Genomic DNA, 56,700 nt, shown 5'->3' on the forward strand with positions numbered 1-56,700 from the left:
TGCTGGGAATGATGTTTTTGTACTAGCTGCTACAGAAGGCAGAGATACAATTAGCGATTTTACGGATACTCAAGACCAACTTGGTTTAGCAGGGGGATTAACTTTCGGGCAACTGAGTATCACTGCTGTTGGTACTGATACCCAAATCGCGATCGCCACTACCAATGAAGTGCTAGCAATTCTCACTGGAATCAATCCGATCGCAATTAACGCCGGTGATTTTATCAGCGTTTAGCCAGTAGTGGTTGGGGCGGGACTGCTGAATACAGCAGAATTCAGAATTTATAAGCTAAGGCGAAGCGTTCAATTCCAGCTAAGTCAGCGTGAATTTGAATTTTGCAATAGCTTCCTTGATTTTCTAAAAGTTCTCGCACTGTATCTGCCTGTCCCGCCATCATCTCAATCAGCCAGACACCACCAGATTGCAAATAGCTAGGAGAAATATCTATCAAATGGCGGACGCAATCTAAGCCGTCAGCACCACCATCCAAAGCTAGATGTGGTTCGTGGTTGAATACTTCTGGTTGCAAACTAGGTAAGGTACTGGTGGGTATGTAAGGGGGATTCGACACCATACCACTGAACTGACCTTTGAGGAATGTCAGTGGCTCCCACCAGGAACCTTGATAAAATCGAATGCGGTCAGCCAGACCTAAATTATTGGCGTTGGTTTGAGCGATCGCCAATGCTTCAACACTGTAATCAACAGCATGAATTGTTGCGTTTGGCAAGGCATCTGCTAGTCCGATGGCGATCGCTCCACTGCCGGTACCCAAGTCCGCCCAGTGTCCCGAAGTATTACCACCAGCAGCTACAGCCAAATCAATTAAGCACTCTGTTTCTGGTCGGGGAATCAAAACCGCATTCGATACGGCGATTTTAAACTGACGCCAAGGTGTAGCTTTGGCAATATACTGCACTGGCAAACGTTCATTTAATCGCCTCTGCCACAACCGATCTAACTCTTCCAGAGGCAATTGCATCTGAATTTGCGGCCAATTTTTAAAAGACTCCAAACGAAGTGCCAAACGGTCTAAACCAGCTACTTCTTGGAGTAACCAATCTACTTCTGTTGGTGGGACATCAGTGGCGCAAGCTGCTTGAGTTGCTGCATTCCGCCACTGCCAAAGTTCTAAACCAGAAACTATCAGATGTTTCTCCCCCATGCCTCAACCTTGGAGAGCAAATCGGTTATTTTTTCGGAGCGGGTGCAGCAGCAGGCTTAGCAGCAGGTGACTGATTCGGCGCAAGCGATCGAATAAAATTGATAGATTCCCGCGATGGATATAAAACAATTTTATTAATACTGGGATCGTTGCTAGTATTGAGAGCTTCCATCACACCGTATAAATCCACTACCTGAATTTCAGTGTTTTCTGCTTCCTTGGGCACGGCTTTTTTAAATTCATCTAACAGAGCCACTGCTTGTTCTTTTTCAAAAAAGAAAGGAATGTAGCGTTCGTTGCCTTTTGCCACAGGAATAGTCAGATAGCTATTATCTTTTTTAAATTTGGGCACAAACAAGGGAATACCATTGAATTGCTCAACTTTTTTACCATTTGCGTTCAGCATACTTGTTGCTGACGCTACCTGTGCTTGGGTCGGGACTAAAGTATAAATTACTGAGTCTGACTTCTTTTTGCTTTCTAGGACTATTTTATAGTAGTCTGCCAAAGACAAAGGTCTTACTTGTAGAGTGCTTGCAAGTTGAGGATTTTCTTTTTTCAGCCGATTATCAAGGAATTTTTGAGCATCTTGCTTGCTAATAAAAAATCCCACTTGAGAGACGGTCTTAGATTGGTTATTCCTTGAAAGAACTACGAATTCACCTTTAGGATTTGTGAGGGTGAATACGGGTACTTCCTGTAGCTTTTTCACTACCTGATCTTGTGGTAAAGCTACCGCCTCTAGATTACCTAGCCCTGGTAGATTACCTATTCCTGAAAGTCCTCCTAAAAAGACACTCCCAGCTATACCTAATGTCGCGCCCCAACGAACCAATGATTTCATGACTGCTCCTCGCATCAATAAGACAATTAAGTTAAACAAATGGTTGGATTTGGACAGCACCAACTAGCTTCAGTTATATAGCAATCTATTTTAGTTGTGAAAATTTATTTGTAAATAACTCATGATGTCAATTGACTGTTAAAAGTCAACGATCGAAGTAAAATAATCCCAACTATTTAAGATTGTTATGATATCGCCTTTACCAATAGACTGTGCTAAAGTTGTGTTTTTGTCAATTTTACTTTGCTGTCCGCTGCTAAATTCTGTAGATGTCTATTTTTTTTGGCTTGTCGAACAGTGAAAAGTCTCTTTGACCCTGAAAATAATAAATGCCATTTTATTGACTTTCTCTAATATTCGGTGACGGCATGAGTTTATCAATCGTTCCATCTAACCATAACTAAATATCTTCTTAAATTTATACAAAGTACAGTATCATGAGTACCTTATTTATCAAAGACGAAATTTAGCTAACATCGTTCAAAAGCTAGTTCAAGACCAAAAGAACCAAATTAATTTTCTGCGTAAAAATATGCAATTTTATTGCACATCTTAGCAACAAAGCTTTAGCCTATTTACGCTAAATTGCAGAAATTTTTGAGAGATTTTCTGGATTTATTTAATTGTTGAGACAAAAAACCTTAACAAATATAGATATCCGGTGAAATCAATTCTGGTTTACCCGAAATCCTTGTACAGACGTAGCAGTGCTACGTCTGTATACGCGTGTGTGGGGATTGGCTAACAAACAGTTTTGGTTGGCGATCGCAATGTTAGTAAACTTGGATTTTTTCATTTGGAATACTAATAAAACCCAAATTTGTCGATAAATATGGGTTTTATTAATATGTCTTAACAAAATCGGGATGACAGGATTTGAACCTGCGGCATCCTGCTCCCAAAGCAGGCGCGCTACCAAGCTGCGCTACATCCCGGCTATACCTACTTTTTAACCTTGGGTTATGACTTGTTAGGTAAGCCATCGCCCTTTCGCAAAAGCATTAAAAAAATTATATCACATAATACCGTTGATGCATAATTTTCTTTCTTCCCTGTAAAGACCAGATAGATAACCTCTTTAAACTAATAAAGGTTTTTGTGCCGACTGAGTTTTACAAGACATAATATTTGCCTGTTTGTCGGCTTAACCTTCCCAAACCATATTAAAACAATAGATCTTTACTAGAGTACCTGATTTTATTGTGCAAATCGGGTTTTATTTGAATCAACTGTTAGTGAGGATACCAGAACATACCTTTAATACCTTCTGGATCTGGCATAAACCCCATAGTTCGGTAGAAATCTACAACATGAGGATCGGCAAAGAGAGTCACATTGCTAATCTCTTCACTCCTCAGTTTTTTGAGGACGTATTTCATCAGTGCCTTGCCCAGTCCTTGATTTTGAAAGTCTGGGTGAACCACCACATCCCAAATTGTGGCATTAAAGGCATGATCTGAAGTAGCGCGGGCAAAACCGATGAGCCGTTTTTGGTTTCCTCTTACCTGCCACATTGAGGCGACAAGAAAACTATGCTCAATGGCTTTTTTGACTTTTCTTAAAGGACGGCGCGACCAACCAACAGCATCACAGAGTTCTTCTAGTTCATACAGATCGATGTCTCGCTCTGTACTGAAGACGATGCGAGCCTCCTTTGAAGAAGCTTCGCTAACACCACTGGGGCCATTGCCTGCGGTTTCCGCTGTATGTTCTTCAAAAGGGTTTGTTCTAGTTGTCGCTACAGACTCAGGAGTACTAAACCAAGTTTTCCAAAAACCCATGCCAACAAGGTTCGGGTAATATAACTAAATTGACTTCCACTCTCAGGAGTGTTGATTCATGCTTAACGTAGCTAGACCTAATTTACTACCCCTAACACTCAAAATTCTTGGGTTGTTTTCGAGATTTGTAATGGTACCGGCCAGTGAGGGCATGTTTCACACCAATCATCTTCAACTTTAGCATTTTGTTGTAAACCCTAGTAAAAATTCAGCAAAAGGGAAGAATATAAGTAATTCAAAATCATACCCTGTTGAGATTCCTCTGTCTGACTATGTGGGAAACGACCCAAGCTGCTTGTGACTTTTCTGGAAATAAATAAAGAAAACCCAATTCTGGCAAAGATCCTGTGAATTGTTCGTATGCAGCTTAAATGCAGGTTAGCTTAGGAGTGAATGGTATATCAGGGATTTGAATACCGGGAAAAATTTTCCCACTCCCCAGTTCCCAATACCCTGTCACTAGTCCCCAAGTGACGAAAGCAAGCGAGTCTTACCCTTAACAATGGCTTCTGGTTTAAAATCTTCGACACTGGAACTCCTAAAGCGCTTTAATCGAGCGTTTCCCCAGTTTTATGAGCAATTCGTCAGCAGTGAGATTCAACTGCAAAATTTACGGCTAGCCTACCGTCTCTATAAGACTAGACGCGCTGTTATTGAACTGAAACCGGAAGGTAGCAAAAGTGCCTTGCATTTTGCCTACCGCAACCAGTCTTTTCTGCTCAGCGATATTTTTGGTGTACTAGCAGCTTATGGTTTAACAATCCACGGTCTGAGTCTATACGGTCAAATCCGTCCGCCGATGTTAGTTTTTATCAAACTGCTAGTCTCTCGTGGTAGTAAAGCCTTGACCGATAAAACCGCAGAAAATGTCTGCCGCGCCATTCGCGAGGCTTTAGGAGGTCGGTTTGAGGTAGAAGAAATGCTGGCAGTAGAATTCAATCTTGACACTGGCTTAGAGCAGGTACAAACTGAATTCTATGTCGATCCGGTTTTTCATCTCCCTGCCCTAGTGATTGAAGCCGATAATCAACCAGGATTATTTTACAAAGTGATGTACGCCATCTGGCAGGAAGATCTGCTGGTAGTCAATGCCAATTTACTCGTTTGGCGCGGACGTACACGGCTGATTCTCTATTTGTTGGGGCCCAATGAAAGCTTGATTCCTGAATATCTGGGTCACAAAATTGCTGAAGGGGTGCGACAGAGGTTGCTGGGTAAATGACAAAACTCCTGATTCCTCGTCACATTTTAGATTTTAAATTTTGGATTGTGGATTGAAAAATTCAAAAGGTCTGTTTGCCGAGTGCCTTGTTCCAGAAGCCTACTTTATTGATTGGCAAACAAATCTAAAATTATTTATTTCCGTGTCTTGAGGCATAGGTCAATCTAAAATCCAAAATCCAAAATCCTTTGACTCCTCACACTTCGTATTTAGTCGCACCCACCCTTAGGGGTACGATATAAGTATGGCAACTATTGAAATCTTGGGCGTTCCACACGCATACGAGCTAACGGCTCCCACTTCCTGCCCCCACGCTTTAGTATTTATCCACGGTTGGCTCAATAGCCGTGGATACTGGCAACCTGTGATTTCCCGCCTATCAGATGATTTGCAGTGCCTGTCCTATGATTTGCGGGGTTTCGGGGAATCCCAGTCCCAGGTAAAAACTGATTTTAGTCGGGCACAAACGTCTGTGAATTTGACGCCTCTTTCCAGTGGTGGGGTTGGCTCACCTTTCGATTCTCTTTATACACCTGCTGCCTATGCTCAGGATTTAGCAATTCTTTTGGAACAGCTAAATATTACCAGTGCTTGGCTAATCGGTCACTCTTTAGGAGGTACGATCGCTCTATGGGGAGCAGATCGAATACCTGAGTGTGTTAAGGGAGTTATTTGTATCAACGCTGGTGGTGGTATTTACCTCAAAGAAGCTTTTGAGCAGTTTCGCTCAGCAGGTCAGAAATTTTTGCAAATCCGTCCGCGTTGGCTCTCCCAAGTGCCTTTAATTGATTTGCTGTTTACCAGAGCCAGTGTGGCACGTCCTTTAGAGCGCTACTGGGCACGTCAGCGCGTGATTGATTTTGTGGTGGCTGACCCAGAAGCGGCGCTGGGAACTCTGTTAGATTCTACAACTGAAGAAGAAATTAACCGTTTGCCTGAGCTAGTATCCCAACTTAAGCAGCCAGTTTATTTTTTAGCTGGTTCGGAAGACAAAGTTATGGAACCCAAGTATGTCCGTCATTTAGCTAGTTTCCACAGACTGTTTCAATACTGTGGTGATAATGTTTTAGAAATTCCTAATTGCGGACACTTGGCTATGTTAGAGCAGCCAGATGCAGTAGCCGATTACATCCGGTCGATAGTTAAGAGTGAATAGGTATTGGGGACTGGGTATTGGGCATGGGGCATGGGGCATGGGGGATGAAAGAGATCAGGGAGATGAGGGAGACAAATCAATTCAAAATTCAAAATTCAAAATTAGAGAACTTCTGCCTTCTGACTTCTGCCTTCTGCCTCCAATGCCCAATGCCCAATGCCCCATGCTCACTACTCAATAGATTGATACAACTTCATCACCTGATTCAGGGCTAATCTAGATTCAACGCCCAATGTCAAGGGCGATGTGTGACCAGAGGATAGATGTTCGGCGGCGGCGCAGCCAATCATGGCGGCGTTGTCAGTACAGAATTTCAAAGGCGGAAATAGGACGCGTAGGTTATGTTCAGTGGCGGCGGCTTGGAGATTTTTTCTCAAACCGCTATTGGCTGCTACGCCGCCTCCAACGGCAATTGTGTCTAAACCATAGTCTAGGGCACAGGCGATCGCTCTTTTGGTTAGCGATCGCGCTACAGTATCCTGAAAGCTAGCTGCTACGTCTTTTACTGGCACTTGTTTGCCATCTTTCTCTAGTTGCTGTACTAAACGCAATACAGCTGTTTTTAAGCCGCTAAAACTTGCATCATAACGATGAAACCCGCCGCTAGGTAAAGAAACTTTTCCTTCTGGTAAGACGAAGGCTTGGGGATCTCCCTGTTGTGCGAGTTTGTCAATTACCGGGCCGCCGGGATAACCCAGCTTTAATAATCGCGCGACTTTATCAAAGGCTTCACCCGCAGCATCATCACGGGTTTGCCCTAGCGTTTCGTGAATACCACAATCTTTAACATAAATCAAGCTTGTATGTCCGCCTGAAACCAGTAAGCTAAGAAAAGGGGGATTTAAACTTGGTTCGCTCAAGTAAGTTGCGTAAATGTGACCTTCGAGATGGTGGACTCCCAAAAAAGGTTTGTTATGTACCATCGCCAGGGTTTTGGCAGCAGTTAATCCCACCAATAGCGCTCCTACGAGTCCAGGGGCGCAAGTGGCGGCAATTCCATCAATTTTATCCCAGTCTAGTTTGGCTTGCTCTAGAGCTTGAGCGATCGCTTGATTAATCGTTTCTAAGTGCTGGCGGGACGCTACTTCTGGCACTACCCCGCCATATTGCTGATGGACTGGAATTTGCGAGGCGATAATACTGCTGTAAACTTCACGATTATTTACAATTGCGACAGCAGTTTCATCACAGCTAGTTTCTATTGCTAAAACGGTTGTCATTTTGGTTGAGAGTGTGGAGGTGGGGAGTTCCAAGCTTAGAGTTTTGAGTGGCACAGACAAAATGTTGCTTGTTTACTACCCTACTACAACAATTTACTCCCCATCTCCCTATCTCCCATCGATCGCTCATCTTGGTTGAGAAGCTTTAACTTTTATTTACTGAAACTTTACTCGGTTCCCACCCAAGAGTATGATGACTTCCTAGTTATGCAAATAAAGACTGTACAAGCCGCTTCGTTTTGTACAAAGAACTTTTTGTTTTGTAATAAAAGGAAACACTCTATGCGACGATTGTTTGCTTTGATTTTAGCGATTTGTCTGTGGTGCAACTTTGCCCCCCCAGCACAAGCTCTAGGGGCTAACTTGACACCTTGTAAAGACAATCCCGCTTTTCAAGAGCTAGCTGCTAATGCCCGTAATACTACTAGTGACCCAGAATCAGGAAGAAAGCGATTTGAGCGTTATTCTCAAGCACTCTGCGGCCCTGAAGGTTACCCCCACTTGATTGTTGATGGCCGTTTAGATCGCGCTGGTGATTTCTTGATCCCTAGCATTCTATTTTTATATATTGCTGGCTGGATTGGCTGGGTAGGTCGTGCCTATCTGCAAGCAATCAAAAAGGAAGGCGATCCCGAACAAAAAGAAATCCAAATCGATCTGGGTTTGGCACTACCTATCATTACCACAGGCTTTACTTGGCCACTAGCAGCAATCCAAGAATTAACCTCTGGTAAATTAGCGGCCAAAGATTCAGAAATTCCTGTTTCCCCACGCTAAACGATTTCACTAATTCATTTGTTTGGAGGCTAAATTCATGGCAGATAAAACCGACAACTCATCCTATTTGGTTAAATTTATTTCCACAGCGCCAGTGGCAGCTACCATCTGGCTGACAATCACAGCAGGTATTTTGATTGAATTCAACCGCTTTTTCCCAGATCTACTTTTCCACCCACTACCATAAGCGGAAAATCAAATTCTAGGAAAATGATCTGAAATTGTTTAGTTAGTCCAAATAGACTAACTAAACAAGATTTTCACCTAAATAGGCAGTAAAAATAGTTTTTTGAAACTCGCAATTTTGCTTATATATTGCGAGTTTCACAGCTTTCAAATTAGCTAAATTAATTTTTCTAAATTTCCTAAGCAAAAGACATCTTTAGCTACAATTATTATTAATATAAAAATGCCACCATTTTAATTCAAAGGCGAACATAATATGGCGCAAGCAGTAGATGCATCCAAAAATCTCCCCAGCGACCCCAGAAATCGCGAAGTTGTTTTTCCTGCATTCGGTAATCCACAAATAGGTAACCTAGAAACTCCGGTTAATTCTTTTCCCTTGATCAAGTGGTTCATTAATAACTTACCTGCTTATCGTCCAGGTTTGAGTGCTGGTAGACGTGCGCTGGAAGTGGGAGCAGCTCATGGTTACTGGATATTTGGCCCCTTTGCTAAATTGGGCCCACTGCGGGATACAGCTAATGCTAATTTAGCTGGGTTACTAGGAGCGATTGGTTTAGTTGTTGTTTTGACCGGCGCTTTATCTTTGTATGCCAATAGCAATCCTCCAAAAGCGCTTTCTAGTGTTACTGTACCCAATCCTCCCGCAGATGCTTTTAACTCTAAAGAAAGCTGGAATAACTTTGCCAGTTCTTTCTTAATTGGTGGTATTGGTGGTGCAGTAGTGGCTTACTTTTTAACCAGTAACCTGGGATTAATTCAAGGTTTATTTGGTTAATTTGGTCATTAGTCATTAGTCATTGGTCATTAGTTATTGGTTTAATAACAAAAAGCGATCGACAACAAAGGACAAATGACAAAGGGCAAAGTCTGAGTGGAGGAAATCTCCCCTCAGACTTTGTAATAGATGACGAATAACAAAGGACACAAAGAAAAAGCTTTGTGTCCTTTGTTGATTCATACTAGGGGTGGGTATGTTGTTAAAAATGCTTATCCAAATACAGCCGCTTCGATGTCATTTAAAGCAGTTTTAAAATCGTCATTAACGATTTGAATATCAAATTCATCTGCGGCCTTAATTTCTTCTTGGGCACGGTGCAGACGACGGGCGATCGCATCTTCAGAGTCTTGACCGCGAGAGCGTATGCGTTTCTCCAATTCCTCAAATGAAGGCGGTAAAATAAATATGCTCAAGGCACTGGGGAAAGAAGCACGAATTTGTCTTGCTCCTTCTAACTCAATTTCTAGCACTACCAACTTCCCAGAATTAATCTGGTTAAGCACAGCTTCACGGGGAGTGCCATAATAATTACCAGCAAATTCCGCCCATTCTAAAAATTCACCTTCAGGGATTAATTGTTCAAACTTAGTACGGCTAATAAAATAATAACTTTTGCCATCGATTTCCCCTGGACGGGGAGAACGGGTCGTCACGGATACCGAATAATAGAGTTCCGGATGACGCTGTAGGAGCGATCGCATTAAAGTACCTTTACCAACCCCACTGGGGCCAGTTAAAACAATCAATCTACCTAGATTTGGAGATTCTTTGGTAGTAGCGCGACTCTGGATGGGTAAAACTCGGATCATCCGTTTAACCTGTGAATTAATCAATAGATATTATTTATTACTCTTGTATTCGTGGCCAAGCCCACCATTGACTACGGATTTGTAGTATTGGTGGCAAAAAATTGGTCTAATTCACATGGTACTGCCGATAGGCTGCAAATAGAGTAAGGTTTTTAACCCACTGCTTGTCAATTATCTACAGTCTGATGATCGCGGGAAATCACAAAACGATTCGCTACCGTTTCCGGCTGAATCGCTGACAGAATTACGTGGCTGGAATCAGTGATAATTACAGCCCTAGTGCGTCGGCCATAGGTTGCATCAATCAGTTGACCTCTGTCCCGTGCATCGGTAATAATCCGCTTAATCGGGGCAGACTCTGGACTGACAATTGCAACCACTCGGTTGGCAGACACGATGTTGCCAAAGCCAATATTGATTAGCTGAATGTCCATAAAAAAAACTAACTACAAACGCAGTTTGAGAAGCTTGTAATAAACTTATTTCCATGTTATCGCCAATAAATGGGAGTTACAACGCTTAAATTCGCGTCAGCCTTAGTTTTTTAAATAATGTCTGCTTTTTTAGCTGTTTATCACCTAAAATTCCCAAAAATCTACCTAAAGATATAGTGAAAATCATACTTGTATCAGCTAGTCGATTGATGTATATTTATTTTTTTTCAGCTGACGATTAGAGATTGCAGATTAAGGGCTAGGAATTAGGAAAAAGTTTTTCTAAAGATGTAATAGCCAATACCTAACCCATGCTGACTTAGGATTAGGTAGTTAGAGTACTTAATGTCTCAGTTGCATCGGCACGCGAGTTTTTTAGTAATTGGCTTTAGTTTTTAAGCGAACAAAATACGACTGAGGGCAATTACACACCTTATTAGACCTGCCTTGAAAATAGGGACTGGGGACTGGTGACTAGGAAAGAAATATTTTCATTCCTTCGTTGTGAATTGTGTTCATGGAGTCTCTTGCAAAAGTCCTTCTTTGCGTTCTCTTCTCTGCGCCTGGAGCGTGATACAAATTCATATTTATGCAAGAGGTCTATTTATGAAACTGCGATCGCTACTAGATGCTGAGCTTAAGTTGATTGAGATTTGAAAACAAAAAAATCAAGATTTTCAGGGACATTTTACGAAAAGAAGCAGGGATTTTTAGAATAGTGGGATAAGTTAACATAAAAATTAAAAAGGTTGCCGATTAGACAACCTTCTTATGTAATTTATTAATGAGTTACTTAGCAGTTTTTTTCAAACCTTGCCAGCTTTCTCGCAATCGTATCAAGTTAGGCGTATGACCACCATAACGCCAGCTAACATAGGCTTGGCAAATTTCATCTATGACCTCAGCAGTTGCTGGGGCATGATGTTGGTATGAAACTTTGGCATACTCTAAAGGTGTTTGTGCCGGATGTTTTGCTAAACCTTTTTGCGCTGTCCATTGCAGCATTTGTTGATAAAGGCTTTCCATCGCTGGCAATTTCTTTAACCATCGACGATTGCGCCATTGCCGCCACTGTCCCCAACCGAGCCAACCAAAGAAAGCGATGGTAGTACTCAAGATTAAGCCAGTCAATACACCCAACCAACCTTGAGTAAATAAAGCTAAAAACCAAGCGATCGCTCTACCGATCCAGCTAAATATTGTCCCAAATACATTATTCAATAAACCTGTCACCGGAGAAGGTAACCATCCAGCAACCCACTGCCAAAATTGTCGCAGCACGCTAAAAGTTTCAGTATCCTCAATTGATGGAGGTATTAACGGATGATTGGGAATTGGATCGAAGGCAAACCAGCCAAATTTCGGGAAATAGACTTCCGTCATCGCGTAGGCATCTGTATTACGGACAACATACATCCCTGTGAATGGATTAAACTCTCCTGGACTAAACCCTGCTACCAACCGTGCTGGGATACCAATGGAACGTAGCATCACTGTGAGAACTGTGGAAAAGTGGTCTGGATAGCCTCCTTTGTTCTTGAATAAAAAAGCTTCTACCAAATCTTCTTTTTCATCCAAATAAGGTAGGTCTAAGGGATTTTGCGGAATAGAGTAGTATTGCTTCAAGTATTGAGCTAAGTAAAGAGCTTTTTCATAAGCTGAATCCAGACTTTTAGAAGACTTTGCTACCCGGTTTTGATTGTACTTGGTGAGGATTTCTTCGGTGCGTTGCCGGACTTTTTCAGCAATTTCGGGCGGTATTTGGAGATAATGCTTTTTAATATCTTGGGGATATTTAGTAGAAGTTTGACCTAATAAAGTCCGATCGCGGTGTGGTACTTCGGAAACTACTGTATAAGTCACGCCTTCTGATAATTCCACAGGCGATCGCAACCCATTTTCTTTATCAACTGCAATCATTGGTGTGGGAAAGTAAATTTCCTTGGGATTAGCCATCGCTGGAATTAAATTCGGCAAATCCGACACCACTGTATAAGTTTGTACTACTTCTTGAGTTTTACCAGAAATCAGAGGTGGGGGAATAAAAATTTGGTAAGACCAGGGCGGCCGTCTGATGGTGGTAACATCATCTTTACGAGAAACTTCCCATCCTTTACCTGTATAACGGTCAAATGCCAACACTCGCCAAAAACCTTCAGCTTGCGATCGCACTCGCATCACAACTTTAGGTTTCATCTCGCCCCGGAGATTTTGGTTAATTTCGCTATTGAAACCGTAGTAAAAATTATTATCTACTTTTCCTGGTTCCCCAGTTTTGCCCTGTCCTGTGCCATCGCCTTGATTATTGCCATTACCTTGGCGGACATAGCCGGGATTGATAATGCTACGTCCTGTAAAACTACCTTTGATTTCAATTGGAGAACTTACAGGAAAGGTTCTTAATTGGTAGCCAGGTAACCTCGGTAAAACAGCGAAAATTGCCAGTCCGAGACCGACAATTACAAAAAAATTAACAATTAAAAATTTAAAATTTAAACTTGAGAATTTATCCTTTGGGGTCTTTTCTTTTTGTATTTTTAATGGTTTCAAACCCAAGCGCGAGCGATAATCTAATACTAAAGTTGGGAGAGCGATCGCTAAAAACAACAGCAACACAGGTGCAAATGCTAAAGTCTGACTCAGCGTTGCAGCCACACCCAATAAAATTAATCCGATAACAATCGAATAACCCAAATTTTTGCGGCGGGGTGTATCAAAGCTGTGCAACACCTGTAGTTGAATCAATAACTCTGCTAAACCCAACCGCGTATCATTCAACTCTGTCACTAACCGCCCAAAGAAAGTACCCAGCGCTATTAACATTCCAATAGCAATGCAGAACTTCACTGCGATGTTAGTATCGCGGCGACGATAGTAACTCCAAACCGCACCCACTACACTTAGGGGTAACGCCCAAAGACTGAATAAAGTCTCGGCGGCGATATCCGTCGCCACAATTCCCAAAATAACCAACGCTAGCACCAGCACCCGCAAGGAAATTGAATTTTCCACTTCTGTCGAAGGCGAACCCTGTGTATTTTGCTGCCTGAAATTACCTGTAGAGAGACGCCAAAACCGATTCATGGTGGATAAGTTAAACATTTCGAGTCTAAGGTGTAGAACCGACGGAAACAATGGTAAAGACGGAACTAGCCGCCCTACTATCAAGTATTCCCGTTGGGGGAAGTTTTCTTATCCTGTTTTTAAGCGTCTATAAGTGAAAAAGTGATGGCTTGGTAAATATAGAGACGTGGCTAAATCAGTATAACGCAGCGAATTAACTGCTTCCACAGGTTTTGTGACTACTCAATTTTCCGCGAGAGGCTGCGCCAACGTGAAGGCTTGTCTGCGACACGCCGCGCGAACGCCTACGTTTGTATGGCGCAAATTCTATTCGCCAAAGCTTTTATAGCAGTTGAAGCATACTTTAAGACATCAACCGATCCTTAAACTCTGACGCCAATAGACTCTGAAGGCTGTTGCCTATTGCCCATTCCCTGCTATAGTCCAAAATTGGTGTTATCGGGTGAGTCTACACCTGCCTAAGATTTGGCAACCTACATTAAGTAAGCACCCTGTTTTTAGTAGTTTTGAAAGAGAAACAAAGCCCCGAAGCAACAGCTAGGGGAAAAGTTATCTTAATATATATCAGCGTTGATTGACGCAGTGTGCTAGCGGTAGCAATTTAGACTACATTGTGGGACTAATTACAAACAGCAAAGGTTGTTCGTCTATTTCTGGAAACTCAACTTCTAGGGTATAAATTGGGTTAAGTTGCTCGCAGCCTAACTCTACACTTAAGTATCCGGAACTTGAAGATGTTGTCATTGCTAAGGTACCACTTCCCCGCAATGTCAAAGTTCCTTTAACGGGTAAATCAGCTTGAACGAGTAACTTCGTAAGTTTACCTAGAGATTGGTACTCTACTTTAATGTTTAAAGTACCGACACTGGTTAACCATTGTCTTTCTACCACTGGACTAGTTGCTGAAAGTGGTAGAGTCAGATTTTCCAGCAATTGTTTTGCCGCCAGCAATGACAAAGCCATCTGTTGACGGGGTTGTAAATCTGAATAATCGCTCTGAATATCCGGCATTTTGTCCAGAGTATTCACGGAACGATAAGTGCTTCTTAGCACTAACCCAGCGATATCATTTAGTGCCTGAGATTCATTGGGGAAAAAGTTCTCCACCACTTGAACTAATTTTGCCCCCAGTGGCACTGAAGATGTAACCAACGCTTGACACTGTTCTAGCAATTGCCGGAAAACTCTTTCTGGCAGTGGAATCGGCAGATTCAGCTTCGACTGCTGTGCCATCCATCCCCAGCTAGGAACGAGTGCCATTGACGGCTCATCAAGAAAATCGGGATACTCGGTTAATTGTGTTTCCCAAGGAAACAAGGGTGGTTGGTCTTGGATTTGGATTTGTAACCGACGCTTAAGGACGGCTTGGAAACGATCTTGCACAGTAGGAATTTCTCCCGGTAGAAAGGCCTGGGGTGTTCCTCTCAGTTCTGACTCACTGTTTTTTGAAGCAGTGGCTTCCTTGAAGAGGTTTTCTACCCCGTAATTTTCCTTACATTCTAACGAGGGATGCTCATCGTTTTTGACATTACCTGTCAATAACCAATAGAGACACTCGTCTTGTAAGGATTCTGAGTCACTATTCATGAGTAGATGCACCAGATCCGGACACTAATGAGTTACGAATTTCCCAAGCTTGTTCGAGAATCTTAAACCAACGTTTTTGCAGTTGTGCCATAGACAGCCCTAAAGTTTTAGCTATTTTTTCATCGCTTTGCCCTTGTTGCTTCAACTCTAGTAAAGACCGCTGTTTGTTGTCCAACTGTGCTGTGTATGCTTGCCATTGCTGGGGAGTTAAGCCCAAGTTGGTATGCAATGAAGCTTCTAGCCATTCGTGAACTAATTCCCAACGGTGTAACAAGGCGAATCGAATTAGATGATATTTGAAGCGCTGCTGTAAGTAATCTCTCTGACGAGGGGTTAGACCCAAAACCGACTCAATTTCCTGTGCTGATAAATCTTGAAGGCGAAGCGAAAAGTAATCAGCGCAGTCAGATTGTTGTCGTTGTTCGAGATAATTCATTAATTCCGTAATCACAACGGAACGTAAGGTGTCTTCTTCAGGTTCGGCTTCTGTTTGGGTTGCCATTGTGGAGCGCAATTGCTGAATGGCTGGTTCTTCCCAACCGTCGCCATCACTATTGCTACCTTCTGCGGCTTGTTCTATGTCTACGCTGGTTTCGGGGGGTTGCTGTTGGGAGAAAGTTTGCGCTCTGAGGATAATTAGCTGTTGCTGACGGCCTGGTAAGGGAATTCGTCGCTTACCATAGCGTTCGGTAAATGCCATATACTCGGCCAATTCCAGAAGCGTTTGTGGGCGGTAAGTGGCACCGAGTTGATTTTCTCGCCGGAAAGCGTTCAATGCTTCTAGATAAAAACTTTGTAGAAAGTCTTCAATTATAGTTAGCCGTCCTTGATAGCTCAATTGCTTCTGAGGAGGATTAATGTAACGATAAATAATAGCACTCAAAGTACTGTGTAATTCTACCCTGCCTCGATTTGAACCTAACTGATAGTACCTAAGACACTGTTGCAGCCGATGTCGGGCGAGGGTGAGTGCCGAGCTTTCTACAGCCCCGGAAGCTTGGATTCGTTTGCTTTCACTGCAAATCCGGTAGACTTCAGTGGTGATTCGTCTTGCTACATCGTGGCAATTCTGTTCCGAAGCTTTGGTTGACTGCTGAAACTCCCTGGACAGGAGTTGAAAGATCGCCTCCACACCAATAGAATTTTCTCCCAGAAAGGTTGCAGATGGAATAGTTGCGGTTGCGGCTGAATTCATAGTCTCGGTTTTCAAAAGACCTTAAGGTATTTAAATACAACCTGTACGACCGTGGGTGTTGGCTTTTTGGGTTTTGCCTATAAGCTAAATGCAGGCCCTACCTACGTTTGAGATGTGCCTGATTTTATTATTCCCAAATTTAATGGGATTGTTCACATTTTGTAGATGTTATTGCCATTACCCAGGAGTCGTATACAAGTCATTATGGATTTAGAAGCACAAATTCAATTGCTGATTGACAATGCACCCCGCGATGGTATTACACCAAATCTAATTTCAGCAATTTCTCCTGCCCTGAAAGCGATCGCTCAGAAATTACGTTACTCCCAGTACTATATTCTCCAAAGTTCGGAGGGTAACTGGGTTTTAACTACGTTGAGCAATCGTACTAATCCAGGATTAGAAAAGCGAGTGGTTTACGCTTTTCCTACCATACAGGATGTCTCCCTAATTTCCACTGCTGGGCTTGACCCTCAAATGCTAACTAAAATTGTTCCCGCGACCCATATTTTGTTTCAATTGGTGGCATTAGAACCCGTAGATAGTATCGTTTTTTTGGAAACGCCGGGTCAGACCACTCATACCTTTGAAGTTCGGCGAAGCGAGCTAGAAAAACTCATGCAACAACAGCTGCGAAAGATGCGATCGCCTAAACACATACCCCCTGATATTGCATAGAATAATTTGCGAGGTGAGATTTTTTCTATACAACCCAATATCTATTTTTAAAATTTTTGAGCGCCAGAAATAGCGCTCAAAAATTTTTCAAAAATTTTCAATTTCTAATCCGCTTGCAAAAATTTGCTTTATTTAGGAACCCATTTTTTCGCTTATCACTTTGGAATATCTAAAATTGATTAAAAAACAGTTACCAGTGAACAGTTATCAATTTTTTTGTTTAGGTTTTGCTGATTCGTGAGCTAGATTTCAACTTTCTGAAATATCTAAAATTGATTAAAAAACAGTTACTAGTGAACAATTCTCGATTTTTTTAACTTCTGCTGAGCTACAAATCCCTATCCAAGAATAGTTGAGTAGGTTTTATTTAGACAAAACTTACGCAACTAAGACATATCCGTTTCGTGCTGGGAGTTAACACTAAAGGCAAAAACCCTGCACGAACAGACATTTTGAAATTTTAGATTTTTTTAATTATTTAATCAAAAATCCTTCTTGAAAAGCTTTGCTCGGAGGGAACCTCCCCACCCAGCGGGATCTTGCAACAAACTTTTCGCAAAATCTAAAATCATTTTTTAATAGAGCCGACTCAGCCCATAATCAGCTATGTTAATCAATGCCTGCTGGGACTCAGAGGCTGGCAGAACTGCGAGATGTTCAATTGCCAATTTAGTATGATGAGCAGCTAATTCTCGCGCTTGCTGTATACCTTGACTATCCTGAATCAGTGCTAATGCTTGCTCTAAATCTCCCTCTTGAGCAAATTCTCTTTCAATTAGCACTTCCAAGTATGGTTTTTCGGCTAAAGCAAATAAAACGGGTGCAGTTAGATGACCACTTTTGAGATCCGACGCCACTGGTTTACCCAAGGTGTCTGTTGTACTGGTGAAATCTAGAATGTCATCGACAATTTGAAATGCTATGCCCAGATGACGACCATAGCTGTACATATGCTCAACAGTTTCTCGTGACACTTCACTGAGTAAAGCAGCAGCTTTGGAACTGTTAGCAATTAACGAAGCTGTTTTGTAATAACTCTTTTGAAGGTAAGTTTCAATGGAGATGCTGGCATCAAAACGATTCAATCCCTGCTGAATCTCCCCTGTAGCTAAATCCATAATCACTTCTGAGAGGAGTTTCACCACCTCCAAATTGTCTAAGTTTGCTAAATACCACGAAGATTGGGCAAAGAGAAAATCTCCTGCTAGTATGGCTATGCGGTTACCAAACAAACTATGAACGGTGGGAACGCCTCGCCGCACGTCTGATTCATCTACCACATCATCGTGTACCAAGCTTGCTGTGTGAATCATTTCGGTAATTTCAGCTAAGCGGCGGTGACGCGGGGTAATTTCTTGGTCTAACATTGTTGCCCGCGATATTAGCAGGACAATTGCTGGCCTGATACGCTTTCCCCCAGCTCCGAATAAATGTTCGGCTGCTGCAAACAAAATGGGGTGGCGATTTCCAACTAGCTGTTTGAGGTTATCTGCTAGTTGTCGCAGGTCTGCTTCCACAGGGGTAAACAGGGAGGTGGCTGGGGTCATGGATGGGCGGACTCTGACTTAGGTTACGAAAGTTTACATATCCTTTACTCATTTTAAGATAACCCTGTGCCAGCGCAAAGTTTTCATCAGCTAATCCCATACTCTTAAGTTTATTGGTAGATAGACAAAAATTGTTTTTTGTCAATAAGCAATTATGCTTTATTGAAATATAACTTTGGACAATATAGGAAAAGTGTTCGCAGAAGATCGTGTTACTGAGCTATTGTGAAATTTTTCCTGAGTGTAGGATACTACCTAGAATATAAAAATAAGGCTTGAGCAATGACCATTCCACAAAAATAGCAATCAAATAAGCTGGTGCAAAATTTCAGGGTATTCACTTGCCGTATTTGTACATTGACCTCTACAGACACAACCAAAAAAAGATAAGTATTATTGCTGATTGACTATTTTGGGAAAATCTGGATTAGATTGGTTAGTATCGGACTAAATTTTTTTCCAGATCGAAGTCTAGCTATTGAAAAAATTTGAAATTTAGCAGGCGAGTAGGCTTAAAATTCAGGGCTGTTGTGTTACGCTAAAATATAGGAATTTTAAATTTTTCAAATACTCACACACCAAAAGTTAAGTCACCTGTTAGTTGATTTTACGGACACGGTAGTTGTGTGTATAAAATAACTGTTCGTTGGTGATATTAAGGGAATAAATTCTTTGATTTTTCCAACGAGATGCGAAACTCCTAGTTTGGAGTTATGGGATATCCCTATGGGAAGTCCTTCGGGTAACGCTCCTTCTCTGCGAGACGCTAAACAAATGTCGCTAAGGGTAGGCTACGTCAAGTAGGTTATAAAGTCGTACTTTATAACTAAATTGGCTCAAAGTTAAATGACTTTAGTGCATGTTGAGCGCGAGGGTTACTCCTGTCACAGTAATGTGAGCAAAAATAAGGCAGATCGAGTAGACCGCTGAGAATTGCAGTATTAGGTTGTCTATTGGCAACTTAACTGCTGTGGTATTTATGGTCTGCTAAAAATTGCATTAGATAATAGATTATTTGTCAGTAGAGAGTCTTATCTCTATAGGTAGATTTACTATAAGAAACTACAGTCATCAAGAACGTACTTGGTTGGCTGAGTTCTACTAATTTCATGAAATTTTGTATTTGTTGCCAAGGGTGCTAGTAGAACAATGATTTACGGAAGTGTGCCTATGATGATTTTTATTTTAGCGTCTGGATATTTGTTCACAGTCTACCTGTTATTAGCACTAGCAAAACGGACGGGTACAAAGACTGCTCCAAGAAGTTTTGCTTCATCTGTTGAAGTAAAACACGAGCAGGAGATATCAGTTCGGACAAATGTGACTGAAGCAGTTAATAGTCAATAGTCGATAGTTAGGAGTGAGGAGTGAGGAGTTTGGAGTTATTAATTCAAAACTCTTAATTTTTAACTCCTAACTTTTTAGATAGTTTTATTGGGGTTGGGAAATAGCGATATCAGTAAAGCAAACCTGTTCGACTAGGGGTGTATAGCCTAGCCACTGGACTCCGGACTGGGAAAATTGTTGTGGACAACCACTGACAGCAAAGCGAGTTGGTAGTGGTGGCTGGGTGCTTCTTAAGCCTAGCAAGTCTAGTTCTTGAGCACAAGCAGCGACAACGTGAACAGCTGGGTCAACTAACTGGACTTGAGAGGGAAGCAGCGATCGCAATACTGGTGCCAGGAGCGGATAATGGGTACAGCCGTGGACTAAGGTGTCAATTTCCTGCTCTAATAAAGGTTCTAGATAGCCTCGTGCAACTTCAGCAGTGTAAGGGTCGTGAATGCGGTTTTGCTCAATCAGCGGCACAAACTCTGGACATCCAACTTGCCAGACTTGGACATTTGAATTGATTTCGAGTATGGCGTGCTTATAAGCATTACTCTTAGCTGTGGCGGGGGTGGCAATTACACCAATGCGCTTTCCTTGCTGGACTGCTGCCCTTGCCCCTGGTAGGATTACCCCCAGTATAGGTATGTTAAATTCTTGACGCACAGTTTCTAAGGCTAGGGCAGAACTGGTGTTGCAAGCCATAATCACCATTTTTACCTGCTGCTGTTGCAGCCAGGTGAGGATTTCACGCGTAAATTGTAAAATTTCTGCTTGTGAACGAATTCCGTAAGGAAGCCGAGCTGTATCCCCAAAGTAAACAATTGATTCATTCGGGAGTTGGCGATACAGTTGTCGCAGTACCGTCAGTCCTCCGACACCACTATCAAAGATACCAATTGGGGCATGTTGGGGTTCTTGATTAGAAAAATTGTCAAGATTTCCTTCAAAAATGGAAGATGAATACACAGGCAGATATTGATTTAGGTTTTTGGATATAAAATACAGAATCTAGCAGAGAATGTACAAATTTACCACTAAATTCTGTACTAAAAACAAGTCTAAATACCACCTCTCAAATGAGTAATTTTTACTATATTACCTTTGGCGTAAGTATTTGAGAATGCCACTAGCGATCGCTTCTGCCATTCGATTTTGATACTCTGGCGATCCTAATCTCGGATTATCCTCGTAACCAGTCATATAACCTGTTTCCACTAAAATCGAGGGCATAGAGCTTTTCCGGAGAACGTAGAATCTAGCTTTGCGCGTTCCCCGGTCTTTAATGGTAGAGATGTTTTGCAAAATCGTATTACGAACTACTTCAGCCAGAGCATAACCACTGTCGTAATAATAGACTTCTAAGCCATTGACAGTAGGGCGATTATCAACAGAATTAGCGTGAATGCTCACAAACAAAGTAGCATTAACTCGCTCGGCGATATCTACTCGTCCCTGAAGTTCTACGAAAAAGTCAGCATCTCGTGTTAATACTGCTTGTACACCATTTTGCTCTAAAATTGCTGCTACCCTTCTACCAATAGGCAAGACTACATCTTTTTCCAACAGTCCGCCCAAACCGGGGGCGCCTGAGTCCTTACCACCGTGTCCTGGGTCAATAACTACTAGCAATTTTCCATTAGGAACTGGGGGGCGTGGCCGTGGCTGGGATGTGGGGCGAGGATTATCTGTGGGGTTGGGGAATTGACCTTGGTTTGGTGATGGAAGCGGAGGTAAAACAATGGGGGGTATCTTACCAGACCGTCGTAATTCTAAAGCCAAAAGCTGGTCGCCCACTTGGTTGAGTTCGCCAATTTGCACTCCGGCTGCTGGTTGAATTAAGACGGTGACAGTGTTGGCTGGTTGTGGTTGCAGGCGAACGCGGAGGATAGGGCTATTAGGATTAAAAGTTGGTCCTTTAACTTTAGGAGCTAATCGAGCATTATTGATGGTGATGCGGAATAGACCAGAGGTTCTATCCCAGCCTCCTGTGGCAGATAAACTTTGGTCGGCTCTAATTAACAGTTGTGTGCCATTACCAGCTAGTTCTACAGACTCAATGGTGGCAGGTGAATCGTTCGCAGATGATACAGAAGGTGGAGTATTGTTGCTTGGTAACTGGGCAATACCACGACTGGGCAGAACCACAAAACCACCAATAGTACTGGTAGTTGCCCGCCAGTCAGAACCATTTTTGTCCACCTGTAAGGTCATGCGAACAACAGACAGGCTACTTTCCAGTTGGGAGAATTGGATGCGACTGACCCCATAACGATTAATTGGTACATCTCGCTGCTGGAGATTTGGTGAGAGAGTTGCACCAGCGATATCAATATTAATTAGCTGGCGATCGCTGCTACGATTTACCTTAATCTGAGGGTTAGCGCCACTGGTGGCCACGAAAAAGCCATCGCCTGTAGTTCGTAAGCTTTCAATTTGAGTAACTCTAGCGACAACTGTTCCCCTATTCGGTGGATTAACGCTGTCGGTTGTCACCACATTATAAATATTTCTTGGAGATAACGCTGCTGTCGGTGTTCTTGGTGGAGTTACTGTAGCTATTTCTTGCTGTTGAGTAGTTCTTGCAGGTACATTTTCGGCTTCTGGCGTAGGTAATTGCACTATCCAGCGATCGCCAGTTGTACTTAGAAATTTCACTTGTTTGGGGTCTAAAGTATAACCAGGGGTCAATTCGACGACTATACGCGTTGTTTGTTCGTCAAACTGCCCGATGCGGATAGCGCTAATTGCACCACCGACTTGTTGGTTTAGCTGCGGACGCCCAAATGTCGTTCCTGGCAAATCAATTACCAGCCGAGTTGGGTTGAAAATTAACTGTGCTTGGGGTTGGACATCTCCCGCAGTATTAATTTCCAGTTTGTTTTGATTGGCATCAAAGCGCCAAGATTCTAGTCTCGCGGCCATTGCCGGCGACGACAGCATGAAGATAGTTCCAATAGTACTGGGTAGTAACCAGCGTAATTTCACAGTCCTTTCTCCTGATTCACATTCATGGGAGCCGTCAACATCTCAACATATTGGCAAATCCTCACACCGTCACCGCCTAGACTTGAGTTTTGCGCTGTTATTAAGACACAGCTAATGGCGTAAAATATAGCACGCTCATCCGATTTTGCCATGCCATTAGCCCATATATAGGATTCCTATTTGATTTTTGAACTTACTCGTAGAGTCAGGCAATGGAGAATAGGCAATAGATAAACATTAGGGACTTCCAAATAAAAATATCCTATCGCTTTGGTGGCACGGGCTAGGGAGCTTTTAGCTGGAGGAGGGAAAGTAGCTTGGAAGCAGTAAAATTAGATAATTTATTTTTTGGAATTCCCTTAATTGCCTCTTGCCTGTTACCTGTTGCCTTTAGGTGTACGGTATTTTTTCACAAATTAAATTGGATTGCTATAAATTAGACGTACAAAGCATCAGATGACAATAGCAAACAAGCGACTCTTGTTCCGCCGCAAGAATACCTAAATTTTTTAGGTAAAGTACAAAAAATAGGTAATTTTTTGCCTACAACTGAGTAATTAGAATTATGCCAGTTGGGAGTTTGAGGTTGTGATGAGTCTAGGTGAGATAAATTTGTTCTCAACACTAGCAATATCGTCATGATAATCACTATTAAATTGTATAAATTTAGTAATCATTTAGATTTATTTACTCAAAAATATAGACATAATTACTTATCTTCTCTTCAGGTATTGCAGGATGCCACGAGCGATCGCTTCTGCCATTTGATTCTGGTAAGCTGAGCTTCTGAGTTTAGCGTTATCCTCTCGACCAGTCAAATAACCTGTTTCTACGAGAATCGAAGGCATGGAACTTTTTCTGAGGACATAAAATCTGGCTCGACGCACTCCCCGATCTCTGATATTTATGCTTTGGAGAATACTGTTATGGACAATGCGAGCTAAACCCAAACCACTATCGTAATAGTAGGTTTCCAAGCCACTGACATCCGGACGCCCCGCACCTGCTGAATTAGCATGGATGCTAACAAATACATCAGCATTAGCTCGCTCTGCTAATTGCACTCGTCCCGGAAGGGTGACAAAATAGTCAGAATCTCGCGTCATAACTACTTGGACGCCATTTTGCTGCAAAATCTGAGCTATTTTTTTACCAATAGGCAAGATGATGTCTTTTTCCCGTACTCCGCCAATACCGACTGCTCCTGAGTCTTTACCGCCATGCCCTGGGTCAATGATGACTACCACTCGTCCATTAGTAATTGGGCGTTGTGGTTGCCTTGCAGGTTGGGGATTGGGATTATTTGGGTCTGGGAATGGGCCCCGGTTTATCGGTGGTAATGGAGGTACAGTATAAGGGGGTCTGCCAGGAAGTGTGACAACTCGACGAGAACCTTGTATTGGTAGAGCCAAGAGCTGGTCACTGATGCGATTGGGTTGACCAAGTTGCACTCCGGCTGCTGGTTGAACTAAGACAACAACTGTGTTGGGTGCTTGGGATTGCAGGCGTACCCGCAGAATGGGGCTATTGGGAGCAAAGGTAGGGCCCGTGACTCTGGGAGCTAACTTAGCATTGGGAATTGTGATGCGGAATAGACCAGAGTTTCTATCCCAAACTCCTGTAGCAGATACTGTTTGGTCAGCTCTAATCAGCAGTTGTGTACCATTATCAGCCAGTACCACCGACTCAATTGTAGCTGGTGAGTCGTTAGCCAATGGTCGGCTGGGAAAAGAAACAGGTTCTGACCCATCGTCAGAATTATTATTTCCAGGTAATGTCACAACACGAGTAGGTAGAACTACTAAACCAGTATTACCACTTTTAGTTGCTCGCCAGTCTGGGCTATTTTTATCTACCCGCAAAGTGAAACGAACACCAGGGGGTTGACTTCGTAGTTGGGTAAATTCAACACGGCTAACCCCGAACTTGTTAACGGACTGATTACTTTGCTGTATTAGGCGTGGTGATAAAGATGCGCCAGAGATATCTATAAAAACACTAGCACGATCGCGGCTGCGAACTACCTGAATCGGAGGATTTGCACCGCTGGTGCGGAGGAAAAATCCATCACCTGTGACTTGTAGGCTCTCAATTTGTGTTGCAGATCGGGGAGTGGTGACGACTCTTGAGAGTTCGGGTTGAGGACTAGAGTCTGGGGTTACTACACTGTAAATATTTGTTGGAGGTGATGCTGTTCTATCAACTTCTGGCCTGGGCAATTGCACTGTCCAGCGATCGCCAGTTGTTCCCACAAATTGCACTCGTTTGGGGTCTAAAGTATAACCAGGGGTCAATTCGACCACTATACGTGTTGTTTCTGTATCAAACTGCCCAACACGGATATAACGAATACCATTACCCACCTGTTGGGTGACCTGGGGACGCCCAAAGGTCGTTCCTGGCAAATCAATGACCAACCGAGTCGGGTTGAAAATTAGTTGTGCTTGGGGTTGAACATCCCCGACAGTATTAATTTCCAGTTTGTTCTGATTGGCATCAAAGCGCCAAGATTCTAATCTTGCCGCCATTGCAGGCGACGATAGCATCAAGATAGTTCCAATAGCGCTGGGTAGTAACCAGTGTAATTTCACAGTCCTTTCTCCTAATTCACATTCATGGGAGCCTTCAGTAGTGCTGAGTATATAGTCCAAAGTTACTAAAATTCACATTTCAACAAGCCTAAACGCTGGTGTAACTCTTGGATTAGATCGCCAAATAATAGTTTTGTGCTTTATTTGACTTATTTCATTGCTCAGCCCTGCTTGGGTCAATATCTCAACTCATTGCTAAATCATCACACCGTCACCACCTAAACTTGAGCTTTGATGCCTTTTTTAATTAAAATGGTATAAAGGCACACTTCAATCAATATGATTTATCAGCAAAAGATTGCCAAGTTTGATATCGGGATTTAGATCCAGGTGAAAGCTTTCACCTATAGAGGTGGGCGACTCTGACTCCCAATAAAACTAGATAACTGATAACTGTTTGTTGTTTGTTGCCATTGATGCACTAAGTAAATAATTCCCACTACTGTCAGTGAATCTAGCTTTTTTGATGGGTAGCTACTCCCCAATTACTTGAAAAATCTTCAAATTAAGAGTGATAAGAATCTGCTTTCTAAAATCGTAACTTTCACTTTGGGTGGAGTAGAGAGTAGGGAGTAGGGAAGAGAAATTTATAAATTACGCTTCTGGATATAAATTGGTATGAGGAGCAGGTGAAAAGTAGAAATAAGTAACATTCCGAATACTAGTAGAAACTATAAACAAACGACAATTTTATAATCACACGGGACGGAGATTTGGGGAGAGAAGTTTCCAATGTCAGCAGAGAGATGGGGCAGAGGAGCGGAGGGGGAAAAATTCTTAACTCAGCACTCTCAATGCCCAATACCCCATGACGGCAGTTGCTCCACTTGAGGAGACCCCTACGTACCTGTCACTGCCTCCCCAATGCCCCAGCGATTAACTATCGCGAGATTCTGTGGTTTTTTCTGTCACTGATACCTTCGACTGGGGTGGTTCGATTACCAGCGATGTTCCAGAAGCACCATCTAAAACTAGTTGCTCTGACCCTGCGGTTTTTGGTTCTGGAAATACAAATCGTAACAAGGGAGGAGCTAAAAAGGTGGTTAAGATAACCATCATAATAATCGCTGCCCCCAGTGGCTTGGAAAGAACGCCGCTAGCAGCGCCAACACCAGCAAATACTAATCCAACTTCGCCTCTAGGAATCATTCCCACACCGATCGCTAAACGGTTGATTTCCGGTTGACCAAACACGCTTAAACCTGTGATTACTTTACCAATGATGGCTACTATAATCAGGAAAGTTGCCATAATTAAGCCTTCTCGATTATCGGGAATCGCTGGGTTTAGGACTCCCAAATCGGTTTTTGCACCAACGGTGACAAAGAAAATTGGCACCAGCATATCGGCAATGGGACAGACTTGCGTTTGCAGTTCTTTACGCTTATCTGTTTCTTCTAGGACTAAACCTGCGGCAAAAGCTCCCAGAATTGCTTCTAAGTGGATGACGGCGGCCAGATATGCCATTGCAAAGGCGAAGACGAATGCTGGTATCACAACTCCACCGCGTGTTTTAAGATGGTTAGCGATCGCCACAAAAGACCTATTGAAAACATTCCCTAGCAAGATTGCTCCCAAAATAAAACCAGTGGCACTGATAATCAAATAAATGACTTTGCCAACATCCACTACACCATCTTTAGCTAAACTGGCAACTACCGCTAAGACGATGATTCCTAGCACATCGTCAATCACAGCAGCACCGAGAATAATCTGCCCTTCTTTAGAATTGAGTCGCCCCAGTTCTGATAGCACTTTGGAAGTAATCCCAATACTAGTAGCAGTCAAAGCCGCCCCCGCAAAAATCGCCGGCACAGCGCTGATACCAAACAAAGTCATCAGTCCCACAGTACCAGCGGCAAAGGGTACTGCTACCCCCACCACTGCAACGACGGTGGCTTGGATACCCACTGCCATTAAGTCTTTTAAGTTGGACTCCAAACCGATTTCAAACAGCAGGATGATCACGCCCAATTCTGCCAAAACGGAAACGACCTCAGACTGTGCTGCAAACACCGCTGGAGTCGCTTCGGGAGATAAACCAGCTGTAGTTTGCAAAAAGGTCATAATCAACGAATTAGAAGCCTCTGTGCCGCCTTCTGGAAATACCAAAAGATGCAAAACAGAGACACCAACTACCACACCACCTACGAGTTCGCCTAAGACAGGCGGCAAACCCAGTTTGTTGGATAACTCGCCACCAACTTTGCTGGCGAGGTAAACGACTACTAAGCTTAGTAGCACTGCTGCTACTACCATTGAACTGTCTGCGGCTTCTGTTGCGCTAGCCAGCAGAGGAAAAGAGAAGTTGATTGGATTTAACAAATGCATTGGGTTCTGTGAAAATCCTTCTCTTTGATTTTGACGCGTTTCTGAAAAACATCTGTCTTTCGATACGAAATTTGCAGCTTCTAAGACTTAATCTGTGCCATTTGTCATATCTATCAAGCGCTGCCAATAGACTTGAGAAACCGGAACTACAGACAATCTCGGAAGTCGCAGCAAGTCAAAGTCTGTAAATTTTTCATCCTGCTTAATTTGCCCTAAAGTCACAGGTTGCTGTACTCTTTGCACTGCCCGCACATCCACAACTACCCGTTTGCTATCGTTGAGTGCTGGATCGATATAAGGTTGGCTAATTATTTCTGCTATACCTATAAGTTGTCGTTCTTTGCCTGTGTGATAAATCAACGCCAAGTCCCCAATTAGCATGGTGCGTAGATGTTTGAGGGCTAGAGAATTGTTGACTCCATCCCAAATTGTACTGCCGTCCCGTTCCAAATCGAAGTAAGAATAATTTTCTGGTTCAGTTTTCAGCAGCCAATACGCCATACCCAAATCTCCCAAAAGATTAATGTAATCTTTTTAGTTTCCAAAAATGTAACCATTCCCGCTTTTGATTCTGGTGGTGTCAAAGTATAAACATACAAATCGTATCTAGCGATCGCATTTGAATTATGAAAAACTTGTGGTGGCTGTTAACTTTCAACAGTCACCAGAGGATTGCTACATACGCTTAATTAAAAATATTTGTTCTGAGGAGTGCAAATCTTATGACTAGAGCCGCTTTACCCGGTTCGCTGTTTCCATCTGCAAATTTGTGGAAAATACTGTCTTTAACTTTGCTTTTATGTACAACTTTTACACTACCGCCTGCATTGGCACAAGAAAAGGAGAAATTGTGGCGAACCTTGACTGTTAATGGTCGGGGAACGCAAGAAATTCCCACAACCATATCCCAAGTCAGTTTAGGAGTGGAAATTCAGGCTAAAACTGCACAGGAAGCACAGCAAGAAGCCGCCCGCAGGTCATCGGCTGTGGTTGCGTTTCTGAAAAACCAAAATGTGGACAAATTACAAACCACTGGTATCCGGCTCAACCCAGTTTATAGCTACAACAATAATGTACAGCGGATTACAGGCTATGCTGCCAATAACACCGTGAGTTTTCGCATTCCCATTGAGCAAACTGGTACCTTATTAGATGGTGCAGTGAAAGCCGGCGCAACACAAATTGACGGTATTAGTTTTGTTGCCAATGATGAAGCGATTACTAGGGCGCAAAATGATGCATTAGCAGAAGCTACCCAAAATGCTCGACAGCAAGCTAATGCCGTTTTCAGCGCCTTGGGTTTGTCACCAAAAGAAGTGGTAAGCATTGAAGTTAATAATGCCACTCCCCCTCCACGACCTGTTTTATATCGTGCTGAGGCTGCTAAATTGCAGAATGCAGCTGATGTTTCCACTCCTGTAGTTGGTGGCGAACAGGAAGTAGAAGCATCTGTAACGTTGCAAATTAGTTATTAGTTATTAGTCATTAGTCATTAGTCTTTTGTCGTGACTAATGACTATTGAGCAATTAGAAATTATCTGGCGAAAAATCTCCGCCCCCTTCGCCATCGCGTTTAGAACCTAATAAATCTAATTGATCTACTTGGATCACCGGTGAAGAACGGTTTGCTCCAGTTTGGCGATCGCTCCATGTGTCAAACTTTAAGGAACCTTTGACTGCAATTTGTCTACCTTTACGTACATAATTGCCTGCCACCTCTGCCGTTTTTCCCCATAGTTCCAAATTAAACCAATCAGTATGTTCGCCTTCCTTAGTACGGCGATTCACAGCTAGTGTCAATCTACACTTAACACTACCAGATTCAAAATATTTCATCTCTGGGTCGCCGCCTACACGGCCAATGAGGGTGACAACATTGATACTCATGTGCGTTACCTTTTAGTACAATTGTACCTATTAATCTAGACTCTCATCATAGCTAATTGTCAAACTATTGAAAATAATGCGTTAAAGAGTTAACAATATGATTGAATTGAAAAATTATACATAAAACTGGGGGAAACACATAAAAGTATACGGATATACTAAGTCAACGAGAGAATATCAAAAAATAGATGCCTGAGACATAGTAAATATTGCTGGGAATTATATAAAAATATAGTCTAGTTTACTGGACTCAGGATAGAAACGAATAGCATATAACACTATTAACTCTTAACTGTTGTAGTCAAAAAGTAGCACATAGGGGGCTTAGAGACGCGTGGGTCTTTTCAGGAACTTTCGCACATCATGGGATATGGGTATCGACCTCGGTACCGCTAACACCCTTGTTTATGTATCTGGTAAAGGTATTGTACTCCAAGAGCCTTCAGTGGTTGCCATCGATCAAAATGAAAAGGTGGCCTTGGCTGTAGGAGAAGAAGCCAAGAAAATGCTCGGTCGGACGCCTGGAAATGTGATTGCTCTCCGCCCCCTGCGCGATGGCGTAATCGCTGACTTCGAGGTTGCCGAGCTGATGCTCAAAAGCTTTATTCAACGTGTAAATGAAGGTCGATCCCTGATTTTACCGAGGATTGTCATTGGCATTCCCAGCGGCGTCACAGGAGTAGAAAGGCGAGCTGTGATGGATGCAGCTCAACAAGCTGGCGCAAGGGAAGTTTACTTAATTGATGAACCTGTAGCAGCGGCAATTGGAGCAGGACTACCTGTTACTGAGCCTACTGGTAACATGATCATTGACATTGGTGGCGGCACCACAGAAGTTGCAGTCCTAAGTCTTCAAGGTACGGTGCTGAGCGAATCAGTACGCATTGCTGGGGATGAACTAACTGAATCAATCGTTCAGTATCTGAAGAAAATGCACAACTTAGTGATTGGTGAACGTACTGCCGAGGAAATAAAGATTCGCCTTGGTTCTGCGTATCCCACTAACGATGATAACGATCTGATGATGGAAGTCCGGGGCTTACACTTACTTTCTGGTCTGCCACGAACTGTAACAATCAAAGGCCCAGAAATCCGTGAAAGTATGCTCGAACCCTTATCGGTAATTGTAGAAGCTGTGAAGCGAACATTGGAACGCACGCCTCCAGAACTAGCAGCAGACATTATTGACAGAGGTATTATGCTGGCTGGTGGTGGTGCTTTGCTCAAAGGTATAGATACCCTGATTAGCCATGAAACAGGGATTGTCACCCACATTGCCGCCGATCCTTTAAGCTGTGTTGTGCTGGGGACAGGCCGTGTGTTAGAAAACTTTAAGCAAATGGAACGAGTTTTCAGCGCCCGCTCTCGCAATATGTAGCGAAAAAATATCAGACTTGAGTTCTATTTGAGTTCTATTTGGGTTTTATATAAATAGAATCCAGGTAGAACTTAATTATTAAGTATATAAAGGTATATATGGTTACAGTACGGCGTTGGTGGGACAATAAAGGGTTGCAAATTGGGGTGTTAGCTTTAATCGCTGGTAGTGCTTGGATGTTGCGACAGACTCAAGGTGAGTTATTACTTGAAACATACTACACAATTACCCGTCCGTTGCAGATGTTACAGTCAGGGCCAACTCCAGAAGAACGTCTCAGAGATGCTCGGATATTAGAGTTACAAACTCGTATAGTAGATTTGGAAAGTGAAAAGAAAAAGTTACAAAATTTATTAGGCTATGTGGAAAAAGAACCACTGGCATCAAAGCCAATTCCAGCGCGGGTGGTGGGACGTAGTGCTGACCAGTGGTGGCAACAAGTAACCTTGAATCGGGGTACTAATTCTGGGATTCAGGAAGGCTATATAGTCAAGGCGGATGGGGGATTGGTTGGTTTAGTGGAAAGTGTAACTCCCAATACTAGCCGTGTGTTGTTAATCAGCGATCTTAAGAGTCAAGTAGGTGTAACAATTAGCCGCACGGCCGCTAAAGGTGTTTTGCGAGGAGATTTTTCTGCGGAGGCTGTGTTGGAGTTTTATGAAAAAGTCCCAAATGCAAAGGTAGGAGATTTAGTTTCCACATCTGCTTATAGCAAGAAATTTCCATCCGGGTTGGCAGTAGGAAGAATCAAGTCGCTGGATTTAAAGAAACTTCCAGCTTCAGTAGCGAAAGTTGAGCTTTTTCCGCCAATACGCTTTCTAGATTGGGTAGCCGTCTATCCAAAGCCAGAAAACCAAGATGTGGAAACCGAAAAGTCGGCAGAGCAAAAGTCTAAGTAAATTCTTCCTTGAAAATCAAGACAAAAATGAAGATTCCTGCATTTGTTGGCAGCAGACAGAAAAAGCCAAAATCGCCAAAGCGAAAATCGAAAATCCAAATTCCACCGCTTTCTCGTTGGCATCCTGCTGTACGTCAGTTGATGGGTTGGATGGTGACAGTTGGGTCTGTGGTCTTATGTTTACTCTTGTTGCCAACCCGCTTGCCAGGTATGGAATTATTGGGAATTGGCCCAAACTGGTTGTTAATTTGGGTGGTGGCTTGGAGTGTGAAGCGCACAATGTTTACCGGAGCATTGGCGGGGATAATTTTGGGGCTACTTCAAGATGGAATGACATCACCATTACCTACTCATGCCCTGAGTTTAGGTATAGTGGGATTTTTGACTGGTTTGCTCCAGAAACAGCGCTTTATGGAAGAGGATTTTATTTCTATTGCTGTAATTGTCTTCGTGATGGCAGTTTTGGGAGAAACTATCTTTGGTTTGCAATTAACTTTCATGGGTGATGTCTACGGTGGGCACAACCTACGCCAAGCCGGAGATATTTGGACATACTACCAACGTGTCGCCCTTGCTTCAGCGATTCTTAGTAGTCTCTGGGCACCTGTCGTTTATTATCCCCTGAATCTTTGGTGGCAGCGGATGAAATTGTCGGAGCAATAGTCTGACTGTTAACTGTTGGCTGATGACTGTTAACGGTTAACGGTCATCAGTCTGCGTCAAATACCATCTCTATAAGAGGATGGAATGAGCTTAACTTTTTCTTTGAGAAAAGCATCAAAGGTCAGCCTATCTGGTAAGGAAGTTTGTGCGCCTGATTTTGTGGCAGCTAAAGCGCCTGCTGCTGCACCCCAAATAACTCCCTGATGTAAGGATATTCCTTGAAAAAGCGCTGCTGCTAAACCGCCATTAAAAGCGTCGCCAGCGGCTACTGTGTCAACTACATCAACTGGAAATGCTGGCACAAAAAACTTTTCCTGGGCAGTTGCACAAAAAACACCCTTGGCACCCAATTTAACGATCGCACATTTAACTCCCCGTTGCAATAAAATCTCAGCTGCTTTGGCTGCTGTTTCTTCTCCATCCACAGCAAAACCTACCAACTGTCCAGCCTCAACTTCATTCGGTGTGATAACGTCTATCAATGGATAAAGTTCAGCAGGTAAATTAGATTGTGCCGGTGCGGGGTCAAGAATGACTTTGATGTTTGCGCTTCTCGCTGCTTTCGCTGCTGCAACCACCGCAGAAATCGGAATTTCTAACTGTAAAAGCAGTGCTGTAGCTTCTGGTAATAAGCTAGATAATCGTTGCACATCTTCTCGATCTACACGTCCATTTGCACCAGGAATTACAACAATTTGATTTTCTCCAGTCTGACTTACAGTAATAATGGCGACTCCAGAACTAACAGTTTCATCAACGAAAACATTGTTTGTCTGCACGCCAGATGCTTGCAAATTCTTGACAAGTTCAACACCAAAATTGTCTGCACCAACACGCCCGACAATTTGAGTAGGAATTCCCAGTCTGGCTAGGGCTACAGCTTGATTGGCTCCTTTACCTCCCGAAACTTGAAAAAAATCTTCTCCAAGTAAGGTTTCTCCGCCGACTGGTAAACGGGGTGCTGTGGCTACCAAGTCCATATTGATGCTGCCAAAAACGATAATGCTCATGCTGATTTTTGGTTAGCTTATGAGTTATTTAGCTTCATAGTATAGGATGCGATCGCAGTGCTTAAATTGTTTGGAGTTAGGTATTTGGTGGGAACTGAATATAGCAAGAAGGCATTTTTTCTTATTCTTGACGCGGATCTGATTGGGGTGGATGCCAACCCGCTTCTACCCAAAAACCACGGGCTACTTGAATCGAAGGCTCATCCCGACGTTCATCATTAAAGTCAAAGCGATGGCTAGTAGCTCTTCCTGTAGGAGTTATACCTACAATTTTTCTGCCGTCTTTTGTCCAAATAAAATGCTCAGACCACTTTTGCTGACGGGGATGAAAAAGAGGGACTTGTTTTTGAGTTTTAGGATCAGTACCTACTGTAAAATTATAGTGACGCTCATTACAGCGATGACAAGCTAAAGCTAAATTATCCAGTTCATCTGAGCCACCCAAAGACTGCGGCATAATATGGTCAACAGTAAAACGGTCTGGACTCAAGTATTCTGGCGAATGGCAGTATTCGCACAGATACTCAGCTCGTTTTCTTACAAGTCTTCGAGTTTGTTCGGACACCATTTACTTTTCGCCGCTAGTTGAGCGTTAATCAAGGTAAATATTCGCTCTAATTCGGAGATACCTACATATTCAGCTTCTTCTTCAGAAGTGAGCGTATCAGCTTTTTTCTTCTGCAACAGTTCTTCAAAGCGAGACTGTAGCTCATCGGTAAATTTGAAAAGATAAATGTCACCGAATTCGCTCATCTTGATACCAGAAGACATTAAAGATGAGGGTTGAACCATCAATTGAGTAGTCATTGTGTGTTCAGAGTGCCTTTGGTTCTATTGTGCCTCAATTAATCGATGATTATATTGCTTACAAGTTCTCAGCCTCATATTACTACGATGCGATCGCAGTCCTTAAAACTACTAAATATCTCTCAATTTTTGAGGATTATCACCAATATTTAGCTTACAGTTTCAGATATTGACGCAAAATGCTTTGCGCCTGTTCTAGTAGTTCTGCTTCTAGTTCGCCCAATCGTTGAATCAAACGCATTTTGTCAAAAGTCATTGGTTCAACACATACCAAAAGACTATCTACAGACAGCCCATTCTGCGCTGATGAAGGTACTGCAACCACCGCAGGCGAAATCCGAGAATCATTTGGTCGTGCTGATGTAAAAGGTAAAACGGTCACCTTGGTTCGCTGAGCATTGAATACTGTACCAGAAACTACTAATGCTGGCCGTGTTTTACGAATCTCAGTACCTAAGGATGGATCGAAAGTTACGAGCCAGATGCTTCCCAGTCGGTAATCGCCACGTTCTGCCATTCACTTTGCCAACCTAATTCCAATTCATCCACCAGAGAACAAGCTATTGCTAGCGCAGCATCTTCTTGTTCTTGTCGCCATTGTTTCAAAAGATTTTCAATTAGCGCACTGCGGTTTTCAACTTGTTGGTCGATGTAAGTTAATAATTCATCCGGTAGCGAAATAGAGATTTTAGCCATGTCCTACCTGAAGTCATACTATAAGTAGTATAAACTTTTAGCACTGACCTTAACAAGTGGGACTGTCATCAGACTTCTATAACAATCGGAACAAGCTATACTGCCAAATAGTGCTTAACAAATCTTAAAAACCATCATTGCAAACATAGGATATGCAAAACACAGATGTAGTTGTCATCGGTAGCGGTATTGGCGGTTTAAGTTGTGCTGCTCTTTTGGCACGCTATGGCTTTGATGTGATAGTCTGCGAGAGTCATTCCATACCTGGTGGTGCCGCCCACGCTTTTGAGCGCAATGGTTTCAAGTTCGACTGTGGCCCGTCTCTCTACTCTGGACTTTCTTACAGTCCCTCGACAAATCCGTTGCGCCAAGTCCTTGATGCCATTGGCTCTGAATTACCATGCGTCACCTACGAGACTTGGGGCTGTTATCTGCCGGAAGGTTATTTTGACACGTCAGTTGGGGCTGAGCAATTTTCTGAAGTATTGATGAAATTGCGCGGTCGTGATGCTGTAGCGCAATGGCAGCAACTCCAACGGGTTATGGAACCATTGGCCAGTGCAGCAACGGCTATGTCACCGGCAGCATTACGCTTTGATTTGGGTGCAGTTCAAACTGTGGGACGATTTGCCCCAACTCTAGCAAAACATATTGCAAGTATCCTCAAGCTGACTGGGCCTTTCAGCCGGGTTATGGATGGTGTTGTCAAAGACAAATTTACCCAAAATTGGCTGAATTTGCTGTGTTTTCTACTTTCTGGTTTGCCAGCAGATGGCACGATCGCCGCAGAGGTAGCATTTATGTTTGCTGATTGGTATAAACCAGGGGCAGTACTGGATTATCCGATTGGTGGTAGTGGTGCTTTAGTTGACGCCCTCGTCCAAGGATTGCAGCGTCACGGGGGTAAGCTCATGTTGGGCGCACATGTGGAACAAGTGTTGGTGGAGGGTAATCGGGCGGTGGGTGTGCGTCTTGGCGATCGCCAAGAAATCCGCGCCCGCAAAGCAGTAATTTCTAATGCATCGGTTTGGGACACGCTGAAGCTTTTACCTGAAAATGCAGTATCAAAACAGTTCCGCGCTCAAAGACAAGCGACGCCTGAGTGCGATAGTTTCATGCATCTGCATTTAGGTATTAATGCCGAAGGATTACAGCCAAATTTACAATGTCATTATGTAGTGGTGAATAATTGGGAAGCGGGGGTAACAGCACCTCAAAATTTGGTGGTGATATCAATTCCTTCAGTTCTAGATTCATCCCTTGCACCAGCAGGTAAACACGTGATTCACGTTTATACTCCAGGGAATGAGCCGTATGCTATTTGGCGGGGGATGGATAGAAGAAGTGAAGAATATGCCGAACAAAAGCGATCGCGTGCAGAGATAATGTGGCAAGCGCTAGAACGGGTTATTCCAGATATTCGTTCTCGTTGCGAAGTCACCCTTGTTGGTACACCTCTAACCCACGAGCGTTATCTGCGTCGTCACCAAGGTTCATACGGCCCAGCAATTGCGGCTGGTTCTGGTATATTCCCCGGCCCCAGCACTCCCCTAACAGGGTTGTTGTGCTGTGGAGATTCGACGTTTCCTGGTATTGGTTTACCAGCAGTCGCCGCTAGTGGGATGATTGCTGCCAACACTCTTGCACCTGTTAACAAGCATTTAGAGATGCTTGAAGATATTGGCGTTGCTGATTGAAAATATGAATTTGTCTCACGCAAAGTCGCAAAGGCGCAAAGGTACAAAGAAAAGGAAAGGTAATTTTGGCATTTCATATTCTGATTCTGCAACGCCAAGATATTAAATGCATTTAAGAAGAATTCAGAATCCAGAATAAATATGGATTTTTGATATTTTGATTTTCTTCAAAATATAAAGCTTGAGTATCAAAGTCTTCTAAGTTCTGAATTCTAACTCTTAAATTCTGACTCCTGAATTCTAAATGTACAAAATCTAGCTGCCAATAGAGCCGCACCCGCAGCCAAAATTGCTAAGGCACTTCCTGGTTCGGGTACGGCGGCAACTTTAGCATCAATTCGTGCTGTTCCAGCAAACAAACCTACCAAATTAGAGTCGCCAAGTGCTTGAGCAAACTCTGGAGAAATGAACAATTGGACATCAGCCAGAGTTAGAGTTAAATTTTGTTCGTCAAATATCACAGATTGCGGAGCGGCCAAGTCAAACAAAATTGGATTTGCTGGAGAAATTGTGTCTGTTAAAACAAGTCCGCTAGCATTAGGAATAGTACGTCCGGGAGCAAAACCAATTGAAAAGTTACCAACAGTAGTTTGCTCGTTGAATGTAACAGTACCAATATGTTCGATTGTACCGAAGAGTGGAGTAAAACCGCCTTCGTCACTGAAGGTGAAGTCGGTAGCTGAGTCGATTTGAAAGCCAACTAAATAATTGCTGGGAATTGGTGGGACTATATCCTGAGTGCCTGTGATGATTAACCCGATATTTCTGAGAATATTTTCGTGGTCGCGATCGATACTAGTGATTCCAGATTCCACTTTAAAAGTTGCAGCTTCTACTTGTATGGGTGCAATCGTTATGAAAGCTGCTGTTGTACAACCAACAATTCCTGCAATGTGAGAAAAACGCATATATTATTCTCCTTATTTTATGTGCTTGATTTTAGATAATTCAAAGATGTTGTTGAGATTGTATTTTCAAATTCAATAAATTGGATGGGATATTTGCATTTTTACTTTATTTATTAATTTCTAAAATTTTTTGTTGTTTATTATGTTTAGCGTGCAACCAAACTTGATTCTATTTTGCAGAACAAGTTTTATTGCTAGTTGAATAAGACATTAAAAAGTCCTGAGAATTGACGAGGGAAGCCGAAGACACTCATACTCCAATGGCAATAGCTGTAAAATTCAGCGTTTTACACCTGTTTAATACTCTCAAAATTATTATGCTCGTGTCTCTAATTCCTATAAACTAACTGATTCTAAATTGTAGATTATGGATTCTTAGAAAAAAGATTTTTCATTTGACTATTCTAGACAATCAACAACATAGATAAGTGTTTACGTGGCTGTTGTTAAGAAGATACATAAATAGAATTTCATGATGTTTTCCATCAAGATTCCTACATACTTGTCCATTCTTTTTATAGAATACCATACTTTTTTTTAAAGTCTATTGTTAAATTGTTACTTTAATCTTATAAGTTGCTATTGTTGCTGATAAATTAGTCTACCAAAAGCAAAATAATATTTTTTTTAAGTTTAAGTAAAGTAATTGTCAATTCAATAGCATCTTTTAATTCATACAGTAAAAAATTTAAAGTGAATTATGTTGGTGTAAATAAACATGACTTCTAAGGCTTGAGCTTAAAGCTTGATAAATAAAGTATTAGGCATAATATCTTAGAAAAATATAGTTATGTTTAATCATAGCTAATTACTATTACTTAGTTCTCAGCTTACTATTGTGATGTAATCGAAAATAAGTCAATCTTTAATTTATTTATAAGTTTAGGTTAAGAAGTAAAGCGATGTCTGATGATTGAGTACTAGACTCATAGGGCTAGCGATCGAGGTAGACTAAATACACTAGCGCTTCTGGCGTTATCGAACTGAAGTGATGACTGAGGAGTTAAGAGTAGAGACGTGATGAATCGCGTCTGTACAAGAGTTAATAATTATTCTCCTTGCCCTCATCTCCCCACTCCCCTACTCCCTTTTATTGACAGACAGTCGCGAAAACGATATACCATATAGTGCATCATACGCAAACCGTTGTTTTATGCCTAGTGTTGAACTTGACGAAAACCGAGAGCATCGCATTCAAACTGAGATCGTTGTAGATGCTGAAGATAAAGAAGATCGGGCCATGGGTTGGTACTACTACCTGGAAGAAACTCTGAATTTTCCGTTTATGGCTAAATGGACTAAGAAGAACCGTAAATCAGGTTCAGTAGAGGAGAAACCAGTTGAAGTCCTGGGAATGGCGCCAGATGATGAGTGCTTAAAAGATATGTTGGTTGAAGTGGCTTATATTAATGGTAAGGATGATGATGTGTATTCTGCCAAGTTATCTGAAATAGTAGCCATTGATGCTGATAGTGAAACGATTGAAGCGATCGCAGACTGGCTCTATTGGATTGGTAGAGGGTATAAATTCTAAGATAAATTCCGAATCACGCGACAAGGATTGCCAACAGCAATAACGTTTTCAGGTATATCTTTTGTAACTACACTACCAGCACCAATGGTTGTATTATCACCAATAGTTACACCTGGACAAATAATTGCATTGCCACCAATCCAGACATTATTACCAATCTTAATTGGAGCTGCTAATTCTCTACCAGAAAGGCGAATTTCCGGTTCTGTAGGGTGATAAGCAGTATAAATTTGTACGTAAGGAGCGCATAAAACATTATCACCAATGCGAACTGTATTACAGTCTAAAATTACACAACCATAGTTTAAATATAATTTATCCCCAGCAAAAATATTACTGCCATAGTCACAGTGAAAAGGTGGTATGACTGTTGCTTTTTGACCAATTTTTCCAAATAATTCCTGCAAAATTTGTTGTCGTTGCTGTTGCTGTTCTTCGGTTGTAGAATTGTACTTTCGCAACAAATGACTAGCTCGTTTATTTTCCGCAGCTAATTGGGGATCTTCTGCCCAATATAATTCGCCTGCGAGCATTTTCTGTTTTTCGGTTTTTTCCATGACGGATTTATACCCAAGGGATACCAGAGTAATTTTTGCACATTAGTTAAGAAATAAGGGTGTGGCGAATCCCTATTCATAAATTACAGGACTTACGCACAAGTCACGGAAAATCCAACCACAGAGAACGCAGAGGACACTGAGGAATAAGAGTTTGAGAGGTTTCTTGCGTAAGTCCTAAATTAATTCGCTTTCAACCTTAAACTTTGGAGCTATATTACTCTTACACTCCCATACCACCCCAAAAGAGCTTGGTCAATATTAAAATATCGCATAAGTAGCTTTTCCTTGGCGCTTAGCTCGATACATAGCAGTATCGGCATCGCGTAGTAGGGTTGCAGGTTCTTCATAGCTATTACAATTCAAAGCAATACCAATGCTGGCTGTAGTTTGTAGTTGATTTCCGTCGAGGTTAAGGGGTAATCTGAGGGAGTCTTGAATACGTCTAGCGACATTGGTAGCGTCAGTAACGTCTCTAATATCCTCTAAAAGAACGGTAAACTCATCACCACCAAATCGTGCTACAGTATCGCCACTACGTAAGCATGACTCTAAACGTCTAGCGATCGCTACTAGAAAATCATCCCCTACTCCATGCCCAAAGCGATCGTTAATCTCTTTGAAGTTATCTAAATCTAAAAACAAAACTCCAAAATAATAATCGCTTTTGCGTTTGCTACGTTCAATTGCTTGTTTTAGTCTGTCTAGAAATAAAACACGATTTGGTAATTCTGTCAATCCATCATAAAACGCATTGCGGATCAGTTGTGCCTCTGTTTCCTTGCGTTTAGTAATGTCTTGAAAAACTAAAACTGCACCAGTAATATTGCCATCTCCATCGCGGATAGGTGCAACGTTATCCTCTATTGGTATTTCTTTCCCATCTTTGGTAATTAGTGTACAGTTTTCTGGAAAATTGAAAATTTCACCTGCTTCAATTACATGTATGGCTAAATTTTCAATTGTTTCTCCTACATCTTTATCAACTAAGCTAAGAACTTCTACTAATTCTTTGCCTAAAGCTTCGCTTTGTTTCCAACCAGTGATAATTTCTGCTGTGGGATTCATCATTTGAATACAACCATTGGCATATGTCACAATCACTCCGCGGCCCATACTGTTAATAATTGCTGTCAGTCTCTGTTTTTCCTCCTGTAATCTCTTTTCACTCTGATGTTTATACAGAGTCATTTCAATCACAAAATGCAAATTGCTTTCAATAAATGGTTTTATTATATAGTTAAAAGGCTTAATTAACTGATTTTTTTGTAATATCTTATATTCAAAACTATTTATGATATAAACTACAGGTGTATAGAAATTATTTTGGATAATATCGACTAGTTGCACACCATTAATTTCGCCAGCTAGGCAGATATCAATTAATACTAAATTTGGTTTAAATTCCGCTACCTTTTTTATTGCCTCTTCACCAGACTCAGTTATTTCTGAAACGGTATAGCCTAACTTCTGTAAACTTTTTTTGATATTTGAGGCTAGGGTTTTTTCATCCTCAACAATTAGGATTTTGTGGGGAAACATGTTACGATAGCCTGTTTGCTAAGGTTGAGATTTCGCTGTTACCATCAACTAGATCTAAAGTTCGATAATCTTATCATAAACAATCTCTCAATACCTTGCTAAATAGCAAACAGCAGGTTATTTACATCTAATAATTTCTGTGTTTTCTGAAGCTAATTTAATAATAATATACAGCTAATATCAAGTTATTAGCATAAAATATAAATTATGAGCAATCAAAAATTGCTCTTCACAAATATAGAATAATTATCTTAATAAAAAGTAAATTTATTTAGTATAGTATTTATCAAAAAAATAATCAAGAATAAAACTTGATAAATTCCCAGCATACTAATCTCTCATTTCCTTCTTTTGAAGTGGGTTTAGAGAGTAAAATTTTTAAGCGGCCAGGAATCACAATAAGGGCATGAATAATTTAGAAGTCGGTTATTTAAGGCTTTAGATTTTTGAGAAAGAGTGAGGGGACAAGGGGAATAAATGGCAGGAAAAATTCTGTCGATGAGATATTTTCACACTCCACCTAAACCCCTATTTTTGCTAGTTTATGGGTGTCGATCTCTAAAACGCGCTTAGTGTTTTAGAGATCGGACTTACTTTTAGTCAGTTCAATGCTGATTTTGCCACTAAAGTCTGGAATTGGTGCGCTAGGTTTGCTGAGAGTGACTTGGACTTGTGTGATGCGATCGTACTGTTGGAGGATAGAATCTGCAATCACCGTTACCAGCTTCTCCACCAAAGCGAACTTAGAAGTTTTGACCAGATGTTGTACTAAGCTAATGACGCTGCGATAATCTAAAGTGTCTTCGATCGCGTCAGTCTTAGCCGCTGCGGAGATATCCAACCATAACCTCACATCAACCTCAAACCATTGTCCTAGCACCTGTTCTTCTGGTAGATACCCAGTGTAGCCATAGCCGCGAATTCCTGTTAAATAAATGCAGTCCATAAAAGTTTGAGAGGAAATTGTGTGCATTTTGTAGAAAGTGTAGTCACTACATTGCCATCCTTACCAAAGTTGAATCAAGTGGCGTCAAGCTAGTCTGCCTGGAAATTTTCTTACCAACAAACTCGCGTTGCAGTGTCGGTTTCCATCGGGAGCATTTGTGAGGAAAAGCTGCTTTTGACCCTTGAAGGTTCAAAAACCGAGCCTCGGACTTTTCCTTGTCAACTTTCCAACACGGATTTTACAGCTATTTTCAGGTAAATAGACCATGCGGTAGGAGCGCAAGGCCTTGCGCCCCTACGAAATATGTGGTTCAAATACATGAAAAAGGCTGTAAATTGAATTTCCCCAAACAAAATCTCAAACTTAAGATTGTTTTATAGCTATGTTTGATTTGATGCCGATCGCCTTTAAAAATGTTAATCAACTTTGGGCTTATATCTTAACAGAGACGCTAAAGCAGCTGGGATTGACTTGTGCTATTATTTGTCCTGGTTCACGCTCCACACCCTTAGCGGTAGCCTTTGCTCAACAAGCGCCTGAGATTGAAGCAATTTCCGTGCTTGACGAACGCTCCGCCGCCTTCTTCGCCTTAGGACAAGCCAAAGCAACCGGACGCCCTGTGGTAGTTCTTTGCACCTCTGGCACAGCAGGAGCGAACTTTTATCCAGCGGTAATAGAAGCCTCATATAGCCGCGTACCACTGTTGGTGTTAACCACCGATAGACCCCCAGAATTGCGAGATTGTCACTCTGGCCAAACCATAGACCAGTTGAGATTATATGGTAACTACCCAAATTGGCAAGCCGAATTAGCCTTACCCTCTGCTGATATGGGAATGTTAGCTTACCTGCGGCAAATGGTAATTCATAGCTGGGAAAGCGCGCAAGTCCCTACGAAAGGCCCAGTACATTTGAATATTCCCTTTCGCGATCCTTTAGCGCCTATCCCCGATGGAAGTGACTTGAGTTTTTTACAATCCCATTTCTACCCCGAAGACTTCTTTGCAAGAATCGCAAACATTACCCCATGCCCCATACCCCATGCCCCATGCCCCATTCCCCAAGAATGGAAACAATGCGATCGCGGCATTATTATCGCAGGTGTAGCCCAACCACAGCAACCACAGGAGTATTGTAAAGCGATCGCTCAACTTTCCCAAACTCTCAAATGGCCTGTTTTAGCAGAGGGACTTTCCCCACTGAGAAATTATGCCGAACTCAACCCCTATTTAATTTCCACCTATGACCTGATTTTACGAAATCAGCAACTAGCCAAACAGCTAGCACCTAAAATGGTGATTCAGATAGGAGAAATGCCTACTAGTAAAGAATTACGTACCTGGATAGATGCAAATCAACCCCAACGCTGGGTAATCGAGAACAGCAACCAAAACCTCGACCCTTTGCACGGGAGGACGACGCATTTGCGGATGAGTGTAGAGCAGTTTTTTTGGGGAGATGAAGAGGACGCGGGGACGCAGGGACACGGGGACACGGGGAATTTATCACAAACACTCTCCGCGTCACCGCGTCTCCCACTCTCCGCGTCTTCTTTCCCTGACTACCTTCGCCACTGGTGTGCAGCAGAAGCGCAAGTTAGGGCAGCTGTTGATCAAACTATGGGGAATATGGAGGAATTATTTGAAGGGAAAGCAGCTTGGTTAATTTCTCAAACGCTACCGCTAGGGACACCACTATTTATTGCTAATAGTATGCCTGTGCGGGATGTGGAATTTTTCTGGAAACCGAATAATTTGAGAATGCGATCGTATTTTAACCGGGGTGCGAATGGCATTGACGGCACATTATCCACAGCTTTAGGAATTGCCCATCGGCAGCAAAGTAGTGTGATGTTAACAGGAGATTTAGCTTTGTTACATGACACAAATGGTTTTTTAATCCGCAATAAATTTGCAGGACATCTGACAATTTTGTTAATTAATAACAACGGCGGCGGCATTTTTGAAATGTTACCCATCGCCAAATTTGACCCACCATTTGAAGAGTTTTTCGGCACTCCCCAAGATATTGATTTTGCTCAGTTATCCGCTACTTATAATGTGCAGTATGAATTAATTACTTCTTGGGAAAAGTTGCAGCAAAGATTAAACCCGCTACCAACGACAGGAATTCGGGTTTTAGAATTGCAGACAAATCGCAAAGCTGATGCTAACTGGCGACAAGAAAATTTCAGGAGATTTGCCGTCGATATTGAGATTAAACTACTCTATTAGGTGTTGTTCAATAGAAAGACAAAGTATAGCGATTAAGTCAAATGCTTTTGGTATCAAAGTTAAAATTTATTTACCAAAAGCGTTTCAAATTTTCATTCTACTCACCAATATTGCCGTATCATATCTCAAAAATTACCTTAGTATATAAAATTTTTATTGGCTACAGTAAACTCTATTTTACCAAAGATAGTCCTTTTATCGGCAACCTTAATTGATTTTTTCTTGAGTTTTTATAAGTTCTTTTCTAGCATCTTGGATATCTTTTTGTTTTCGTGTACTGTGCTTTCCTAGTTGTAATAATTCTTCCTCAAAAAGTTCTACGCTTTTTTGAAAATCTTGGAACGCTCCTTGATAATCTTTCAATTCACGACGGATAAGGGCACGATTAAAATATTCTAAAGCATTGTCTAGTTCATTATTGTAGTTTGGCTGTTTCCAACTACTTTTATCTGTTATTTGATATAAATCAGTTGTACCTTTGCGTTTTTTTTGCGTTATTAAATTTTTATCTTTAAGTTTTTTCAAAGCATATTGAGCTTGTCTAACACTCATATTGCAAATTGCTCCCATTGTTTTAAGGTTAGAGTAACAATCACCTCTACGGGCTATGTGTGCATAAATTCTAAATTCATATGGGTCTAAACCATACAAATCTAAATCTATATCAACTGTGATTGGGCGAATTGGTTTTGTTCCTGTGTTAGTCATGCAGAATATGCACCTAAAATACCATGAACTATTTATAAACTAATCTATACATTGTGCCCGTAGCTACGCATTGTGTGCATAGCTACGCACACAATGCGTAGGAAATATTTATTCTTCTCTATTTTAGCAAGGTATATTTTCTACGCACACAATGCATGATTGACACATTCTAATGCGTACCTTTAAGATTAAAAAGATAGGAGCCGGGTCGGCTAGGACTCTGCTCCTACAGCAAAAACAATTACCTTACTAAGGAGGTAAAACTTTTGAATAGTTATTTCCATTGTACCCAAAGTAGCCCCTATCTGGGAAGCCCAGATAATCCAATGCAAGAATTGGCTGCGACTGTTGGATTTATTTCAAACCCTCAGCCATTCGTTCCAAATCCCAGCTTATACAATTATCTTTCGTTAATCCCTGCAACCTTATTGGCTGTAACTCAGCTAATTGTGGCGATTAAAATGAAAAATAAGTAAGATAAAATGCCCTACACCCAGCAGGAATGCTGGGTTTAAGAGACGCATCAAGTTTTACAAAACCTATTTATAGCAGTTTGCATTTGAATAGATCACACTCTTGCATTTTCCTGTGCGCCTTTGGATGAGATATTAATTTTAGCGATGACTTGTCTCGAAGGAAATATATGAATTTGCGTGAGCTTCGCTACAGATTCTCTTACTGTAGTGTGATCGCTCTTAACCTTCTAATTAACTTTGTAACCACCGTTCCAAATCAGCAAGGTTAGAAAAATCTAACAAAGCATCAGCTAAAGCTTCCAACTGTTCCACCGATAACCCTTGAATCTGAGACAGAAGCGCATCAGGAATATTACCCACGCGCCGATTTAATTGTCGTAAAACAATTTTTCTTTCTCCTTCTTCCTTAGCTTCCCGAATAGCTCGTGGTTCTTGTTGATTGAGTCCCAACATTGCTTCAATCTCCTCTCGACTCAGGTTAGAAAACTTGTAGACAATAATTGTTGTCACTAAATCAATTATCGCTTGCTCTGATTGTTGCCGCGCTTGTTCCAGCAAAAACCGTGCCCCTTCTACTGCTTCGGTTTCAGAAGTAACATTTGTTAGCAACATTAAACTCAATCCTAAAGGTTGTTCTCGTAAATCCCCTAACTCATCGAGATAAACTCGCCTGACTTGGCCACTCTCCAACAAAGCGCGATGAATCGTTAAATTTGATGGTTCCAGGTTACGAGAAGGAAAAATTAGCACTCCAAACCAGTCATCGTAACGAATTGAGTGGCGATAGAGAAACAAAAACAACTCGCTAAAGAAGCGGTGATATAAATCTTCGTCCTTCTGAAACTGAACTTCAGCAAAGAAAACAATTTTGGAAAGTGCATTGGCGGGAGGTAGAAATACTCCATCAATCCGAAACGCCGTTTCTTTCACCTCAACCGATTCAAACTGGTAGTCTGCTGCTTCTGGGGGTGGTTGGTCTACCAACTCAAACAGCAACCCTGGAAATTGCTTGAACAATTTATAGAAGATGGAGTCACGCCGCATTTTTATTGCTAATCAATTACCAGCCCTGATTGTAAAGCTTGAGACATTAATCTTAGCGTAGGCGTAGCCCACACTTCTCTACGAGACGCTCCGCGTAGCTTGCTTCCCCGTAGGAGTACGACAAGCTCAGTGTCCACCGCAGGTATCGCAACTCCCTACGTCCGCGATAAAATTCTCTAAGCAACAGCACACTCCATACCAATGCAAATTAACTGGCAAACTGCCAAAACCTACGAAGATATCCTGTATCAAAAAACCGATGGCATTGCGAAAATCACCATCAATCGCCCCCACAAACGCAATGCTTTCCGCCCCAAAACTGTCTTTGAACTTTACGATGCTTTTTGTGATGCTCGTGAAGATACTACTATTGGTGTTGTCCTATTTACTGGATATGGGCCACACACTGATGGTAAATATGCCTTCTGTGCTGGTGGCGACCAAAGCGTGCGGGGACATGCTGGTTATGTGGATGATAGTGGCGTCCCTCGGTTGAATGTGCTGGATTTGCAACGCTTGATTCGTTCCATGCCGAAAGTAGTGATTGCTTTGGTAGCTGGATATGCGATCGGTGGCGGACATGTTCTACACTTGATTTGCGACCTCACCATAGCCGCAGATAACGCCATTTTCGGGCAAACTGGGCCGAAAGTCGGCAGTTTTGACGGTGGTTTTGGCGCCAGCTATCTCGCCCGCATCGTGGGGCAAAAGAAAGCCAGAGAAATTTGGTTTCTCTGCCGCCAATATGATGCACAACAAGCTTTAGAAATGGGGTTAATTAATTGCATCGTCCCAGTCGAACAACTAGAAGCCGAAGGTATTCAATGGGCGCAAGAGATTTTAGAAAAAAGTCCGATCGCAATTCGCTGTCTCAAAGCAGCATTTAACGCTGACTGTGACGGACAAGCTGGTTTACAAGAACTCGCTGGTAATGCCACCCTACTGTATTACATGACCGAAGAAGGGTCTGAAGGCAAAAAAGCGTTTCTCGAAAAACGTCCACCAGATTTTCGCTCTTTTCCTTGGCTACCATAAAATTGCAAAAATCGCACCTTCCTGAAGGGTGCGATTTTTGTAGATGTCAATGTTTACAGCACTAAAAATCTTAAAAACAAATCTTATTTTAAGCAGACTAAGAACTTAGTCCAGTAATAATGAATGACTAAATAAGCACAGCTTTAGTTTTAGCGTCTTGGGAAGTAGAGATTGTTTCCTCCACAAGAGCAAGAGCAGGCTTGTCTAAATCTGAGACTAAGGATTGAGAACAAGCTAAAACTGGTTTTGCATCTGGCAAACCCCAAGCATCTTCCAAAGTTTCCCAAGAAGGTGCAAAGGGTGGGATCGCGAAATTGCAAGCCTTCCAGCTTGCTTGAACTGGCGCTCCCAGTTGCTGACACACTCCGCCACGGCGGCCTTCTGGCTGGTAATGACGGCAATATCTACAGGCAGATGCTAAAGATTTAATAGGTTTCATTTGGGTTCATCATTAGTGCCGTTTATGGCTGAATTTCACCCTTATATTTTGCTTCTATATATAAAGACGGAGGAAAGGCAAAAAATCATTATTTACTCTAGGTTTCAGCGATCCCCATGAAAAAATAAATTTTACAATCTTTTTATATTCTTGTTATATTTTTCAATGTTTATTAGAGTGGATACCTATAGATTTTGGCTAAAACTTATTAGGGATCAAGATTAAACGTAAGATTTTTGATTTATCGATTTTTTTAACTTCTTCCTTAAGGATGGCTTAAGGTAGATAATTAGAGATAAATAGTATAGTGCTTTATCACACTTGGGATATTCTAGCAGGAAAATATATTTTTTCTCAAGAATTAGAACTATTGTTAGGAGTTAGGAGTTAGGAGTTAGGAGTTAGGAGTTAGGAGTTAGGAGTTAGGAGTTAGGAGTTAGGAGTTAGGAGTAGATTAAACCTTGTCTGTACAAGTTTGCAGTTTGGAATGGTGGGGTGGTGGGCGTAGTTTTGCTCCATGTCCCCAGTCAACTGTCAACTGTCAACTATCATCAGTCAACACTCCCTCTGGCTTAGTAGTTAGGATTGGTTGGCTTCAAAATTGCTTAGCAGCACACACAGAACAGACTGCCCAGCGCTGAAGTTCGCCTGGTGGGGTGGGGGATTCACATTGCGGACAAAGGGGTAAGCCATGCGATCGCGCTTGTACGATCTCAGCCCAATGCCCAAAAGCAGCATTCGCATCTTGAATACTGGGTGTATTATCACTGCTGGTAATGCGATCGCCAACGTAACTTGGATGGTCATGGGGCAAAATTGTTTGTTGCTGTTTTCTCTCCACAGATGGATGCTGCCAACCAGCAGTGGAAAAGCGAATATCAACCAACGGGGTTGGCAGGTTTTTATTCAACTTTAAAAGCAAAGACGCGCGGCCAAAAGTCAGGTTTTGCGCCCAAGCAGCACTAGAAGTTGCTACCCACAAAACATCGCGCTGAATCGACAATGGTCGAGTATGTCCAGCAACTACAGGGCCAACAACCTCTGCCCAACACTTGAGCAACTTTTGAAATGGCTGTTCCTGCCATTTAGCCTGCTTTTCTAGAATGCCTAAAATATCATTAACTGATTTCAACGACATTGTTAAAACGTGGGGAGTGGGGAGTTGGGAGTTAAGAGTTAGGAGTTTTCTATCCCATCTCTGGCTGCCCTATTTCCTATTCTCAAGATAGACCTCAATGAACTATCCTTCACAACAAAGCCTGAAAATCTCTGTCTGTTTCCCAATGCCCCATGCCCAATGCCCAATGCCCAATGCCCCATGCCCAATGCCCAATGCCCCATGCCCACTTCTAAGTAATTTTCGCTAATATTGGCACAAATATGTCTAAAGTTAATTCCAGCAATCTACGTTTGAGGTATAGAGGTAATGACTGAAAACCCCCTGAATGATTCCGGCAATCAATCGGCTAAGGCATCTGGGCTAAAGCCAGCATTAGCGGCAGCACTAGCGAGTTTGGAGGTGCCGCTAGATCAAGAGTTAGCTCGATACCGACGCACGCGAACTGGTTCAGTATCCTCGAATCAATACCGTGTTGGGAGTTACATCAACAGTCAACCTCAGCAGTTCACTGCCGTTTCCACAGCATCGGGTACAACTGCACCATCACTAGCAGAAACTAAGGTCAATGTACCACCACCTTTACCTGTATCCGTACCTGTGAATGCTCAGGTAACTCCAGCCTCATCTGTAGTAAAAATTGATGAACCACCCATACCTGCACCCCCTAATCCTCCGGTGGACTCAGAACCAGTGACGGTAAATACTGAGGAACTAAGTAATCTGAATCATGTACCGCCTAGCTTGGATTCTGCTAAAAAACAAACTCAACTTCCACCACCACCGCCCAACTTCACTAGCAGTATCGTGCCGACAGTCGTAAAAGATACTAAAGGCGAAAATATTGTGCAGCCGGATGATGGACTCAAGCAGCCAGATGACTATCTTGAATCTAGCGAAGCACTGCTGCGGAGTCTTACAGAAGAACAGCCACAAACTAAAAAACCCAATAATTATAGTGACAGTCTCCTATCACCTTTGGGTATCGGCTCGATGTTGCTGCTATTGGTGGCGAGTCTGACTTTGGGTTATGTAGTTTTTAATCCGAAAAGCTTGCCGCAATGGAATTTAGCCAAGTTGTTTAATAGTAACTCGCCTGCCACACCAGAAAATACTCAGGAAGTTGCAAGTAATGTCAATGTTCAATCTCAGATCCAGCCACCAAGCACAACTATACCCAAGTATCCCAATCTGGCAGCTGAAGAGTTTCCTGAAGTGAGAGACCCCAATGATGTAGTTGGCTTAAAACCCAAAGCCCAAACAACACCTCCAGTTGTAACGAATCCGGTTGTTCCCCAAAATCCGATAAATCCTCAAGTCGCATTACCTGACCCCGCACCCCTAAAACCAACAAATCCCATTGCCACAGCCCCCGTACCGACCGCAAAGCCCTTACCTCTTGCGAATTTGTCCCCGGCTCCAAAGCCAAAAACCTCACCTGCGCCAAATGCAGAAATCAAACCATCTACAGATGGGTTTTACCACGTAGTGATAGACAATCAAGGTCGTGCTTTAGCCTCAGCACGGGAAATAATTCCCGATGCTTATGTATCACCTGATAAACAATTGATTTTTCTGGGTGCTTTTAAGACTAAAGAGCAAGTAGAAAGACACATGCGATTACTAGAATCAAGAGGAATTAAGGCACGAGTTCAAGAGCCGTGAGTCGTAATAAAAATGTACGATACCATGAGATAACGGTGCTAAATGGGGAGTAAAGAGTGGGTAGAGACGCGGTTATACTCTTAGGAGAAGCCGCTCTTCGAGCGTCTGTGCGTCTGTACTGAGTGGAGATCTAAGAGATATAAAATCTTGGTTGTTTTGTACGCTACTACAAAAATATTTATACTTAGGAGCGTTCGACTAACGGCGATCGCCACTCGTTATGAATGAAACAAACACCTTCTTTGCCCACTCCCTACACACAAGGGTTAATGGCGTCTCTACCCACTTCCCCTGATTTATAAAGAGTACTGGGTATTTAGCACTCAACACTCAGCACTCACTACTGAGTTTCGTGGATGGAGAGCAGAGATGGAGTTAATTAAGCGTATTCTGCGGGTGATTCGCGCTAACCTCAATAGTTTGATAGGCAGTGCAGAAGATCCAGAAAAGATTCTGGAGCAAACTGTGATGGAGATGCAGGAAAATCTGGTGAGGTTACGTCAGGGTGTAGCACAAGCGATCGCCACCCAAAAACGTACCGAAAGACAAGCTGCTGCTGCCCAATCCCAAGCAGAAGAATGGTATCGCCGCGCCCAGCTAGCACTGCGACAAGGCAATGAAGTCTTAGCACGGGAAGCTTTAACTAAACGCCAAGCTTATAAAGAAACTACAAAAGCTCTATCCAACCAGATAGAACAGCAAAATGAGATAGTGGCTAGGCTAAAAAAGGATATGCGATCGCTAGAGTTAAAAATTGGCGAGGCAAAAACTAAAAAAGATATGTATATCGCTCGCGCCCGTTCTGCTGAAGCCTCTTATCGCTTACAAGAAATGCTCGGCGGAGTTTCTGCTACCAGCAGTCTCAACGCCTTTGAGCGGATGGAAGAAAAAGTTTTGCAGATTGAGGCAAAATCAGAAGCCATCGCTCAACTTAGTAGCGATGACTTGGAAACACAATTTGCGTCCTTGGAATCTACTAATGATGTAGATGCCGAATTGGCAGCCATGAAGGTGCAAGTTTTAAATGAGGCAGAAAACACGCAACCCAACAACCGCCTCTTGGAAGACAACCAAAAAATCGAGCAGCCTCCCCAACAGCAGCTACCCAAAACACCAGACTCTTAAAGTTGGGTGAAATGCCACAGCTTCGAGATATCTTAACAATTAAGAGTTCTTGGGAGCTACCGATCTAAACCGGAAAGATTACATTGAAATAGGTAGCTATTAAAAAGTAACAAAGCTAACTGTCCAACAAAGAGCGTAAACCAAAACAAGGAAAAACAAAGTTATGGGATTATTCGATCGCATTAAACGAGTTGTTAGTTCTAACCTCAATGACCTGGTTAACAAAGCTGAAGACCCGGAAAAAATGCTAGAGCAAGCCATCCTGGAAATGCAGGAAGACTTGGTTCAACTACGTCAGGGAGTAGCTCAGGCGATCGCCGCCCAAAAACGCAGCGAGAAACAGTACAGTGATGCCCAAAATGAAATCAATAAGTGGCAACGCAATGCCCAACTGGCGCTGCAAAAAGGTGATGAAAATCTAGCACGACAAGCTCTAGAGCGCAAGAAGACTTATACTGACACCAGCGCCGCCCTCAAAGCTAGTTTGGATACCCAAAGCACTCAAGTTGAAACCCTCAAGCGCAACTTAATCCAGCTGGAAAGCAAGATTTCTGAGGCCAAGACCAAGAAAGAAATGCTTAGAGCTAGAATCACTACTGCTAAAGCCCAAGAGCAACTCCAAAACATGGTGAGTGGGATGAATACCAGCAGTGCCATGTCTGCCTTCGAGCGAATGGAAGAAAAAGTCTTGATGCAAGAAGCCCGCGCCCAGTCAGCAGGAGAATTGGCGGGTGCCGATTTAGAAAGCCAATTTGCTCGGTTAGAATCTGGTAGTGATGTTGATGATGAATTAGCTGCTTTGAAGGCGCAAATGCTACCACCCGCAGCTCCACAAAATCAACCCCAACTACCACCCCAACAGCCACCCCAACAAACCACTGCTCCTAAGTCTAATGATGTGGTTGATGCTGAGTTAGATTCCCTACGCAAACAATTGGATCAAATGTAAAATTGGCAAAAAACTTACTTGAGCCAGTCCCACGCCTGTTGGTTGTGGGATTTTACATTTTAGTGGGCATGGGGCATGGGGAAAAGGGGAAAAGAAAGATCCCTCCTTTTCCCTTGGCGAAGCCATCTCCCTCATCTAATAGTTTGCATGTTGGGACAAATTGTATCCTCCTGCTGATCTTCTAAATTCTTCCAGCCTGAAAGTAATCCTTTGATTTCCGAGCGTAAGGTTAATAACTGATCGATTTGGCGATCGATCTCCAAAAGCTTCTCTTCTAGCTTTTCTTGAATCTCACCACAGGGTGCTTGCCCTTGGTCATATACCTCAAGAATATCTCCAATCTCTTCTAAGCTCAGACCAAAGTTTTGTGCCCTTTTAATGAAAGCTAGGCGAGTTAACACATCTAAAGAAAACTGGCGAAATCCTCCTTCTGTTCGCCTTGATGATTTGATTAAACCTAAACTTTCGTAATAACGAATTGTCCTAATGGGAATTTTACTTAAGTTGGTTACCTGGCCAATTAAAAGCAGTTTGTTATTCTGAACTAACACGGTAGATTCCCCTTTTTTGTGATTATTATTACATAATTTAAATATGAAATTGCCAAATAATTTAGCAGTTTTTAGGTAACATTGCTGCACAGCAATCTTTTTATTTATATGAAAATTTATATATTAAAATCTTAGTTTGGTAGTTGAAATATTTATTTAATCAGAAATTGTACTGTTTGTGCTTTAAAAAAAATGTGAGTTTATAGTAGTTGATTTCAACTTATATTTATTTGCTATAATTTTAACATTTTTAACTGTAGATAGTCAAAATTTTATTTCAATTTATTGGGTAATTTCTTATCATAGTACTGAAAGTAACTGTTTGTTTATAGTTCCCATGTTACTTGTAGATTAACCGCTTCACTGCAAGTGAAACTATAAAAATGAATCTCAATTCCCGGACTTTTAACTCAACCCGTAAACCTAAAAATTTTAATAATCCAGAGCGTTTTATTGAAGGATGGTATTGGGTAATACCCTCTACAAATTTGCTCTTAGGTGAAGTAAAACCTGTCACCATTTTAGGTAGGGAGCTAGTAATTTATCGGGGAAAAGACAAAAGAGTAGTGACTTTTGATGCCTACTGTCCACACATGGGCGCTCACCTTGCTGAAGGCAAAGTCGAGGGGAATGCACTACGTTGTTTTTTCCACCATTGGAAGTTTGATGGCGAAGGGATGTGTATTGATATTCCATGTTTAGATACGCCGCTTTCTTTAAAGTTACAATCTTGGCCAACTGCTGAGAAGTACGGGATGATTTGGGTTTGGACTGGAGAAATACCACAGCAACCTCTACCTTTTGTTCCAGAGTTAGAAGAAAAAGAGTGCGATGTTGCTATACATTCTCACTTTTTAATGAATTGCCATCCTAATGTGGTGATGATTAATGCGATTGATGCTCAACATCTGAATACAGTTCACAAATTGCCTGTAGAAGTTGTTTTTGAAAGACAGCAACTCAACGAAAATGCGATTGTCTTCACCAACACTGCACCCATCAAAGAAAACTCATTTTTCGTCAAGCTCATCCGTCTGTTCTACAAAAATACTATTACTTACAGTATTTGTTATTGGTACGGTACCATTAATATTGTGACAGTTGGGCCAGATTTCCTTCATGTCCATATGATGTTTGCTACGCGGCTTTATGAAGGGGGAAAAGCTGAAGGCCAAATTCTATTGATGGTTAAAAAACGTAAGGGTATTTTTGGTTGGTTATACAATCGAGTTGTGCTGTGGTTGACTAAGATTGCAGGTAAATTCTTTCTCATGGGTGACATCAAAGTTGTCCAAACTATTCAGTTTGATTTGAAGACCCCAATTAAGGCAGATTATTCAATTATGCAGTTTATAAATTATGTTGAAAAACAGCAGTCTCGAATGTGGGGAACTTGGGAAGAAACCCGATCGCGCGATGATGAAAGCAAGGCCAAGCGTGAAAGATGGCGAGATAGTATGAGTAATGATTAAAATTCGGAATTCAGGAGTCAGAATGGACTATGCCCCCCTGCGCTAACAGAAGTCAGAATTCAGGAGGGAAAAAAGCTTGATATCTGGCTTTCAGAATCAGATATTTTACTTCATTTAGCTACGAATTGCTGAAGAGCTAAATAAAAGTTAAAAGTTGAAACAAATTACTTTTAACTTTTAATTTATTTTCTGCTGGACTACGATATAAATAAAAAGAAGTGGCAAAGCCACTTCCTAATTCCCAGGTAGAACCTAAGTCATGAGTATAACGACTACAAAAAATTGAAATAGTATAAACAAACACCAATTGGCTGAATATCTCTGTTTTCCTAGTTTTCTGAGTTAGGATACTCAGATTTTTATCAGGCAAATAACAGTATATTTAATTGGGTGACGATTTGTCGTAGCCTGCAAGGATGTTTTGGAAAGTTGCAGAGACTTGGGTTAGCAGTGTGACTTTTTTTGGTGGATAGGTGGCGCGATCGCTATCAATAACCCGTACTTTATTGTTATTGGTATACAGCAAATTTCAAGTAAATTAAAGTAGAGTATTTCGGCGTGTTAGCTAGATAAAGAGTTTATTCTAATTCTGAATTCTGCTGTAATTTTGATTTTGATATCAATACTATTCATAGATTTAGAGCGCTCTTGCAAAGTGGATATTCACCATAAAGCTTGTCAAATCTACATTTGACAAGCTTTTACTTTGTGCCAAAATATTTTTCTCTAGCTGTAGTTATCTCCCCTAGTTTTCCCCTATTACTCTCTAAATTCAAATCATTAAGAGCAGAGAACACCGCACAGAACAAGCGCCAAATCTCTGCATTGAGCCAAACAAAACGGAGGATATGGGTATGTTACAACAACTTAAAGAATTGCTGCAAAATGCACAACTACAACAGCAAGTACAAGCAGCAGCTAACCAAGCAGAAGCCATCAAACTATTAGCGATCGCCAGTGCAGAAAAAGGTTATAACTTCACCGTAGAAAGCTTATCTCAAATGCTTGCAGAGTTGACTGTGGACTCCAACGAACTGAGTGAAGAAGAATTACTCAGCGTTAGTGGAGGCATGATGGCTGACACCGGCCACGGTCACATGTCATGTTGTACCGATTGTCCTAAGGGAAATGGTCAATGTTGATATTTGAAGACTTAGGCAAAAATTTTAGAAATACAGAGAACAACGCATAACACAAGCAAAAAATCTCTGCCAATTAATTAAGTAAAGTAAAAAGGAGAAAATAATTATGTTACACCAAATCAAAGAACTACTGCAAAACGCACAACTACAACAGCAAGTACAAGCAGCAGCTAACCAAGCAGAAGCCATCAAACTACTAGCGATCGCCAGTGCAGAAAAAGGTTATAACTTCACCGTAGAAAGCTTGTCTCAAATGCTTGCAGAGTTGACTGTGGACTCCAACGAACTGAGCGAAGAAGAATTACTCAGCGTTAGTGGAGGCATGATGGCTGACACCGGCCACGGTCACATGTCATGTTGTACCGACTGTCCTAAGGGAAATGGTCAATGTTGATATTTGAAGACTTAGCTAACAATATTCTTCGTTGAACTTGGATGTAGGGGGCAATACCGTTGAGTTAAGCTTTTTTCTCTCCCCCTACCTCCCCTGCTCCCCCTGCTCTCTTATTGTCGAG

The 56,700-nt window shown here is 42.0% G+C and carries 56 protein-coding genes and 1 tRNA gene (1 of these 57 cut by a window edge); 23 read left to right on the plus strand and 34 right to left on the minus strand.

Features of this window, described 5'->3' with window-relative positions; genetic code table 11:
• Positions 1-235, plus strand: partial view of a calcium-binding protein gene (locus H6H03_RS17125; RefSeq protein ID WP_190956281.1) — the final stretch only. It extends 623 nt beyond the left edge of the window; the window shows 235 of its 858 coding nt (coding positions 624-858); its start codon lies beyond the left edge, outside the window; it ends in the stop codon at positions 233-235.
• 40 nt (positions 236-275) lie between these two features.
• On the opposite strand, the gene prmC is transcribed toward H6H03_RS17125, so the two are convergent.
• The 5 genes from prmC to H6H03_RS17145 form a co-directional block, all read right to left on the minus strand.
• Positions 276-1,166, minus strand: a complete 891-nt coding sequence (gene prmC, locus H6H03_RS17130; RefSeq protein WP_190956282.1) for a peptide chain release factor N(5)-glutamine methyltransferase — start codon at positions 1,164-1,166, stop codon at positions 276-278.
• Positions 1,167-1,191: 25 nt separating this feature from the next.
• Positions 1,192-2,010, minus strand: coding sequence for a Tic22 family protein (locus H6H03_RS17135; RefSeq protein ID WP_190956283.1), 819 nt, complete (start codon positions 2,008-2,010; stop codon positions 1,192-1,194).
• A 667-nt stretch (positions 2,011-2,677) separates the two neighbouring features.
• Positions 2,678-2,806, minus strand: a complete 129-nt coding sequence (locus H6H03_RS41330; RefSeq protein WP_277926157.1) for a hypothetical protein — start codon at positions 2,804-2,806, stop codon at positions 2,678-2,680.
• A gap of 65 nt (positions 2,807-2,871) precedes the next feature.
• Positions 2,872-2,945, minus strand: a tRNA-Pro gene (locus H6H03_RS17140).
• Positions 2,946-3,242: 297 nt separating this feature from the next.
• Positions 3,243-3,791 (minus strand): GNAT family N-acetyltransferase, encoded by a 549-nt coding sequence (locus H6H03_RS17145; RefSeq protein WP_190956284.1) that lies wholly within the window; start codon positions 3,789-3,791, stop codon positions 3,243-3,245.
• Positions 3,792-4,293: 502 nt separating this feature from the next.
• Here H6H03_RS17145 and H6H03_RS17150 point away from each other — a divergent pair.
• The 3 genes from H6H03_RS17150 to H6H03_RS17160 all read left to right on the plus strand — a co-directional run bounded on the left by H6H03_RS17150 (position 4,294) and on the right by H6H03_RS17160 (position 6,350).
• Entirely contained in the window at positions 4,294-5,013 is a 720-nt protein-coding gene (locus H6H03_RS17150; RefSeq protein WP_086763971.1) for a hypothetical protein, read from the plus strand.
• Between the two features lie 244 nt (positions 5,014-5,257).
• On the plus strand, positions 5,258-6,169 hold the full coding sequence (locus tag H6H03_RS17155) for an alpha/beta fold hydrolase (protein WP_190956285.1): 912 nt from the start codon (positions 5,258-5,260) through the stop codon (positions 6,167-6,169).
• Positions 6,162-6,350, plus strand: coding sequence for a hypothetical protein (locus tag H6H03_RS17160; protein WP_190956286.1), 189 nt, complete (start codon positions 6,162-6,164; stop codon positions 6,348-6,350). The genes H6H03_RS17155 and H6H03_RS17160 overlap by 8 nt, the downstream gene beginning before the upstream one ends.
• On the opposite strand, the gene tsaD is transcribed toward H6H03_RS17160, so the two are convergent.
• Entirely contained in the window at positions 6,340-7,389 is a 1,050-nt protein-coding gene (tsaD, locus tag H6H03_RS17165) for a tRNA (adenosine(37)-N6)-threonylcarbamoyltransferase complex transferase subunit TsaD (protein WP_190956341.1), read from the minus strand. The genes H6H03_RS17160 and tsaD overlap by 11 nt on opposite strands.
• Before the next feature lie 282 nt (positions 7,390-7,671).
• Here tsaD and H6H03_RS17170 point away from each other — a divergent pair, with 282 nt between their 5' ends.
• The 3 genes from H6H03_RS17170 (at position 7,672) to H6H03_RS17180 (ending at position 9,130) form a co-directional block, all read left to right on the plus strand.
• Complete coding sequence (locus H6H03_RS17170) at positions 7,672-8,166, plus strand: Photosystem I reaction center subunit III (protein ID WP_190956287.1); 495 nt, start codon at positions 7,672-7,674, stop codon at positions 8,164-8,166.
• A gap of 37 nt (positions 8,167-8,203) precedes the next feature.
• Positions 8,204-8,353, plus strand: coding sequence for a photosystem I reaction center subunit IX (gene psaJ / locus H6H03_RS17175; protein ID WP_190956288.1), 150 nt, complete (start codon positions 8,204-8,206; stop codon positions 8,351-8,353).
• Positions 8,354-8,608: 255 nt separating this feature from the next.
• A complete protein-coding gene (locus tag H6H03_RS17180; RefSeq protein ID WP_190956289.1) occupies positions 8,609-9,130 on the plus strand; it encodes a photosystem I reaction center protein subunit XI in 522 nt (173 codons plus the stop codon).
• A 212-nt stretch (positions 9,131-9,342) separates the two neighbouring features.
• Here the strand turns inward: H6H03_RS17180 and gmk are convergent, their stop codons facing one another.
• The 5 genes from gmk to hetZ form a co-directional block, all read right to left on the minus strand.
• A complete protein-coding gene (gene gmk, locus H6H03_RS17185; protein WP_190956290.1) occupies positions 9,343-9,942 on the minus strand; it encodes a guanylate kinase in 600 nt (199 codons plus the stop codon).
• A 167-nt stretch (positions 9,943-10,109) separates the two neighbouring features.
• Positions 10,110-10,376 (minus strand): extracellular matrix/biofilm regulator RemA, encoded by a 267-nt coding sequence (gene remA / locus H6H03_RS17190; protein ID WP_073639751.1) that lies wholly within the window; start codon positions 10,374-10,376, stop codon positions 10,110-10,112.
• Between the two features lie 789 nt (positions 10,377-11,165).
• The gene (locus H6H03_RS17195; RefSeq protein WP_190956291.1) at positions 11,166-13,460 is read right to left on the minus strand and encodes a transglutaminase TgpA family protein; all 2,295 of its coding nucleotides are present in this window, start codon (positions 13,458-13,460) and stop codon (positions 11,166-11,168) included.
• 606 nt (positions 13,461-14,066) lie between these two features.
• Positions 14,067-15,047 (minus strand): PatU, encoded by a 981-nt coding sequence (locus H6H03_RS17200; protein ID WP_190956292.1) that lies wholly within the window; start codon positions 15,045-15,047, stop codon positions 14,067-14,069.
• Complete coding sequence (gene hetZ / locus H6H03_RS17205; RefSeq protein ID WP_190956293.1) at positions 15,040-16,242, minus strand: heterocyst differentiation protein HetZ; 1,203 nt, start codon at positions 16,240-16,242, stop codon at positions 15,040-15,042. The genes H6H03_RS17200 and hetZ overlap by 8 nt, the downstream gene beginning before the upstream one ends.
• A 204-nt stretch (positions 16,243-16,446) precedes the next feature.
• On the opposite strand from hetZ, the gene H6H03_RS17210 reads away from it, so the two are divergent.
• Positions 16,447-16,920 carry a hypothetical protein gene (locus H6H03_RS17210; protein ID WP_190956294.1) on the plus strand — a complete coding sequence of 158 codons (474 nt, stop codon included), beginning with the start codon at positions 16,447-16,449 and terminating at the stop codon, positions 16,918-16,920.
• Between the two features lie 575 nt (positions 16,921-17,495).
• Here the strand turns inward: H6H03_RS17210 and sds are convergent.
• Positions 17,496-18,467, minus strand: coding sequence for a solanesyl diphosphate synthase (sds, locus tag H6H03_RS17215; protein ID WP_190956295.1), 972 nt, complete (start codon positions 18,465-18,467; stop codon positions 17,496-17,498).
• A gap of 1,149 nt (positions 18,468-19,616) precedes the next feature.
• Between sds and H6H03_RS17220 the strand changes: the two genes are divergently transcribed.
• Positions 19,617-19,814 carry a hypothetical protein gene (locus H6H03_RS17220; protein ID WP_190956296.1) on the plus strand — a complete coding sequence of 66 codons (198 nt, stop codon included), beginning with the start codon at positions 19,617-19,619 and terminating at the stop codon, positions 19,812-19,814.
• 84 nt (positions 19,815-19,898) lie between these two features.
• Here the strand turns inward: H6H03_RS17220 and murI are convergent, their stop codons facing one another.
• From murI to H6H03_RS17245, 5 genes are all read right to left on the minus strand, one after another.
• The gene (gene murI, locus H6H03_RS17225) at positions 19,899-20,765 is read right to left on the minus strand and encodes a glutamate racemase (RefSeq protein ID WP_190956297.1); all 867 of its coding nucleotides are present in this window, start codon (positions 20,763-20,765) and stop codon (positions 19,899-19,901) included.
• A gap of 129 nt (positions 20,766-20,894) precedes the next feature.
• Positions 20,895-22,784 carry an N-acetylmuramoyl-L-alanine amidase gene (locus H6H03_RS17230; RefSeq protein WP_190956298.1) on the minus strand — a complete coding sequence of 630 codons (1,890 nt, stop codon included), beginning with the start codon at positions 22,782-22,784 and terminating at the stop codon, positions 20,895-20,897.
• 713 nt (positions 22,785-23,497) lie between these two features.
• Positions 23,498-25,375: an N-acetylmuramoyl-L-alanine amidase gene (locus tag H6H03_RS17235; protein ID WP_190956299.1), complete on the minus strand. Its 1,878-nt coding sequence runs from the start codon at positions 25,373-25,375 to the stop codon at positions 23,498-23,500.
• 876 nt (positions 25,376-26,251) lie between these two features.
• A complete protein-coding gene (locus H6H03_RS17240) occupies positions 26,252-27,706 on the minus strand; it encodes a cation:proton antiporter (RefSeq protein WP_190956300.1) in 1,455 nt (484 codons plus the stop codon).
• Between the two features lie 87 nt (positions 27,707-27,793).
• On the minus strand, positions 27,794-28,207 hold the full coding sequence (locus H6H03_RS17245; protein ID WP_190956301.1) for an EVE domain-containing protein: 414 nt from the start codon (positions 28,205-28,207) through the stop codon (positions 27,794-27,796).
• Between the two features lie 221 nt (positions 28,208-28,428).
• On the opposite strand from H6H03_RS17245, the gene H6H03_RS17250 reads away from it, so the two are divergent.
• Entirely contained in the window at positions 28,429-29,181 is a 753-nt protein-coding gene (locus H6H03_RS17250) for an SIMPL domain-containing protein (protein WP_190956302.1), read from the plus strand.
• Positions 29,182-29,233: 52 nt separating this feature from the next.
• Here H6H03_RS17250 and H6H03_RS17255 read toward each other — a convergent pair whose 3' ends face one another.
• Positions 29,234-29,593, minus strand: coding sequence for a single-stranded DNA-binding protein (locus H6H03_RS17255; protein ID WP_190956303.1), 360 nt, complete (start codon positions 29,591-29,593; stop codon positions 29,234-29,236).
• 370 nt (positions 29,594-29,963) lie between these two features.
• Here H6H03_RS17255 and H6H03_RS17260 point away from each other — a divergent pair, with 370 nt between their 5' ends.
• From H6H03_RS17260 to mreD, 3 genes are all read left to right on the plus strand, one after another.
• Positions 29,964-30,971 carry a rod shape-determining protein gene (locus H6H03_RS17260; RefSeq protein WP_190956304.1) on the plus strand — a complete coding sequence of 336 codons (1,008 nt, stop codon included), beginning with the start codon at positions 29,964-29,966 and terminating at the stop codon, positions 30,969-30,971.
• 98 nt (positions 30,972-31,069) lie between these two features.
• Entirely contained in the window at positions 31,070-31,870 is an 801-nt protein-coding gene (gene mreC / locus H6H03_RS17265) for a rod shape-determining protein MreC (protein WP_190956305.1), read from the plus strand.
• Positions 31,871-31,896: 26 nt separating this feature from the next.
• Complete coding sequence (mreD, locus tag H6H03_RS17270) at positions 31,897-32,532, plus strand: rod shape-determining protein MreD (RefSeq protein WP_190956306.1); 636 nt, start codon at positions 31,897-31,899, stop codon at positions 32,530-32,532.
• 56 nt (positions 32,533-32,588) lie between these two features.
• On the opposite strand, the gene rbsK is transcribed toward mreD, so the two are convergent.
• The 5 genes from rbsK to H6H03_RS17295 form a co-directional block, all read right to left on the minus strand.
• Positions 32,589-33,542 carry a ribokinase gene (gene rbsK, locus H6H03_RS17275; RefSeq protein WP_190956307.1) on the minus strand — a complete coding sequence of 318 codons (954 nt, stop codon included), beginning with the start codon at positions 33,540-33,542 and terminating at the stop codon, positions 32,589-32,591.
• Between the two features lie 121 nt (positions 33,543-33,663).
• Positions 33,664-34,110 carry an HNH endonuclease gene (locus H6H03_RS17280; RefSeq protein WP_190956308.1) on the minus strand — a complete coding sequence of 149 codons (447 nt, stop codon included), beginning with the start codon at positions 34,108-34,110 and terminating at the stop codon, positions 33,664-33,666.
• Positions 34,080-34,349, minus strand: coding sequence for a hypothetical protein (locus H6H03_RS17285; protein WP_099068776.1), 270 nt, complete (start codon positions 34,347-34,349; stop codon positions 34,080-34,082). Before H6H03_RS17285 ends, H6H03_RS17280 begins: the two co-directional genes overlap by 31 nt.
• Before the next feature lie 154 nt (positions 34,350-34,503).
• Positions 34,504-34,866, minus strand: a complete 363-nt coding sequence (locus H6H03_RS17290) for a type II toxin-antitoxin system PemK/MazF family toxin (protein WP_190956309.1) — start codon at positions 34,864-34,866, stop codon at positions 34,504-34,506.
• Positions 34,821-35,045, minus strand: a complete 225-nt coding sequence (locus H6H03_RS17295; RefSeq protein ID WP_190956310.1) for a ribbon-helix-helix domain-containing protein — start codon at positions 35,043-35,045, stop codon at positions 34,821-34,823. Before H6H03_RS17295 ends, H6H03_RS17290 begins: the two co-directional genes overlap by 46 nt.
• A gap of 152 nt (positions 35,046-35,197) precedes the next feature.
• Between H6H03_RS17295 and H6H03_RS17300 the strand changes: the two genes are divergently transcribed.
• The gene (locus H6H03_RS17300; protein ID WP_190956311.1) at positions 35,198-36,742 is read left to right on the plus strand and encodes a phytoene desaturase family protein; all 1,545 of its coding nucleotides are present in this window, start codon (positions 35,198-35,200) and stop codon (positions 36,740-36,742) included.
• Between the two features lie 212 nt (positions 36,743-36,954).
• Here the strand turns inward: H6H03_RS17300 and H6H03_RS17305 are convergent, their stop codons facing one another.
• Positions 36,955-37,650 (minus strand): hypothetical protein, encoded by a 696-nt coding sequence (locus tag H6H03_RS17305; RefSeq protein WP_190956312.1) that lies wholly within the window; start codon positions 37,648-37,650, stop codon positions 36,955-36,957.
• 1,153 nt (positions 37,651-38,803) lie between these two features.
• Between H6H03_RS17305 and H6H03_RS17310 the strand changes: the two genes are divergently transcribed.
• Positions 38,804-39,184, plus strand: coding sequence for a calcium-binding protein (locus tag H6H03_RS17310; protein WP_190956313.1), 381 nt, complete (start codon positions 38,804-38,806; stop codon positions 39,182-39,184).
• Here the strand turns inward: H6H03_RS17310 and H6H03_RS17315 are convergent.
• The 3 genes from H6H03_RS17315 to folB form a co-directional block, all read right to left on the minus strand.
• Complete coding sequence (locus H6H03_RS17315; protein ID WP_190956314.1) at positions 39,181-39,741, minus strand: sugar O-acetyltransferase; 561 nt, start codon at positions 39,739-39,741, stop codon at positions 39,181-39,183. The genes H6H03_RS17310 and H6H03_RS17315 overlap by 4 nt on opposite strands.
• Positions 39,742-40,002: 261 nt before the next feature.
• Entirely contained in the window at positions 40,003-41,283 is a 1,281-nt protein-coding gene (locus H6H03_RS17320) for a GGDEF domain-containing response regulator (RefSeq protein ID WP_190956315.1), read from the minus strand.
• Between the two features lie 577 nt (positions 41,284-41,860).
• Positions 41,861-42,229 (minus strand): dihydroneopterin aldolase, encoded by a 369-nt coding sequence (folB, locus tag H6H03_RS17325; RefSeq protein WP_190956316.1) that lies wholly within the window; start codon positions 42,227-42,229, stop codon positions 41,861-41,863.
• Between the two features lie 382 nt (positions 42,230-42,611).
• Between folB and menD the strand changes: the two genes are divergently transcribed.
• The gene (menD, locus tag H6H03_RS17330; protein WP_190956317.1) at positions 42,612-44,462 is read left to right on the plus strand and encodes a 2-succinyl-5-enolpyruvyl-6-hydroxy-3-cyclohexene-1-carboxylic-acid synthase; all 1,851 of its coding nucleotides are present in this window, start codon (positions 42,612-42,614) and stop codon (positions 44,460-44,462) included.
• Positions 44,463-44,669: 207 nt separating this feature from the next.
• Here the strand turns inward: menD and H6H03_RS17335 are convergent, their stop codons facing one another.
• The gene (locus H6H03_RS17335; RefSeq protein WP_190956318.1) at positions 44,670-45,170 is read right to left on the minus strand and encodes a hypothetical protein; all 501 of its coding nucleotides are present in this window, start codon (positions 45,168-45,170) and stop codon (positions 44,670-44,672) included.
• Between the two features lie 707 nt (positions 45,171-45,877).
• The gene (locus H6H03_RS17340; RefSeq protein ID WP_190956319.1) at positions 45,878-46,690 is read right to left on the minus strand and encodes an Rpn family recombination-promoting nuclease/putative transposase; all 813 of its coding nucleotides are present in this window, start codon (positions 46,688-46,690) and stop codon (positions 45,878-45,880) included.
• A gap of 201 nt (positions 46,691-46,891) precedes the next feature.
• On the opposite strand from H6H03_RS17340, the gene menB reads away from it, so the two are divergent.
• Complete coding sequence (gene menB, locus H6H03_RS17345) at positions 46,892-47,725, plus strand: 1,4-dihydroxy-2-naphthoyl-CoA synthase (protein WP_096539856.1); 834 nt, start codon at positions 46,892-46,894, stop codon at positions 47,723-47,725.
• A gap of 127 nt (positions 47,726-47,852) precedes the next feature.
• Here menB and H6H03_RS17350 read toward each other — a convergent pair whose 3' ends face one another.
• The 3 genes from H6H03_RS17350 to H6H03_RS17360 all read right to left on the minus strand — a co-directional run bounded on the left by H6H03_RS17350 (position 47,853) and on the right by H6H03_RS17360 (position 49,505).
• Positions 47,853-48,164 carry a hypothetical protein gene (locus tag H6H03_RS17350; protein ID WP_190956320.1) on the minus strand — a complete coding sequence of 104 codons (312 nt, stop codon included), beginning with the start codon at positions 48,162-48,164 and terminating at the stop codon, positions 47,853-47,855.
• Positions 48,165-48,759: 595 nt separating this feature from the next.
• On the minus strand, positions 48,760-49,302 hold the full coding sequence (locus H6H03_RS17355) for a DUF721 domain-containing protein (protein WP_190956321.1): 543 nt from the start codon (positions 49,300-49,302) through the stop codon (positions 48,760-48,762).
• 38 nt (positions 49,303-49,340) lie between these two features.
• Positions 49,341-49,505, minus strand: a complete 165-nt coding sequence (locus H6H03_RS17360) for a hypothetical protein (RefSeq protein ID WP_190956322.1) — start codon at positions 49,503-49,505, stop codon at positions 49,341-49,343.
• An 85-nt stretch (positions 49,506-49,590) separates the two neighbouring features.
• Here H6H03_RS17360 and H6H03_RS17365 point away from each other — a divergent pair, with 85 nt between their 5' ends.
• From H6H03_RS17365 to H6H03_RS17375, 3 genes are all read left to right on the plus strand, one after another.
• Positions 49,591-50,946 (plus strand): hypothetical protein, encoded by a 1,356-nt coding sequence (locus tag H6H03_RS17365; RefSeq protein ID WP_190956323.1) that lies wholly within the window; start codon positions 49,591-49,593, stop codon positions 50,944-50,946.
• A gap of 369 nt (positions 50,947-51,315) precedes the next feature.
• Positions 51,316-52,071 (plus strand): PspA/IM30 family protein, encoded by a 756-nt coding sequence (locus H6H03_RS17370; protein ID WP_190956324.1) that lies wholly within the window; start codon positions 51,316-51,318, stop codon positions 52,069-52,071.
• Positions 52,072-52,234: 163 nt separating this feature from the next.
• Positions 52,235-53,020 carry a PspA/IM30 family protein gene (locus H6H03_RS17375; protein ID WP_190956325.1) on the plus strand — a complete coding sequence of 262 codons (786 nt, stop codon included), beginning with the start codon at positions 52,235-52,237 and terminating at the stop codon, positions 53,018-53,020.
• Between the two features lie 131 nt (positions 53,021-53,151).
• Here the strand turns inward: H6H03_RS17375 and H6H03_RS17380 are convergent, their stop codons facing one another.
• Complete coding sequence (locus H6H03_RS17380; RefSeq protein WP_190956326.1) at positions 53,152-53,571, minus strand: heavy metal-responsive transcriptional regulator; 420 nt, start codon at positions 53,569-53,571, stop codon at positions 53,152-53,154.
• A 383-nt stretch (positions 53,572-53,954) separates the two neighbouring features.
• On the opposite strand from H6H03_RS17380, the gene H6H03_RS17385 reads away from it, so the two are divergent.
• Positions 53,955-55,043 (plus strand): aromatic ring-hydroxylating dioxygenase subunit alpha, encoded by a 1,089-nt coding sequence (locus tag H6H03_RS17385; protein WP_190956327.1) that lies wholly within the window; start codon positions 53,955-53,957, stop codon positions 55,041-55,043.
• Between the two features lie 382 nt (positions 55,044-55,425).
• Here the strand turns inward: H6H03_RS17385 and H6H03_RS17390 are convergent, their stop codons facing one another.
• Complete coding sequence (locus H6H03_RS17390; RefSeq protein ID WP_190956328.1) at positions 55,426-55,569, minus strand: hypothetical protein; 144 nt, start codon at positions 55,567-55,569, stop codon at positions 55,426-55,428.
• A gap of 328 nt (positions 55,570-55,897) precedes the next feature.
• Between H6H03_RS17390 and H6H03_RS17395 the strand changes: the two genes are divergently transcribed.
• A complete protein-coding gene (locus H6H03_RS17395; protein ID WP_190956329.1) occupies positions 55,898-56,185 on the plus strand; it encodes a Nif11-like leader peptide family RiPP precursor in 288 nt (95 codons plus the stop codon).
• A gap of 106 nt (positions 56,186-56,291) precedes the next feature.
• Positions 56,292-56,579 (plus strand): Nif11-like leader peptide family RiPP precursor, encoded by a 288-nt coding sequence (locus H6H03_RS17400; RefSeq protein ID WP_190956330.1) that lies wholly within the window; start codon positions 56,292-56,294, stop codon positions 56,577-56,579.
• Positions 56,580-56,700: the final 121 nt, after the last annotated feature.

This window comes from Nostoc paludosum FACHB-159 (assembly GCF_014698835.1).
Lineage (GTDB): Bacteria > Cyanobacteriota > Cyanobacteriia > Cyanobacteriales > Nostocaceae > Nostoc > Nostoc paludosum.

What these genes read in the sequence shown, in the direction of transcription:
- psaJ (WP_190956288.1), top strand. Translation starts at nt 8,204, where the DNA reads ATGGCAGATAAAACCGACAACTCATCCTATTTGGTTAAATTTATTTCC.
- mreC (WP_190956305.1), top strand. Translation starts at nt 31,070, where the DNA reads ATGGTTACAGTACGGCGTTGGTGGGACAATAAAGGGTTGCAAATTGGG.
- H6H03_RS17385 (WP_190956327.1), top strand. Translation starts at nt 53,955, where the DNA reads ATGAATCTCAATTCCCGGACTTTTAACTCAACCCGTAAACCTAAAAAT.
- folB (WP_190956316.1), bottom strand. Translation starts at nt 42,229, where the DNA reads ATGGACTGCATTTATTTAACAGGAATTCGCGGCTATGGCTACACTGGG.
- H6H03_RS17290 (WP_190956309.1), bottom strand. Translation starts at nt 34,866, where the DNA reads ATGGCAGAACGTGGCGATTACCGACTGGGAAGCATCTGGCTCGTAACT.
- menD (WP_190956317.1), top strand. Translation starts at nt 42,612, where the DNA reads ATGTTTGATTTGATGCCGATCGCCTTTAAAAATGTTAATCAACTTTGG.
- H6H03_RS17340 (WP_190956319.1), bottom strand. Translation starts at nt 46,690, where the DNA reads ATGCGGCGTGACTCCATCTTCTATAAATTGTTCAAGCAATTTCCAGGG.
- H6H03_RS17170 (WP_190956287.1), top strand. Translation starts at nt 7,672, where the DNA reads ATGCGACGATTGTTTGCTTTGATTTTAGCGATTTGTCTGTGGTGCAAC.
- menB (WP_096539856.1), top strand. Translation starts at nt 46,892, where the DNA reads ATGCAAATTAACTGGCAAACTGCCAAAACCTACGAAGATATCCTGTAT.
- rbsK (WP_190956307.1), bottom strand. Translation starts at nt 33,542, where the DNA reads ATGAGCATTATCGTTTTTGGCAGCATCAATATGGACTTGGTAGCCACA.
- H6H03_RS17355 (WP_190956321.1), bottom strand. Translation starts at nt 49,302, where the DNA reads ATGTCGTTGAAATCAGTTAATGATATTTTAGGCATTCTAGAAAAGCAG.
- H6H03_RS17245 (WP_190956301.1), bottom strand. Translation starts at nt 28,207, where the DNA reads ATGGCGTATTGGCTGCTGAAAACTGAACCAGAAAATTATTCTTACTTC.
- H6H03_RS17195 (WP_190956291.1), bottom strand. Translation starts at nt 13,460, where the DNA reads ATGAATCGGTTTTGGCGTCTCTCTACAGGTAATTTCAGGCAGCAAAAT.
- H6H03_RS17150 (WP_086763971.1), top strand. Translation starts at nt 4,294, where the DNA reads ATGGCTTCTGGTTTAAAATCTTCGACACTGGAACTCCTAAAGCGCTTT.
- prmC (WP_190956282.1), bottom strand. Translation starts at nt 1,166, where the DNA reads ATGGGGGAGAAACATCTGATAGTTTCTGGTTTAGAACTTTGGCAGTGG.
- tsaD (WP_190956341.1), bottom strand. Translation starts at nt 7,389, where the DNA reads ATGACAACCGTTTTAGCAATAGAAACTAGCTGTGATGAAACTGCTGTC.
- H6H03_RS17300 (WP_190956311.1), top strand. Translation starts at nt 35,198, where the DNA reads ATGCAAAACACAGATGTAGTTGTCATCGGTAGCGGTATTGGCGGTTTA.
- H6H03_RS17155 (WP_190956285.1), top strand. Translation starts at nt 5,258, where the DNA reads ATGGCAACTATTGAAATCTTGGGCGTTCCACACGCATACGAGCTAACG.
- H6H03_RS17280 (WP_190956308.1), bottom strand. Translation starts at nt 34,110, where the DNA reads ATGGTGTCCGAACAAACTCGAAGACTTGTAAGAAAACGAGCTGAGTAT.
- H6H03_RS17315 (WP_190956314.1), bottom strand. Translation starts at nt 39,741, where the DNA reads ATGGAAAAAACCGAAAAACAGAAAATGCTCGCAGGCGAATTATATTGG.
- H6H03_RS17335 (WP_190956318.1), bottom strand. Translation starts at nt 45,170, where the DNA reads ATGACTAACACAGGAACAAAACCAATTCGCCCAATCACAGTTGATATA.
- gmk (WP_190956290.1), bottom strand. Translation starts at nt 9,942, where the DNA reads ATGATCCGAGTTTTACCCATCCAGAGTCGCGCTACTACCAAAGAATCT.
- H6H03_RS17360 (WP_190956322.1), bottom strand. Translation starts at nt 49,505, where the DNA reads ATGGGGCATTGGGCATTGGGCATGGGGCATTGGGCATTGGGCATTGGG.
- H6H03_RS17220 (WP_190956296.1), top strand. Translation starts at nt 19,617, where the DNA reads ATGATTTACGGAAGTGTGCCTATGATGATTTTTATTTTAGCGTCTGGA.
- H6H03_RS17145 (WP_190956284.1), bottom strand. Translation starts at nt 3,791, where the DNA reads ATGGGTTTTTGGAAAACTTGGTTTAGTACTCCTGAGTCTGTAGCGACA.
- H6H03_RS17395 (WP_190956329.1), top strand. Translation starts at nt 55,898, where the DNA reads ATGTTACAACAACTTAAAGAATTGCTGCAAAATGCACAACTACAACAG.
- H6H03_RS17310 (WP_190956313.1), top strand. Translation starts at nt 38,804, where the DNA reads ATGCCTAGTGTTGAACTTGACGAAAACCGAGAGCATCGCATTCAAACT.
- remA (WP_073639751.1), bottom strand. Translation starts at nt 10,376, where the DNA reads ATGGACATTCAGCTAATCAATATTGGCTTTGGCAACATCGTGTCTGCC.
- H6H03_RS17250 (WP_190956302.1), top strand. Translation starts at nt 28,429, where the DNA reads ATGACTAGAGCCGCTTTACCCGGTTCGCTGTTTCCATCTGCAAATTTG.
- H6H03_RS17240 (WP_190956300.1), bottom strand. Translation starts at nt 27,706, where the DNA reads ATGCATTTGTTAAATCCAATCAACTTCTCTTTTCCTCTGCTGGCTAGC.
- H6H03_RS17260 (WP_190956304.1), top strand. Translation starts at nt 29,964, where the DNA reads ATGGGTATCGACCTCGGTACCGCTAACACCCTTGTTTATGTATCTGGT.
- H6H03_RS17305 (WP_190956312.1), bottom strand. Translation starts at nt 37,650, where the DNA reads ATGCGTTTTTCTCACATTGCAGGAATTGTTGGTTGTACAACAGCAGCT.
- H6H03_RS17365 (WP_190956323.1), top strand. Translation starts at nt 49,591, where the DNA reads ATGACTGAAAACCCCCTGAATGATTCCGGCAATCAATCGGCTAAGGCA.
- H6H03_RS17135 (WP_190956283.1), bottom strand. Translation starts at nt 2,010, where the DNA reads ATGAAATCATTGGTTCGTTGGGGCGCGACATTAGGTATAGCTGGGAGT.
- H6H03_RS41330 (WP_277926157.1), bottom strand. Translation starts at nt 2,806, where the DNA reads ATGAAAAAATCCAAGTTTACTAACATTGCGATCGCCAACCAAAACTGT.
- H6H03_RS17200 (WP_190956292.1), bottom strand. Translation starts at nt 15,047, where the DNA reads ATGAATAGTGACTCAGAATCCTTACAAGACGAGTGTCTCTATTGGTTA.
- H6H03_RS17370 (WP_190956324.1), top strand. Translation starts at nt 51,316, where the DNA reads ATGGAGTTAATTAAGCGTATTCTGCGGGTGATTCGCGCTAACCTCAAT.
- mreD (WP_190956306.1), top strand. Translation starts at nt 31,897, where the DNA reads ATGAAGATTCCTGCATTTGTTGGCAGCAGACAGAAAAAGCCAAAATCG.
- H6H03_RS17255 (WP_190956303.1), bottom strand. Translation starts at nt 29,593, where the DNA reads ATGAGTATCAATGTTGTCACCCTCATTGGCCGTGTAGGCGGCGACCCA.
- H6H03_RS17295 (WP_190956310.1), bottom strand. Translation starts at nt 35,045, where the DNA reads ATGGCTAAAATCTCTATTTCGCTACCGGATGAATTATTAACTTACATC.
- H6H03_RS17400 (WP_190956330.1), top strand. Translation starts at nt 56,292, where the DNA reads ATGTTACACCAAATCAAAGAACTACTGCAAAACGCACAACTACAACAG.
- H6H03_RS17350 (WP_190956320.1), bottom strand. Translation starts at nt 48,164, where the DNA reads ATGAAACCTATTAAATCTTTAGCATCTGCCTGTAGATATTGCCGTCAT.
- H6H03_RS17180 (WP_190956289.1), top strand. Translation starts at nt 8,609, where the DNA reads ATGGCGCAAGCAGTAGATGCATCCAAAAATCTCCCCAGCGACCCCAGA.
- H6H03_RS17210 (WP_190956294.1), top strand. Translation starts at nt 16,447, where the DNA reads ATGGATTTAGAAGCACAAATTCAATTGCTGATTGACAATGCACCCCGC.
- hetZ (WP_190956293.1), bottom strand. Translation starts at nt 16,242, where the DNA reads ATGAATTCAGCCGCAACCGCAACTATTCCATCTGCAACCTTTCTGGGA.
- sds (WP_190956295.1), bottom strand. Translation starts at nt 18,467, where the DNA reads ATGACCCCAGCCACCTCCCTGTTTACCCCTGTGGAAGCAGACCTGCGA.
- H6H03_RS17320 (WP_190956315.1), bottom strand. Translation starts at nt 41,283, where the DNA reads ATGTTTCCCCACAAAATCCTAATTGTTGAGGATGAAAAAACCCTAGCC.
- H6H03_RS17285 (WP_099068776.1), bottom strand. Translation starts at nt 34,349, where the DNA reads ATGACTACTCAATTGATGGTTCAACCCTCATCTTTAATGTCTTCTGGT.
- H6H03_RS17375 (WP_190956325.1), top strand. Translation starts at nt 52,235, where the DNA reads ATGGGATTATTCGATCGCATTAAACGAGTTGTTAGTTCTAACCTCAAT.